Origin of the sequence: Methylocystis sp. ATCC 49242 (assembly GCF_000188155.2) — a bacterium.
Lineage (GTDB): Bacteria > Pseudomonadota > Alphaproteobacteria > Rhizobiales > Beijerinckiaceae > Methylocystis.
Genome location: NZ_KE124774.1, coordinates 1,468,364 through 1,522,132 on the forward strand (window position 1 = coordinate 1,468,364; position 53,769 = coordinate 1,522,132).

Consider the following 53,769-nt stretch of genomic DNA (forward strand, 5'->3'; position numbering starts at 1 on the left):
TCGTTGATCTGAAGAAAGAAAGGGTCGTCCGATCCCACCGGCTTGCCGGTGCGCGGATCGATGAGGCCCTTGGGCTGCGGGGCGACGAGCGCGCCGCCCTGATTGGTGATCAATCCCATTCCAGCGCTCCCTTGCGCCACTCGTAGACGAAGCCGACGGTCAGCACGCCGAGGAAAACCATCATCGACCAGAAGCCGAAGGCTCCAGCCTCCTTAAATGCGACGGCCCAGGGAAAGAGGAAGGCCACTTCCAGATCGAACACGATGAATAGCAGCGACACGAGATAGAATCGCACGTCGAATTTCATGCGCGAATCATTGAACGGATTGAAGCCGCACTCATAGGCCGAGAGCTTCTCGGGGTCCGGCGCCTTGAAGGCGAACAGGAAGGGCGCGACGAGCAGGGCGCCAGCGATGATCGCGGAGAGCGCGATGAAGATCACCAGCGGCAGATATTGTTCGAGCAGCATCGGCATGGGTCGTGTCCGGTCGATTGCAGCGGGGCGAAGGCCGCATTCGCGGGAGCCATTTCCTTGGAAAGGCTCCAAGCCGCGCGTTCCGTAACAAAGCCCCTTGTGCAAAGCAAGAGACAAGCGCGCGATGTCCCGCCTTATGAGCGAAATCGTCGCAGTGGCGCTTAACAGGGCGCCGCGCCGCCCTATTTGTTGACGGTTTCGGAAAGGAAGGCCGCCGCGCGCATCTCCACTAAGCGCGCCTCGCGCCGGGCGAGCGCCTCGGCGTCGGCGCCCCAGGCGCGCATCTGGAAGTCCTCGTCCACATGGGCTGCGGCCCAGGCGTCGTCTACTTTCAACTCGCCCAACGCCGTGGCGATTCCCACCATCAGCGAGCCGGTCAGCGTCGTCATGACATGCAGGGAGGACAGCCGGAACGGCGCCGAGGGCCCCTCGCCGACATATCCCCGCACCGCGGCGGCGATCGCGGCCAGCGCCGCCTCGCTCTGGGCCGCGAACATCACCCCTTCCGCCAGCGACAGCCTCGCCCCGAGCCTGTCGCGCGCGAAGGCGAGGAGCGGGTCCCAGGCCGCCGATTGCGCGGCGACAAGGCTCTCGGGCTCGCCTGCGCGGTAGCAGATCAGGTCGGAGCCTGCGTATTTGACGAGCTCCGACTCAACCTCGGCCATTTGCCGGGCGACGCCGTCGATTGTGGAATTAACGAGCTTCGTCAGAGGCATGGTGGCGGGGTTGATCGTCTCCCCCTGCTCCGCCCATTCGGCGGCCATGGCTTCGGCGAGCTCCCGCGGCGGGACGACGACGCGCCGCCTCGCCGGCGTGTTGACGGGGCGGCCGTCGAGAAGGACGCTGTAGCCGCCTTCGGCCTCCCCGACGGAGACCGTCTTGTAAAATCGCCTGGGGCCCGACGCGCCCGCCGAATCGCGTTGGGCGCTGACATAGGCGCGCTCGGCCGCCTCAACGAAGAACTGCGAAGCGAGGTCGCTCTCCTCGCGGGGCTTTTTTGGTTCGTCGCTCATTTTTCCGCTTCTCGTCGATAACGACGGGACCGTCAAGGAATCCGCCGTTGAAGCCAAAAAACTGATTTTCCTCTATCTGCGCTTGCGGCACGGTGTTGCCCCCATCTGCGGCGCTCCGGGCATGAAAGTTCAAAATATGGATGAGAATCAGAAGCCGAAGCAGACGGACGACGCGAGAAGCCCGGCATGGACGACAGCGCATCCGCTTGATTTTTACGTTACCGAACCCGAAAGATTTCGTGAGCTTTACCGCGGTCGCTTCGCCGATCTGTTCTTCGCCAATGAAGATCGCGTCGCTCACAAGTGGCTGCATTATTTCGCCATTTACGACCAGTTGCTGCAACCCTTCGTGGGAACGGCGGTGAGAATGCTGGAAATCGGCGTGAACAAGGGCGGTTCGCTTGCCCTGTGGCGACGCTTTTTCGGCGAAAAAGCCGTCATATTCGGCGTCGACGTCAATCCAGAATGCGCGGCGCTCGACAGCGCCGACGCCGCCGTGAGAATCGGCTCGCAGGACGACGCGACCTTTCTGGAGAAGGTCGTTGCGGAAATGGGCGGGATCGACGTCGTGCTCGACGACGGTTCGCATGTCGCGACCCATCAGCGCGCCAGCTACAACATATTGTTTCCATTGCTTAACGAGGGCGGGCTTTATCTTATCGAAGATATGTGCACGGCCTATTGGCCGCCATATCAGGGCGGGCTCGGAAGGCCCGGGACGGCCATCGAGTTCCTGAAGGAAAAAGTCGACGAGATGCACAGGCACTACCTGGCGCCCGGTCTTAATACGCCCGAACATATGACGGACATCGAAAGCGTGCAGTTCTTCGACTCGATCGCGGCTGTCCGCAAGCGCCGGCAGCTTCCCCGCCATCATCTTATGGTCCCGCCGGCGGCGAAACAGGGCGCGTGAGGCTTACGCGTCCGGCGCGTCCTCGATCGGGTCGTATTGCTTCACGTCGAAGCCGAACAGCTCCCAGCTCTTTTGCATGTGAGGCGGCAGCGGCGCGGTGACGTCCAGCGTCCCGCCCCTGGGATGCGGCAGAACGAGTCGCCGGGCGAGAAGGTGAAGCTTGCGCTCCAACCCGTCGGGCATGGCCCTTAGGGGGTCGCGGCGGCGCACGTCATCCTCGGGCCGGCGCCCATATTTCGGGTCGCCGAAGATCGGATGGCCGATCGCCTCGGCGTGGGCGCGCAGCTGGTGGGTGCGGCCGGTGAGCGGCTTCATCGACAGCCAGGCGCAGCGCGGCGCGACCTTGTCGACGATTGCGTAATAGGTCAGCGAATGCTGGGCGTCGGCTTCGCCATGCTTGGCGACCCGCATTTTTTCGAGGTCGCGGCCTCCGCCCCGGGCCTTCTCCATCCCGGCGCCCTTGGCGAGATAGAGCGACACCCTGCCCTGTGCGGGCTTGGGCACGCCTTCGACGAGCGCCCAATATATCTTTTTTGCCTGCCGGGAGCGGAAGATTTCGCCGAGGTCGGCCGCCATGCGCCGGGTCTTGGCGACCAGCAGCACGCCTGATGTGTCGCGGTCGAGGCGATGGACCAGCACGGGGCGCGAATCGCCCCTGGCGAGCGACTCCAGCATGCCGTCGACATGGCGCTTTTGGCCCGAGCCGCCCTGCGTCGCCAGCCCCCAGGGTTTGTTGAGGACCAGCACGTCCTTGTCCTCGAAGAGCGTCATGGCCTTGAGCGCCTGCGCGTCCTCGGGCGAGGCGCGTTTCACCGCCGGCGCCTCGGGCGCCTCTATCCTGAGCGGCGGCACGCGAACCTTCTGGCCTTCTTCGAGCCGCGTCGAGGTCTCCACGCGCTTGCCGTCGACGCGGACCTCGCCTTTCCGGCAAATCTTCGCGAGATGGGACAGCGCGAGAGTCGGATATCGCCGCTTGAACCAGCGGTCGACGCGCATCCCCGCCTCGTCCTCCGTGACGGTCGTAGTGGAGACGCCGCTTTTGGCCTCGGGCGCGCTCATCGGCCGCCTCGCGGTTGCGGAAAGGGGAGAAGAAACGGCATTTCGGCCTTATGAACCAAAGCCCGCCCCTTTGTCGATGGCCCCCGTTACGGCTTCGATTGCGAGCGCTGCGGCGGCGGGGCATGTTGAGGCGCGCGCCCCGAAGCGCCGCCCGATCAAGCGTTCGTCATCCGGAGTAAAGTGAGGCCCTGTGCGAAAAGTTTTCGCAGCCCTTGCGGCTCTCGTCGCCGGATATGCCTCCGGCGCCTTTGTCGGCGCTGTCCTGGTCGAAATCTTTTCCGGCAACCGGCATGACAAAAGCCTCGAGGCCGTCATGACCGCCGCTTTCGTGACCGGCCCCCTGGGCGCCTTCACAGGGCTGCTCGCCGCGATCTTCTGGCGCGGGTCGAATTCCTGAACAGGGAGTAAGCATGTCAAACTACTACGGCCCCGCCCATCGCGAGCTTCAGGACGCCTTCGACTCGCGCCGCCTCGCCGATCTCATGGAGGGCGGGGTGATGCACGCCGAATTCGCCCCCCACGAAGTCGAGTTCCTGCAGTCGCGGGACATGTTTTTCCTCGCCAGCGTCGATACGGCGGGCCGGCCCACCGTCTCATACAAGGGCGGCGCGCCGGGCTTCGTGCGGGTGACCGGGCCGAAGTCGCTCGTCTTTCCGTGGTTCGACGGCAACGGCATGTTCTACTCCGCCGGCAACATCGCGGAAAACGGGAAGGTCGGGCTGCTGTTCATCGACTTCGCGACGCCGAACCGCCTGCGCGTTCAGGGCGAGGCGAAAATCCTGCGGAGTCCGGACTCCGCATCGCAATATCCCGGCGCGCAGTTTCTGATCGAGGTGCAGGTCGAGTCGATCTGGGTCAATTGCCCGCGCTACATCCATCCGCATCGGAAACTTTCCGACTCCAAATACATCCCCGACGCGACCGGCGCTTCCCCGCTGCCCGGGTGGAAGCGGCTCGACATCGCGCAGGAGGCGCTCCGCCCGGAGGACCGGGCGCGGGTCGGAGAGGCTGGCGGGGTGGTCGACATGGACGCCTACGCCGGAATGGTGCAGCGAGGGGAAGGCTGAAACGCGCCTCCTTCAGCGGAGCCGCGCTCGGGGCCGAGTTCCAGACTGAGCCTGATCGGACACGGCTGACGCATAGCCTTTGCCGCCGCCGCTCCGGACTGAAATTCGATGCGTCCGAAGTCTAGTAGGGAGCGGTCGGCGTGCACTCAGGTGGTGCGCATCGTGGCTTGTAGGCATAGGGGATCATTGCGCCGACAAATAGCGCAACACCCAGAACAATGATTGCAATTTTATAGTTCATGGCGACGTCCTGTGCTTCGTTTATTCTCCGGCCGCCCGCTGCGCCATTGGTGCTGATGGAGACATGATTTCGGGGACCGTGGAGTTCTGGCCACATTTCAACCAAGGAAAGGACCTCGCGTCCGTGACAATGTCGCTCAACGAAATCCAAAATCGGACCAGCGCGGAACGATAACGTCGCGCGGACCGGCCATGCTTCCCGTTTCACCGTGAAGAAGCCGTCGGCGGTTCCTTGTCCGCCCGGCGACAGCCGCTTGGAAGGCGCCCCCGCCTCCGTTAAACTTCCCAATATCCATCCCGCGAGGCCAAAGATGAGCGACCGTCCCAGCGAAGCCGCCCTGTTCGACCGGGCCAATCTGGACGCGCGCATCACCTTCGTGTCCGCCAGCTTTCTCCTCGCCTATGGCTTTGCCGCGCTGCTCGACCGGGTCGGCGCGCCGGAGCGTTTCGTCGGGGCGGCACCGCCCTGGTTCACGATCGTCGCGCTGGCTGCGCTGGGCTTCCTGCTCCATTCCATGCGCGTCTCGGTCTATTACGCGGCGGGACGCGCGGTCCCGGCGGCCTATTCCGGCTTCGCCAATGCGGCGATCGTCATCGCCATGGTCACGCCCTTTGCGACGCGTCTTGCCGGCCGATCCTGGACGCTCGGCGTCGTGGGCGGCGTTTTTCTCGGCCTTGCGACGGCCGCCTTTTATCTCGGCCCGCTCCTGCGCAAGACCGGGGCCTTCTCCATCTCCGGCCTTCTCGCGGCGCGTTTTCCGAGCGCGGCGCCAAGGTTCGGAGTCATCGCCGCGGTGGCGCTTTCCTCCGGCCTGCTCGCCATCGCGGGCGGGCTGATCGCGGTAGACGCACTCGTGGACCTCACCGGCGCGGGCCGGACCTTCGCGGCCTTCGCCATCGCCGCGGCGACGCTCGTCATCGCGGGGCCCGGCGGCCTCGCCGGCGCCATATGGACCGCGGCCGCGGCGGGGGGCGTCGCGCTTTTCGGCCTCGGCTTGCCGCTCTTTGCGCTCGGCGTCCGGGGGGAACTCCCCGTGAACATTCTCGGCGGCGGGCCGGGCTGGCGGGAGGCGGCCGAGCTTCTTTCCGCCTGGCGGATCGTGCCCGCGCCGATGAATCTCCTCATTGAAATCGGCGCCACCATCGCCGTCGCGCTCGGCGTCGCGACGCTCGCCCCCACCCTCGCGCCCGCCGTCACGACGAACGACCTCGCCGCGGCCCGCCGCTCCGGGTTTGCGACGTTCGGCTGGAGCATTTTCTTCGCGCTGATGGTCGGGGGCGCCGTCGCCGCCTCGGCCATCGAATTCGCCGGCGCGACGGCCGGCCAGCCGCCCGAGCGATTGCCGCCGCCGGTTTACGCCGCCAGCAAGCGCGGCCTTGTCGAGATCTGCGGAGCCACTGTCCGCAATCCTTCCGAGGCGCAGCGCGCCTGTGTCGCGCAAGGCCTCGCGCCGGGCGCGCCGCTGAACGCCGCCGACGTCCGCCCGATGGAGGGCGTCTATTTGCTCGGCGCGCTGCCCGGCGCGTCCGGGCTGGGCGCGGCGGCCGCCGGCCTGCTCGCCTCGGGGCTGATCGCATTGGGACTGGCGCTCGCCGCCACGGGGCTCCAAACCTGCGCCACAGCGGTCGGGCATGACGCGCTCTATCGCCTGCGCGGAGAGATCGACCTCACGAGCCGGCGGCTCGCCATTACAAGGCTGGTTCTGATCGTCGTTTCGGCCTTGGGATATGTGGTCGGCGCGACGCATATCGTCTCGCCGAGCGTATTGGTTTCGCTCGCGCTGTCGATTTCGGCCGCATGTGTAGCTCCCGCCGTGGCCATGGCCTTCTGGCCCCGCGCCGGCGACCGCGAGGCGCTCGTGGCGCTGATCGGCGGCGTGATTGGCCTCGTTGCGGCGCTCGCGGCGGCCGCTGCGGCGCGGCGCGTGGAAATCTATGCGCTCGCGGCGCTCGCCGGCGCGACGCTGGGCCTCGCCATGGGCGTTGTTTCCGGCCTGTCCACCGAGCCCGAAAAGCCCGGAGCCCGGGAGTTCATCAGGCGCGTCCTGCGCGGCGACGGACAGGTCATGGCGCCGGACAAGGGCGCCTGACAGGCCTCAGCGATCTGTATTCACGAAACTTTCTCCCGGCGTAACCTTGCCGAAAACCAGAGGCTTGTCCCTGCCGCAGTCGAAGCTTCGCGCATGTTTGTCGGCGATCTCGCGCGCGAGTTCATTGGCGTCGGGGTTCGCGACCGCATCGACATAGCCGACATGGCACACCGGCCCCGGCAGCAGGCGGGTGACGACCAGGACTCTGCCGCTCACTTTCAGGCTTTCCCGATCAGGGATGGTCTTCACGTTCCAGCGCATGATCGCCGCGAAGGGCTTGCCGCCGCGCTTGTCCAGCCGCCATTCGATCGCGCCCTTGTAAAAGTCGTTGAAGGGCGCGAGCGTCTGCTCTGCGGCGGGCTCATCCTTCGCCTTTCGGCCAAAACTCACGAACATGCGCTGGTCCCCGGCGGCGAGCCATATGGGCGCGCCGGCATAGCCTTTGCAGCGCCACTCGCCATAATCCTCGACGACATTGCCGGGGGAGCGCCGACAGTCGCGGCGCACGTCGATCTTCGTGTAGGCGGAAGTCGCGCCCTGCGCCAGAGCCGCAAATGGCGCGAGAAACATAAAGCCGGTCATCAGCGAGCTGCTACTCAAAACTGTTCTCACGGATAGTCACCCTGTCTTGGCCGGACGCCCGATCAGGCGTCCGGCGACAACATTGGGGACGTCTTTCGTCGTGGTCTTTGCGATGGATCACATCGCGGGCGGCGTCAGCCTCGTTTTCTCGGCAGCAGGTGAATGACGCGAGCAAGACGCCGCTCGGTGAGGAAGGCGAGGCTGAACAACTGCAGAAGATTGTCCGCTTCGATCAGTTCGAGGCCGATGGACTTCGGGACGATCTCCTTCCGCGTGCCGAAGAGAATGTCCCATATAGCGAGGACGATGCCGTAATTGCTGTCATGCTCGCTACGCAGCGTCGAGTGATGGGCGCGGTGCAGGGACGGCGTAATGATGAAGTAGGACAGCCATTTTTCTCCGGGAATCGTAATGTTCGCGTGGTGGAACAGCACAAAGAACATGCGCGCTATTTCGCATACGACCACCACATGCGCCTCGACGCCGATGGCCACCGCACACACGCATTTCACGATCACTTCCAGCAGCTGGTCGAAAACGTGAAAACGCAGGCCCGTCGTGACGTGGAAGCTCTTGTCGCTGTGGTGAATCTTGTGGAACAGCCATAGCGACTCATATTTGTGGCCGAGCAGATGCCATACGTAGACGACGAAATCGAAAAGAACGAAGCTCAAGACCCATTTCAGCGGGCCATCCGACATGCCGCCCAGCAAACCGAAGTGCGAATATCTCCCGGCCACAAGCAGCAGGCTCGACACTGACAGGGCGTTCATGATGATATTGTTCACAATGAACGCCGACGCATTGGTCGAAAACGATGCCTTCAGCCCCGCCCCTGCGTGCTTGACGTAGGGACGCTTCTTTTCCAGCACGAGCAGCGACGCGAACAGACAAAACACAGCTAGCAGCAGGATGTTTTCGATCTGGGGCAAAGTGCTCATTGTCAACCTCGCCATTTCGTTTCCGGATCAGTGGACCCGACCCCGCCTTTAGAACCTGTAAGCAAGACTTGGCGAAAGCTGCTTTCCGATCAACCGGGCCAAGCGGTCATTTCTCGCCAATGTACGGACACTCCCGGACGAGCGGCGAATTGGTCCTTGCCGATGGGGGCATGACGCTTAACGTGAGAATTGTTCGATCAATTTTTGCGATAGAGGGACGTTGCATGCTGGGACTGTCCTTGAAGGTGGGAAAACCCGCGGCTGTGCGCGGAGCGGCCACCGCCGTCATCTCGCGTTCGATCGACTCGGCATATGGTTTCGTCGTGCGAGACTTCTTCCTCAATTACCAGCGCTGGTGTCCGCAGGTCATCGAACTGGATCCGAGCGGCAAGGCGCCGGTTTATCCGGGCGTGAAAGCCCGGCAAGTCACGCTCGAAAGGGGCATAAGGAGCGAATCCACGTTCGAAATCGTCGACGTTGAAGAGCCCCGCCGCCTGACCCTGGAAGGGCGGTCCGAGCCATTCCGCTCCTCCTATCAATTCGACGCGACGCCGACAGAGGACACCAGGGTGACGTTCGAGTTCGAGATGTGTGATCTCGAGCTTTCAATGAGGCCTTTCGCCAAACTCATCCGCGCTACGCTGCAGGATGGAGCCGAGCAGACAGTGGAAAACCTCAAGCGCATTCTTGAAGGCGAGTCGCAAGCTGCGGACGCAACATGACGATCCTTGCGAGGCGAAGATCGGAAAAGGCAACGGAGGAAACATGTTTGTCGTTCAAAAAGACAACGGGATCATCCCGGCGATCCTGACCCAGATTCTGGACTCCTGCGTCAACGGCGCCACGCTCGCGGATCCCGATATGGAGGATGCGCCCATCGTTTACGCCAACAAGGCTTTCGAGGACATGACCGGCTACTCGCAGGAGGAGATCATCGGCAGGAATTGCCGCTTTCTGCAAGGACAGGACAGCGATCAGGAGGGAATCGGGATCTTGCGCGAAGCGCTCTCGAAACACGAGAAGGTCGAAGTGACGCTCAGAAATTACAAGAAGAATGGGGAGTTGTTTTTCAATAAACTTAATATAACGCCACTACTCGATAACAAAGGAAATGTGATATATTATCTTGGCGTTCAGTATGACGTGACCGAGTTGGTCCGGGCGGAAGAAGAGATCAACCGGCTGGGTAGCCGCCTGAAGGTGCTGGAAGAGGCTTGAGCAGACCATCGCCTCTATCCTTCGCCGGTTTTTCTGCTATAAGGCCATCCGCACGCCCGGCTCAGCCGGGCGGCGCCGCTTTGAGGCGACCTCGCTGGACGACATCCCGGCCAAGGCCGCCCGCCGCGGGCAACTCCCGGACACAAGGAAAAGCCGGATGTCGATCACAGCCGAGCGCAAGCAGGCGCTCATCAAGGAATATTCCACCAAGGCCGACGACACGGGCTCGCCCGAGGTTCAGGTCGCGATCCTCACGGAGCGCATCGCCAACCTCACCGAGCACTTCAAGACGCATGTGAAGGACAACCACTCGCGTCGCGGCCTGCTGAAGCTGGTCTCCCAGCGCCGCCAGCTTCTCGACTACGTGAAGAAGCGGGACGAGGCGCGTTACAAGACCCTAATCGAGCGGCTCGGCATCCGTCGCTGACCGAAGCTTTCGAAAGCGGCGCCGCGAAATGCGCCGCTTTCGTCCTTATGGAGCGCCCTCATGCGGCGCTCGAGATCGAAAACCAGCGCTCAAGTCATGGCAGGATCGCCGGACGCTGCGTGGATGCTTAAAGAAATTTCCAGCAGCTTCTCGCCGTCTTGCTCATGACGAACCGTTGGCGTTCACCAGAGAAAGACAGCACATGTTCCAAGTTCACCGTGAAGAACTCGACTGGGCCGGGCGCAAGCTCGTCCTCGAGACCGGCAAGGTCGCGCGGCAGGCCGACGGCGCCGTGATGGCGAGCTGGGGCGAGACCACCGTCCTCGCCACCGTCGTCTCCGCCAAGGCCCCGAAGCCCGGTCAGGACTTCTTCCCGCTCACCGTCAATTATCAGGAAAAGGCCTTCGCCGCCGGCCGCATTCCGGGCGGCTATTTCAAGCGCGAGGGACGTCCCTCCGAGCGCGAGACGCTGGTCTCCCGCCTGATCGACCGCCCGATCCGCCCGCTCTTCCCGGACGGCTACCGTTGCGACACCCAAGTGATCGTCACCGTGCTGTCGCATGACCTCGAGAACGACCCGGACATTCTCGCCATGGTCGCGGCTTCCGCTGCGCTGACGCTCTCGGGCGTGCCCTTCATGGGGCCCGTCGGCGGCGCGCGCGTCGGCTATATCAATGGACAGCTCAAGCTCAATCCGACGATCGAGGAGATGAAGCTCTCCGACCTCGACCTCGTCGTCGCCGGCACCTCGGACGCGGTGCTTATGGTCGAATCGGAAGCCAAGGAGCTCTCCGAGGAGACGATGCTCGAGGCGGTCATGACCGGCCACCGCGGCTTCCAGCCGGTGATCGACGCGATCATCCGCCTCGCCGAGCGCGCCGCCAAGGACCCGCGCGACCTGATCGTTCCCGACCTCGCGCATGTCGCCGAGGCCGTGGCCCGCATCGCCGAAGCCGATCTGCGCGAGGCCTACAAGCATACGGTCAAGCAGGAGCGCTACGCCGCCGTCGACGCGGTGAAGGCCAAGGTGATGACCGAGCTCTTCCCCGAAGGCTCCGAGCCGGCCTTCACCAAGGAGCAGGTCGGCGAGGTCTTCAAGGAGCTGCAGGCCAAGGTCGTCCGCTGGAACATTCTCGACACGGGCATCCGCATCGACGGCCGCGACGTGAAGACCGTGCGCCCGATCGTCGCCGAAGTCGGCGTGTTGCCCCGCACCCATGGCTCGGCGCTTTTCACGCGCGGCGAGACGCAGGCGCTGGTCGTCGCGACGCTCGGCACGGGCGAGGACGAACAATTCGTCGATTCGCTCGAGGGCACCTACAAGGAGCGCTTCCTGCTCCATTACAACTTCCCGCCCTATTCCGTCGGCGAGACGGGCCGCATGGGTTCGCCCGGCCGCCGCGAGATCGGCCACGGCAAGCTCGCCTGGCGCGCAATCCGTCCGATGCTGCCGGCCGCCGCCGAATTCCCCTATACGCTGCGCGTCGTCTCCGAGATCACCGAGTCGAACGGCTCGTCCTCGATGGCCACCGTCTGCGGCACCTCGCTGGCGCTGATGGACGCTGGCGTGCCGTTGAAGGCGCCGACGGCGGGCATCGCGATGGGCCTGATCCTCGAAGGCGAGCGCTTCGCGGTGCTCTCCGACATTCTCGGCGACGAGGATCACCTCGGAGACATGGACTTCAAGGTGGCGGGCACGTCTAACGGCGTCACCTCGCTGCAGATGGACATCAAGATCGCCGGCATCACCGAGGAGATCATGAAGGTCGCGCTCGCCCAGGCGAAGGACGGCCGCCTGCACATTCTCGGCGAAATGGCAAAGGCGCTGACCACCTCCCGCGCGGAGCTCGGCGAATTCGCGCCGCGCATCGAGACGCTGAAGATCCCGACCGACAAGATCCGCGACGTGATCGGTTCGGGCGGCAAGGTCATCCGCGAGATCGTCGAGAAGACCGGCGCCAAGATCAACATCGAGGACGACGGCACCGTGAAGGTCGCGTCGTCGGACGGCAATTCGATCAAGGCGGCGATCAACTGGATCAAGTCCATCGCCTCCGATCCGGAAGTCGGCATGATCTACGAGGGCACGGTGGTCAAGACCGCCGACTTCGGCGCCTTCGTGAACTTCTTCGGCGCCAAGGACGGCCTCGTCCATATCTCGCAGCTCTCCAAGCAGCGCGTGGCGAAGACGACCGACGTCGTGAAGGAAGGCGATCGCGTGAAGGTGAAGCTGCTCGGCTTCGACGATCGCGGCAAGGTGCGCCTTTCCATGCGCGCCGTCGATCAGGAGACCGGCGAAGACCTGGAGGCCAAGGAAAAGGCCGAACGCGAGGCCGGAGCCGCGCTCAGCGAGTGATTGCGCTGGCGCACTGCTGATATATTCGAGCCGTCCGACATTGTCGGGCGGCTTTTTTTCAATCCGAGAGGGGCATTCGGCGATGCGAGGGATTGCAGTTCTTCTGGCGGCCACGAACATTGCGACGGCTGCATATGCGGAGGCGGACTACTCCCGGGTCATTTCCACCGTTACGCTGAGCTTCGAGAACGGAGACACGGATCGCGCCGCGCTCGTGGAGAACGGCGACGCCGGCGCCGACCTTTATATCTATCGCGGGCTGGAGCCTGCGCGCGATCTCGCGACGCCTGCAAAGCCCGCGCTGATCAAAAAGGACGCCGCATGGAGCGGAGCAATGTGGGGCGCGCGCCCGTCTCTCGAAACCAACGCGAAGGGGTCGCTGCTCATCAAGTCGGAGAACACCGGGATCGGCCGCGACAGATGGAGCCAGACGCTGACGGTCGTCTATCGCAACAAGGAATTCATCGTCGCCGGACTGACGCACGAGTCATACGACACGCTCGACCCGAGCAACACGCATTCCTGCGACCTGAATTTCCTCACAGGCAAAGGCAAGCGCGATGGAAAACCCGTCGACTTCAAACGTCCGGCGCCGAAACTTGCCGACTGGTCCGACGAGAAACTGCCGAAAGAGTGCGGGTTCTAGCCGTTCCTGTCAGGCCCGCCAGCCCTGATCTTCAAGAGGACAGACGCAAACACGACGGAGGGAAGAGATGACTGACGAGACGCCTCCCGGCGCGCCTGAGCCGACACGCGCGGCGGTGGACATCTTCGTTCTCGCGCGCCTCGGCCTCACGCTCGTCTTTGTCGCTGTCACGCTGCTGCTCGCGGCGCCGTTTCTCTCCAGTCTCACCTGGGCGCTCGTTCTCGCCGTCGTCTTTCTGCGTCCGCATCGCGCCATCGAAGCGGTCATGGGCCGCTCCTTCGGCGCCGCGCTTTCGGTGCTCATCGTCGCGCTGATCATTGTCGGGCCGCTGGCATTCGTGTCGGAACGGCTCATCAACGAAGCCGTCGAGGGCGCAGCTTACATCCAGCAGGAAGTGACTCAGGGCAAGTGGGTCGATTTCCTGAAGGCGCATCCCTGGCTGGAGACGGTCAATAACTGGATCGAGGGACAATTCGACCTGCAGGATGTTCTGAGCCGGGTCGGCGCCTTCCTGACCAACGCCGGCGCATTGTTCATCAGGCAATCGACGGGCCAGGCGTTGACGGTGCTGCTCTCCTTCTACATGCTTTTCTTCTTCCTGCGCGACCGCAAGGCTGGCGTCGAGGCGCTGCTGCGCCTTTCACCCTTTTCGGACATCGAGACCCGCAAGCTGATCGTGCGCATCCGCGACACGATCTACGCGATCATCTATGGCACGCTCGCCGTCGCCGCCTTGCAGGGCGCGCTCGGCGGCTTCATTTTCTGGTGGCTCAACTTCCCCTCCCCTGTGTTCTGGGCGCTGATCATGGGCCTCCTCGCCATCGTGCCGGTGCTCGGGACTTTCGTCGTCTGGGTGCCGGCGACGATCTTTCTGGCGATCGAGGGCCGATGGGCCGACGCATTGACGCTCGGTCTCTGGGGCGGCGTAGTGATCGCCAGCTCGGACAATCTGGTTCGTCCCCTGCTCATCAGCGACACGCTGCGCCTGCACACTGCGCCCGCCTTCATCGCCATGCTCGGCGGCATACAATTGTTCGGGCCTTCCGGTCTTGTGCTCGGTCCGATCGCAATGACGACGACGAGCCTGATGCTGGAGTTCTGGCGCCGCCGCGCGAACGCATAGACGGAAAACCGCACAAGCCTTTCCTGAGAAGCGCTCTATTCGAGATGTAGGCGGCGCCGCAGGCGCGCCGCCAGTTCCTCGGCGTTGTGGCTCTTTTCAAAGGCGGGGCTCTCGAATTCCTCGCCGCTCTCCAGCGCGAGCACAACGCGGTAGACGTCCGGCCCGTCATCGTCGGGAAAGAACCGCACTCGCATTTCACGTAAATTCTCGCGCCGGACCGCGGTAGTGCTGCGCCAGCCGACCCTTGTCCGCTCGATGTCGATCACGCCGTCTCGAACCCGCCAGCGCTGATCTTCGCCAAACCAGGCGGCGAGGATGAAGCCGCCGCCAACCGTCCAGGCGCCCAGAGTGAGGAAACCGAAGAACAGCGTCGAAAAATCGGGATGCAGAAAGACGTGACGAAACTCCCACGCCGGCGTCACGATGCAGAACAGGCCCGTCGCCGCGAGTCCTGCTCTCAGCCAGCCAGGTAAAGGGCGTTCGATAGAAAATTCGTCCGTGTCGATCATCTGGAGCGACACCATAGCGCGCTTCGATTATCGACAGGTTGCGGTGCCGACGCGTCTTTGCGCGCCCGTTATCAATGAAAATTAACGCTCCCGCGCCCGTTCGAACGCCGCATCGAGCGCCGCGTCCTGCGCCTCCATGGCCGTGGCCGTTTGAGTCCAGACGAGAAAGCAGCGCAAACGCTTGCCGGGATAAAGCGGCGCGATCGCCGCGCGATAGAGCGCCAGCTGGCGCAATTGATCGGGCTCGGGCGCCTCGCGCGCCCGACCGGTTTTGAAATCGGCGATGAGCACCTCGTTTTCCGTCTCCGCAAGCCGGTCAATTCGGCCGGAAACGAAAAGCCCGTTATCAAGCGCAGCGACAATGTCGACCTCCGCCGCCGATTGAGGGCCGAACAAATCCGCAAGGCCAGGATCTTCGATCACCGCAAGAGCCGCCTGCGCGATCGCATTGCGCCGCGCGTCGTCGAGTCCTTCGCCTCGCAAAGCGAGAAAGCGCTCCGCCGCCGCCCGCCGGCGCGGTTCGGCGCAGGTCGGCAGATGTTGCAGCAACGCATGCGTCAGTCGCCCCTCCAGCACCCGCTCGGCGTCACGCCGGTTCGGCGCGGCTGCGGCGCCCGACGCAAACGCGTCGGCGCCAGCGAGCGCGCTCGACGGCCGCAGCGGCGGCGCGGGATCGATTTCGCGCCGCGCCGCCGTGTGCGCGAAGGCGGGAATTTCGACCAGCGACTCGCGCGCGACCGTGCGCGCGAGGTCATGACGCGGCGGAACCTCGCCAAGCCTGAGGATTGCGCCCTCCGGCTCGAAGGGATCCGCGAACGCATTGCAGGCGGGCTCAAGCGCATCGCGAATGGCGTTGTACCAGCAGCCATCCGCCGGTCCGCGCGATCCGTGATAGCCGGCGATATAAAGCCGCTCCTCAGCGCGTGTCAGCGCGACATAGAGCAGGCGTTGATGCTCCGCGCGCTCGGCGTCGCGATGACGCGCGCGCGCCGCGCCGAGCGCCGCCGGATCGCTCGCCTTGTCGAGCGACCAGACGAGCGAAACGTCGTCGTCCTCTCCAAGCCTGAAAAGTTTCGGATCATGCTTGCCCGCCGGCGCGCCGCAGGTGTCGGGCAGGAAGACGATCTTGGCCTCCAACCCTTTCGCGGCGTGCGCCGTCATCACGCGCACCGCCGCGCCCGCCGCCTCCATGTCGCGCTTGATCGACAGGTCGAGCGTTTCGACCATCGCGAGAAAGCTCGTCAGCGACGGCGCCTGCTCACGTTCGAAAGTGAGCGCCAGACGCAGGAACTCGTCGATTGCGTCATTGGCCTCGGCGCCGAGACGCGCGACAAGTTTTGTCCGCCCGCCGCCCGGACCGAGAATCCGTCCGTAGAAATCGAAGGGCGCGAGCGTTGCCGCGTCCCGGCGCCATGCGTCGATCGTTTGCGCGGCGTGGCGATGACGCTCGTCGCCGGAATTTTTCAGCGCGCTGAAGAGAGATCCCGTCCGGCGCGGCGCCAAGGAGATGAGATCATCGTCGTCGAATCCGATGAGCGGCGATTTCAGCACCGTCGCCAGCGTGAGATCGTCCTCGACGAGAAGCGCCGCGCGGCCGAGCGCGACGAGATCATTCACCGCGATATGATCGGCAAGGTCGAGACGATCCGCGCCCGCGACCGGCACATGCTCCGCCTTCAGCGCGCGGATAAGCGCCTCGAAGAAAGGGCCCCGCTTGCGCACGAGGATGAGAATGTCGCCGGCTTCCACGGGACGCAGCCTGCCCTTGTCCTCGACGCATTCGCCGCTGTCCGGCGCCAGCAGCGTCTTTATCTTTCGCGCAACCCTGCCGGCGAGTCGTTCGGCGGGATCATTCTCCTCGACGTAATCCAGCGGCAACCGCCAATCCGCCGGCTCCTCGGCGTTCTGCGAGCCAATCGGCTCCCATATCTCCACGAGCGCCTGGACATCCGTTTTCCACGCCTCATGCTTCGGCATGCCCGCCAGCGGATCGGAGGCGAGTCCGGCGCCATTGCCGGCATGGCCGAACACCATGTCGACCGCCTCCAATATGCCCTTCGCGGAACGAAACGATTGCAGCAGGCGCACGTCGCGAAAGAGCCGCTCGACAGTCCTGAAGCGTCGCTCGAAATCGCGCCGCATGGCGTCGAATTTCTCCGGCGCCGCGCCCTGGAAGGAGAAGATCGACTGCTTCTCGTCGCCGACCGCGAAGAATGTGCGCGCCATATGACGTGCGCCGTCGCCGGCGCAAAACTCGTCCGCGATGGCGGTGAGAATATCCCACTGCGCCGCGCTCGTATCCTGCGCCTCGTCGAGGAGGATGTGATCGATCTGCGAGTCGAGCTTGTAGAGAACCCAGGAGGGGCTCGATCGCTGCAGCAGGCGCCGCGCGCCCTCGATGAGATCGTCGTAATCGAGCAGATTGCGGTAACGCTTGGCGCGCGAATATTCCGTCACGATTGCGTCGCCAAGCGTCATGAGCGCCATCGAACGCTCCGCAGTCGCCGCCGCCTTGCGTTTTTCGATCAGCGGCGCGAGACGATCGCGCTCTTCCTCCATGCGCTCCAGCAGGCCGGGTTCGCCTTTTACAAGGCCCGCGGTAATGATTTTCGTCTTGCCGGCGCCACGTGGTTCGCCCTTCTGCGTGTAGAAAGCCGAGAGATAGATGTCGATGCAATCGGGGTGCGGCGCGAGCGCGTAAGCGCGCTCGAGACTGTCGGCAAGCTTGCCGTCATTGCTCGAACCACCGCGCAGAGCCTTCGCCAGAGCCGGCCAATCAGGCCAGGGTTCGCCTCCTTCGACGATTTCCTTTTCAATGCGCGCGAGCGTCTCTTCCGCGCGCAGGCCGAGCCTGGCGCGCAATCGCAGCGCGTAGGTTTCACGGTCGGAAAATTGCGCCAGCGCGTCACGATTGCCGAGCAGTTCGTCACAAAGATTATCGAATCCGAAGCCCGACGTTTCGCGCGCGACATGCTCCAGCGCATGACGCAACGCGCCTGAGTCACGCATGGCGCAATCGAGCGCGCGCCGCTTCGATGCTTCGAGCAGCTCCGCGCGCTCCATGTCGTCGATCACGCGAAAGCCTGCCGGCGCGTTGGCCTCGAACGGAAAATGATGCAGCAGCTTCTCGCAGAACGCATGGATCGTCTGGATTTTCAGTCCGCCCGGCGTCTCCACCGCGCGCGCAAAGAGACAGCGCGCAACGTTCAGTTCCGCCCGCGACGGCCGGTCGGCGCCTGTCGCCTCTATCTCACGGATCAAGGATTCATCGTCGAGCAGCGCCCAGCGCGCCAGAACGTCGAAGATTCGCGCCGACATATTTGCGGCCGCGGCCTTGGTGTAAGTGAGGCAAAGAATCCGCGACGGCGGCACGCGCGCGAGCAAAAGCCGCACGACGCGCTGCGACAGCACATGCGTCTTGCCCGAGCCGGCGTTGGCGGAAACCCAGGCGGACGCCGCGGGGTCGGACGCATCGCGCTGCGCGTTTTTCGTGAGGCTGCCCACGGGCCGGATCGTCATGCGCCGTCCCCGCCGCCGCGCGACCATTCCTTCACGCGCGCAAGATGATCATAGTCCCCGACGCCCGACACGAAGGCGACGAAAGGTCGCGATGGATAAGGCGTCGCCGACGCACGATATTGCGACAGCATTTTTTCGACCTCGACGCGATGCGTCGCGACGACGTCGGCGAAGCCCCTGTCCTTCCAGTTGAGCCATTGCGTGTCGCCGCCGTCCTTCAGGCCGACATAGGCGGCGCCCCCGACGGGATGAACGCCGACATCCGCGAAGGCGCCGGCCTCGACCATCGCGGCCTCCAATGTGAGCTGCGGCGCCCATCCTGCGCCGACCTGTTTCACGCTGGGCGGCGCGCCGGTCTTGTAATCGAAGACATAGGCGCGCCCATGAGGATCGACCTCGATGCGGTCTGCGACGGCGGTGAGTGTGAAAGTCGATCCATCCTCGAGCGGCAGGCGCCATGCGCCCCGCGTCTCGATGAAGATTTCACAGCCCTCCGATCGCCGCTCCTGCTCGAAGTCGAGGGCGTGATCGAGTCCCTGCGCGATGCGCGGCCATGTGAAAGTCGCGAAGGCCGGATCCAGAAAGAAATCGCTCAGTTTCCTGCGCGCCATGTCATGAAGCTGCGCGCGCGCATCGGGCGGCAATGGCCCGCGCGGATGGCGCATGACGAATTCCGCGAGCGCTTCATGAAGCGCCGTGCCCCTTTCGCGCGCGCCGATCTCGGCGCCCAGGGGCGCGAGCGGGACGAGTTTCAGCACATATTCGGCGTAGATCGCGTAAGGATCGCGGCGCAGCCGCTCGACGCGCGTGACGCTCAGTTTCGTTGGCCGCAGATCGATCGGCGGGCGCGGCGCGGGACGCGCGATGGTCACATAATCTCGCGGATGATCGAGCGCGGCGGCGATGGCGAGCATCCGGTCGCCGCGCGCCTTGCAGCCTGCGAAGGCGTCTCCCGCGAGCGCTTCCAGCCGCGTCAGAAAACGCGAGGCGACCGTCGGCGAACCGCCGCGCTTGACCGCGCGACTCAGCACGACGCTCTGCGCGCCGAGCGCCATCACAAAATCATGCGCGCTCTGGCCGATGCGCCGCTCCGGCGGCGACAGATCGAGCTGGCGCCGCATCGAGCGATTGAGAAAGGCGCCCGTGTCCGTCTGCGGCGGCCAGACGCCTTCGTCGAGACCCCCGATCAGCACGAGATCGGCCTCGATCAGGCGCGCCTCGAGCGGCCCGAGAATTTTGAGGCGCGGATGCGCGCGGCGCGGACCGCGCAAGGTCGTTTCGAAGGAAATGCGGTCGAAGAGAGAAGCATAGCTCAGCGCGTCGAAGCCCGGAGGCGCCTCGGCGGCGATCAGCCTGTCGAAGAGACCGAACAGCGCCTGCGCGCCGTCGTCGGCTTCGGAGGCGCCTTGCGTCAACGCCTCGAAAGCGGCGCGATGCGCCTGCGCCCAGGTGGAGAGCGCATTTTCTCCCCGCAATGAAACATAGGTCGCAAACGCCGCCTCCAATTGGCGTAAAAGCGCTTCGATATCGCGCCATTCGTCATCGCTGATCCGATGCGCGGCGGGATGCGCATGGCGCGCCCCCGCGAATTCCCGCGCTTTGGCGACGCTGGCTGACAAGCCATGCTGGCCGGCGCCAAGCTCACGCAGCACGCCGATCTCGACCAGCGGCGCGAGCGCAGCGACCTTTTCGCGCGCGTGACCGAGAAGCGCGAGGGGATGCGCGAGGAGCGCCGCGACATTGACGGCGCTGAAACCTTCGGCGCCGATCTCTGCGACGAGCCGCGCAAGCACGCCCTCGGAAGTCGACGCCAGAGAGGCGCCGCCGGAATCGTCGATCTCGATGTCGAAGCGACGCAATTCGGCCGCGACGCGACGCGCGAGATTGCGGTCGGGGGTGACGAGCGCGGCCGTCCGTTGCGGCGTTTCCAGAGCCTCGCGCATGAAAAGCGCGAGCGCCAACGCCTCCATGCGCTCGTCCGGCGCTTCAATGGCGCTCACATCTTCGAGCGCGGAAACGAAGCTTGCGCCATGCGACGCGCGAAATAGGCGCCATGCGGAGGTCTCGATTGCGGGCAGCATCGCCTCGGCGACCAGAGCGCGACGCCCGGAAAGTTCCGGCGAAACCTTGCCGAGTTCGCACACGTCCTCCCGGTGGACGCCCATCACATTCAGCAGCCGTTTAAGCATCGTCTGAGGATGGCTGAACGCCGGCTCGTCGTCGCTCTCGCCGACGCGGGCCCATGCGTCCGGGCTCATCTCGCGATCGAGGCCGGGAAGGATGACGGCGCCATTTTCCAGCGCCGCGATGGCGGCAAGCAGGCGCGCGGTGGTGGGATGCGCGCCGGTCGAGCCGAGCGCGATCACTGGCCCGCCGTGTTTTTGTTGCGCAAGCGCCGCAACCTGCGCTTCCAGAAGAATCTTCTGACGCGATGCGGCGTCGATGCGTCCGCGCTCGCTCAGAATGTCCGGCCACTGGTGCAGCGCGATGCGCAGGAACTGCGTCGTGATCGACCAGTATTTGTCGAATGAATCGTCGACGATACGGTCGATCGCCTCGGGCGCGACGTCTTCGATGATGAATTCGTCGATCAGCGCGCCGAGATCGGCGGCGAGCGCATAGGCGCCGGATGGCGATGAAGCGACGAGCAACGGCTCCGTCTCGTCGAGCACCGGCGCGCCTGTCGGGTCGATCGAAAGGATGGCGCGACCGATCGCCTTCGACCATTGCATGACGAGTTGCGCCAGAAGCAGCCGGCGTTCCAGTTCCTCGATCGGCGCCGGCAATGCATCGTCGAAGTCCTCGGCGCCGCCGAACAACGCCGCGGTTTCGCTTTCCTCCAGTCCGCCAAGAGGGAGGATGCGAGGCAAAAGCGTCGCGCCCCGGTCATAGGCGCGCGCGAATTGCGCGGCGAGGGCGCGGCCGGCGCGTTGCGTCGGCACATAGATCGTCGCGCGCGCCATGGCGAGCGGCGGAGACGCGCGTGAGACGGACGCGACAATTTCGCCCGCGAGAAAGGCTTCGACGAAGGTCTCGAGAAAAGGCGCGCCGGGCGCGATGGTAAAGACGTTGCGGCGCATGACGCCGCTCACTTGCGTCGCGCCGCGATCGCCTTCTCCGCGTCAGCGATCGCTGCGACCGTGCCGACATGCAACCACAATCCGCTAGAGACGACGCCATAGAGGCGGCCGCTTTCCGCAGCCGAAAAGAGGAACGGCGCGAGCTTGAAGACGTCGCTTTTCTCCTTGGCGAAAAGCTGCGGCTTGATCAGGCCCACGCCGGAGTAGACGTAAGGCTTCGGTCCCTCCCGGCGAATGATCCGGCCGTCTTCGGCAAGATCGAAATCGCCCTCCCAGTCCACGCCGACGCTGCCCTGCGTCGGCGCGAGCAGCAGCGCGGCGTCCATCTTTTCCGGGTCCCACGCACGCGCGAGCGCGACGAGATTGGACTGCGGCGCGTCGATCCAGAAGGCGTCGGTGTTGCAGATGAAGAAAGGCGCGTCGCCGATGAGCGGCAGGACCTTCTTTATCCCGCCGCCCTGGTCGAGCAGCAGCGGGCGCTCGTCGGATATGACGATGCGGGGATCGGCGCGCGTGGAGATATGCGCCTCGATCTGGTCAGCGAGATGATGCACATTGACGATCGCCGTCTTGACGCCCGCTTGCGTGAAATCGTCGAGCGCGCGATCGATCAGCGTGCGCCCCGCGACGCTGACGAGCGGCTTGGGCGTGACGTCGGTGATCGGCCGCATGCGCGTTCCGAGCCCCGCTGCGAACACCATCGCGATCTCTGGAACGACAGTTGTCAGGGCGACCTCATGCGTCGCGAAACAGTCCGGGAAGATTGGCTTCATACCACGCCTTGATGTCGGCCAGCGCCGGATGCCTCAGGCTCTTTTTCAGATAGGATTCCACACGCGGCAGATGCCCGAGATATTGGGGCTTGCCGTCGCGTTGATCAAGCCGCGCAAAGATGCCGAGCACTTTCGTCGCGCGCTGCGCCGCAAGAATCGAGTAGGCTTTGGCGAAAGCGGCCATATCGAATGTCGAGTCAGCGTCGCGCCGCAGCTTGGCGTAATGCGCGAGCAACCGCAACTCCAGTTCGTCCGGCACAGTGACGCGCGCGTCCTGTCCGAGCGAGGCCATGTCATAGGCCGGATGCCCGAGCACGCAATCCTGAAAGTCGATAATGCCGACGCGCGCAATTCCCTCGCGACGGTCGAGCCATAGCAGGTTCGGCGAGTGATAGTCGCGCAGCGTCCATGTCGGCGGCGCTGCGGCGACATCGGCCAGCGCCTGACGCCAGAGATTGGTGAAGATCGCGCGCGCGCCCGAGGCGACTGTCGCCTTCAGATGGCCGACATACCATTCCAGCAGCAGATCCACCTCGACGAGCAGCGCGTCGAGATCGTAGGGCGGAATGTGGTAATTGCCATCGCCCGCGACGGGCAGCATGTCCGGCAGGCGGCGCGAATGGAGATGCGCGAGCGCCGCTGCGGCTTCGAGATAGCGCTCCGTGATCGGCCCGTTCGCGTCGACGACGCCCTCGCGGCCGAGGTCTTCCACGATGAGCAGCCCCGCGTCGAGATCCTGGCCGTAAATTTCCGGCGCGGAGAGTCCCTGCTCACGCAGACCGTTGGCGAGCGCGACGAAGGGCCGGACATTTTCCGCAAGACGCGCGATGGCGCTGTAGGATTTGCCGTAGCGGATCGGCGGACCGTCGGGACGGGGCGGCGAGATCATCAGGATCGCGCGCTGTCCATTGGGTTTTTCGAGCGTCTCATAGGCGCGGGTCGAGGCGTCGCCGAGCAGGAAGCTGCGCTTGGCGTCGCTCCACCCTTCCCTGCGCAGAAGCTCGCGCAACGCCTTGAAGGCGGTGAGGCGGGGAGCGTAGGCGCCATGTCCGGAGATGGTGGCCCGGCGCGCATCGCGATTGTCGGCGTCGGCGAAGCTCAGGCGGATGTCGAGCCGGTCCGGCGGCATAGCATCCAGCGCGCGCTCGGCCCATTCGACGAGCACGATCGAATCGTCCGTCGCCTCCTCCCAGCCGAGGCCGGCGAGTTCGGACGATGAAGAAATGCGGTAGAAATCGGCGTGCACGATGCGCACGTCGCCGCTCTCGTAAACCTGCATCAGCGTGAAGGTCGGGCTCGGGGCCTCGAGCGTCGGATCGCCAAGCAGCTTGCGCATCAGCGCCCGGGCGAAGGTCGTCTTGCCCGCGCCGAGATCGCCGGCGAGCGTCACCGTGTCGCCGACCTTTACAAGCGACGCGATATCCTGCGCTAACGCGATAGTTCCTGCTTCGTCGGCGATGTCGACGCGCCAGACTGATTTGCCCGCGGCTTCCTCGGTCATTCCGCACCTCCTCCGGCCGCCGCTGGCCTGTCCTGCTCATTCGCCGCCTGCGCCGGGAAGACGCAGGTGACCGTCGTTCCCTCGCCCGGCGCGGAGTCGATGAAGACCTTGCCGCCGTGCAGCTCCATGAAGGCGCGCACGATCGAGAGGCCGAGTCCGACGCCACGATGTCGCGAGCCTGCCGTATGCGACTCGAAGCGATCGAAAACGCGTTCGAGCACTTCCGGCGGAATGCCGCGGCCGCGATCGGTGACCTTGAACACCACCTCGTCGCCCCGTCGCATGGCTGCGAGCGTCACGGTCTGCCCCGGACGCGAGAAGCCGATGGCGTTGGAGAGAAGATTGAAGAGGATCTGCCGCACGCGCTTGGCGTCGCCCCGGAACGTGCCGACATCGTCCATCGCAACGATCTGCACGTCGATCGAATTTTCGGCGAGACGGTCCTGCACGCCCTCGATCGCCGCGCGCATCGTCGCCTCGGCGTCGACATCGGAAAATTCGAGCTCCAGCGCGTCCTGATCGATCGTCGCGAGATCCAGAATGTCGTCGATGATCGCGAGCAGCGCGGCCGAGGACTTGCTGACATAGCCCAGATATTCGAGCTGGCGCGGATTGAGCGGGCCGGTCGATTCCTCGCCGAGCAAGTGGACGAAACCGTTGATGTTGTTGAGCGGCGAACGCAGCTCGTAGCTGACGTGATGGATGAAGTCGTTGCGCAGTTTCTCGGCGGCGAGCAGCGCCTTGTTCCGGTCGGTGAGCGCGCGCTCGACATTAACGTCGGCCGTCACATCGACGAAAGTGAGCAGCGCGGCGCCGTCGAGTAGGGATTGCGCCGTGCAATCGAGCACGACGCCGTCACTGCGCTCGATGCGGCGCGTGAAGCCCTCACGCATTTCTGCGAGGCCCGTGACGAAACATTGCAGCTCCGCCCACGTCTCCGCATTGTCGTGCAGTTTCCTGCATTGCGCGACTATCGCGTCGAACCGCGGCTTCTTGTCGAGCTGTTCGACATCGAGCCGCCACAATTGCGCAAAGGCCGGATTGCAGAAATTCAGCCGTCCGTCGGCTCCGAAAACCGCGACGCCCTCGCGCAGCGTCTCGAGCGTCTCGCTCTGCGTGCGGTTGAGCGCATTGAACCGCGTCTCGAGATCGTAGGCCTTCGTCGTGTCGTCGTAGAGATAGGTGACGCCGCCCTGCGTATTGGGATGCGCAACGACGTCGATGATGCGCCCGTCCGGTAGATGCCAGGTATGGCGGATCGGCTCGGGCGAGCGATAGGCCTCGAAGAGCCGCTCCTTCCAGGCCTTGTAGTCGCTTTCGACAGGGACTCGCTGCTCGGCGCGCAGCCGGTCGAGGATTTCGCCGTCCGTCGGCTTTTGTTCGAGGAACGGCGCGTCGATCTGCCAGAGCTTGGCGTAGGCGTCGTTGTGATAGATGAGCCGGCGGCCGCGATCGAAGATGGCCACCGCCGTCGGCAACTGATCCAGCGTGCGCACATGCGACTGCATCTGCTGCTGCAGATCGGCGCGCACCGTCTCGACTTCGTGACGGTCGATGGCGATCGAGGCCGCCATTTCGGGCGTCGCGGTCTGCGTCACGTCGAGCAGATGGCGCTCGCCGGCGACGACGGCCGGAACCCGCGCACGCCAGACCGCGCCTTTTTCGAGCGATTGCGCCGCCGCGGCGCGCGCCGGCTGTTCGAGCAGTTCGAGCCCGCGCGCAACGGCGTCCCTGGGCTCCGCCGCCTCGACGGCCGCCGCATAAGCGCTGTTGACGAAGGAGAGCCGCCCCTCGGCGTCGCGTATCCAGACCGGCGCCGGCGTCGCCTCCAGCAACGTTCGGAGGCCCGCAAGTTCGTTCTGCGCCGCCGCATGGCGCTCCCGCAAGCCGATGAGCTCCAGTCGGTCGCCCGAGACTTCGCGTATGCGCAGGACGGCGCTTCCGCCGACGGCGCGGCCCTCGGCGTCGAAATGGCGCCCGGCGAGTCCGGCGAGCGGCATGCGGAACCCCTCGCCCTTTCGCCGCAGGCTCTCGACGGCGGCTTCGAGGTCCTGCGCGTCCTTGGGCGCAAGCCAGGCGCCGAAGCCGAGGATGCGGCGCGGCGAAACGGATTCCGCGAGAAGCATCGACGAGGCGTTGATGTCGGGCTCGCTGTCGGGCCCCGCCCAGGCGATGAGAATCTGCGCCTCGCTCGCGAGAAAGGTCTTGGCGCGATCGAGTCTTGCGCGGGTCTCCTCCAGCTCCTCGACGAGCGCGGCTTCGCGCCGCTGCCATCTCTTGCGTTCGCTGATATGGGTCAGCGCCACCACGGCGGAGAACAGCGCCAGTCCGCCGCTGAAGGCGAAGCTAACGACCTCCGAGTCGAAAGGCAGACCGCCGACGAGATTGATGGCTTGCGCCGAGGCCGCCGGGGCGAAGAGCGCGCCGGCGACGAGCGCGGAAACCCCGCCCGCGAGCCGCGCCCGCAAACGCGCGGCGGACCGGGAAGTCCTTTCACCGGAATGCGGTTCGTCACGTCGCGTCATCGCCGAGACGCCTCCGCTCGCGCACATTCCAGCCTGCATGTCATGATTACCGGTCTCCACGGTCGATTGCGGGTGCTCTTCACAACAACGCCGTAGGCGGACACCGCGACGAACGCGCAAACGCCGCCTGAAAAGACGCGGGCCGTGCGCGTGATCTCCGGGGAGGAGACAAGCGGCTCGCAACTGAAACTCTGCTGAAGCCGGTTCGGTGACGCGCCGTACGAATCACCCCAATCTAGAACGCAAGCGACCAAAACGGAATCGTGTTTCTCGATGTAATTTCGCAGTCGTGAAAAAAAGACGGCCCCGCTCCAGCGAAGGAGGGGGCCGCGAAGTCTGGTTTGGGAAAACGAAAGCCGGGGAGGCTCGTATCAGTAGCGGTAATGCTCGGGCTTGAACGGGCCGTTCTTCGGCAGGTTCAGATATTTGGCCTGCTCGTCCGTCATCTCCGTGAGCTTGACGCCGATCTTGTCGAGGTGGAGCGCCGCGACCTTTTCGTCGAGCTGCTTGGGCAGCGTGTAGACGCCGACAGGATACTGGCCCTGCTTGGTCCACAGCTCGATCTGCGCCAGCGTCTGGTTGGTGAAGGACGCCGACATCACGAAGGACGGATGGCCCGTCGCGCAGCCGAGGTTCACGAGACGGCCTTCAGCCAGCAGGATGATGCGCTTGCCGTCCTGGAACTCGATCTCGTCGACCTGCGGCTTCACATTGTGCCACTTGAGGTTGCGCAGGCCGGCGACCTGAATCTCCGAGTCGAAGTGGCCGATGTTGCAGACGATGGCGCGATCCTTCATGGCGCGCATGTGCTCGGTCGTAATGACGTCGACGTTGCCCGTCGCGGTGCAGAAGATGTCGGCGCGCGAGGCGGCGTCTTCCATCGTCGTCACTTCATAGCCTTCCATCGCCGCCTGCAAGGCGCAGATCGGGTCGATTTCGGTCACGAGCACGCGGCAGCCGGCGTTGCGCAGCGAGGCGGCCGAGCCCTTGCCCACGTCGCCATAACCGGCGATGCACGCGACCTTGCCGGCCATCATCACGTCGGTCGCGCGGCGGATGCCGTCGACGAGCGACTCGCGGCAGCCATAGAGATTGTCGAACTTCGACTTGGTGACCGAGTCGTTGACGTTGATCGCCGGCCAGAGGAGCTTGCCCTCCTTGTGCATCACATAGAGGCGATGCACGCCCGTGGTCGTCTCTTCGGTGACGCCCTTGATGGCGGTGGCGTTGCGGCCGTACCAGCCCGGATTGGCCTTCAGGCGCTTCTTGATCGCGGCGAAGAGGACTTCCTCTTCCTCATTGGTCGCCTTGTCGAGGAAAGCGGTGTCGCCCTGCTCGGCGCGCAGGCCGAGATGGATGAGGAGCGTGGCGTCGCCGCCGTCGTCCAGGATCATGTTCGGGCAGCCGCCGTCGCCCCACTCGAAGATCTTGTGGGTGTAGTCCCAATAATCTTCGAGGCTCTCGCCCTTGACGGCGAAGACCGGCGTGCCGGTGGCGGCGATGGCCGCGGCGGCGTGGTCCTGCGTCGAATAGATGTTGCAGGAGGCCCAGCGGACGTCGGCGCCCAGCGCCTTCAGCGTCTCGATGAGGACCGCCGTCTGAATGGTCATGTGCAGCGAGCCGGCGATGCGCGCGCCCTTGAGCGGCTGCGACGGGCCATATTCGGCGCGGGTCGCCATCAGGCCCGGCATTTCGGTCTCGGCGATGTTGAGTTCCTTGCGGCCCCAGTCGGCCAGCGAAATATCGGCGATGGCGTAATCGTTGAAGTGATGAGCGGTCATGAGAATCCTCTGCTCGGGAAGGCCGCCGGCGCCCCGGCGCTGAGGGGGCTATAGCAGGGGTGGAGACAGAAGGCAATAAACATATAAAGATTTGTTTATGTCAATTCCAGATCCTTTTACCCATACCGATCGTGGGGAGAAGGGGCCGGCAAACGCGTCAGGCTCCATGATTTCGCCTGAAGCCGTCCAGGGCCGCGTGAGCGGGCGCTGAATGGTCGTGTCGACAGGTCTTTCGCCCAAATTGTGATGCGGCGCCCTCACGCCACCCGCTTTCTCGGCGCCAGCGGATGCGCGGAGGTCGAGGCGTGGTTGTCCAGCCCGCCGACCTTGGCGCGGCCGCCGGCGCGCTCGTAGTCCTGACAATAATTGTGCAGGAACTCCATCACCGTATGATCCACCGTCGCCGCGTCGGACAGATCGAAGACCACGGTCTTGCCGGGAGGAATGAGCGCGAGGTCCTTCTTGAGCGCGATGACATTGGCGAAGAAGGCCGCGCCGACGAGCTTCACGCTATAGACGCCTTCTTCCGTCGCCGTGATGTCGAGCCGCAGCCGTAGAACCTCACTCCAGTTCACGCTGCGCCAGAAGTGCAGGACGAACTCCGCCACAACGCCGATCGCGACGCCGATGAGGAGATCCGTCGCGAGCACGCCGAGGATGGTGATGACAAAGACGCCGAGTTGGTCCCAGCCGATCGCCAGCGTCTTCCTGAACTCGCTTGGAGAGGCGAGCCGATAGCCCGTGAACACCAGCAGCGCGGCGAGCGAAGCCAGCGGGATCTCATGGATAAGCTTCGGGAAAAGGGCCACGAAGATCAGCATGAAGACGCCATGGAAGAAGTTCGACCAGCCCGTGCGCGCGCCATTGTTGCAGTTCGCGGAGCTGCGAACGATCTCCGCAATCATCGGCAGGCCGCCAATCATGCCGCAGATGACATTGCCGACGCCGACGGCGGCGAGGTCGCGGTTGAGGTCCGAGGTCCGCTTCCAGGGATCGAGCTTGTCCACCGCCGCCGCGCTGAGCAGGCTCTCGAGGCTGCCGACGAGACAGAGGGCGATCACCTGCTGCCAGAAACGGAGCGAGAAGATCAGCGAGAAATCCGGAAAGGCGAAACCGGCGAAGAAGTTCTCGGGGATCGCCACGAGGAATTTCGGGCCGATCGTGAATTCGTGATGCGGCAGGAAAGGCGTGTCGGGCAGGAAGAGGAAGATGTGCTCGTCCTCGAGATCGAAATATTGCCCGAGCGCCATGCCGACGATGACGACGACAAGCGGCGCCGGGATCATCTTCACGTAACGATTCTTGACGAGCGACCAGGCGAACAGAATGGCGAGGCCAACGCCGCCGATCGTCGCAACCTCGGGGTTCATGTCCCGCAAGGTCGAGGGAATGGCGCCGATGGTCTGGAACAGCGTTTCCGCTTCCGGCTTCACGCCCATCATCACATGGAACTGCTTCGCCATGATAATGATGCCGATGGCGGCGAGCATGCCGTGGACGGCGGATGAAGGGAAAAAGGCGCTGAGCTTGCCGGCCTTGAAATAGCCGAGCAGCGTCTGAGCGACGCTGGCGCAGACGATGGCCGCGAGCGTGTAGCGATAGCCCGCCATGGCGTCGCCCTGCCCCAGCTCCTGCACTGAGGCCAGCACGACCACGATGAGGCCCGCCGCCGGGCCGTTGATCGTGACGAAGGACCCGTTGATGCGGGAAACGAGGAGACCGCCGACGATGGCGGTGATGATGCCTGCTTGCGGCGGAAACCCTGAGGCCATCGCGATGCCCAGACAGAGCGGCAGGGCGATGAGAAAAACGAGAAAGCCCGCGGCCGCGTCCGCTCGCCAGTTCTGCCTGAGCCCGGCAAGGCCCATGCGAGGCGGCTCGGCGTCGCGAATATTGCTGTTCATTGTCGTTGCAAACTCCGTCCGGGAAGGATGAGCGCCCGTCACAAATTCAACCGGCGGACCACCCCGCAGCTTTGCTTTCAGGTGGTCGCGCTGATCCGCTCTTATATTCATCCGCTGGTCCCATAGGGAGAGCAGGCGCCCAAATTTTGTCCTTCCGGAAAATCCCTGCGCCCGGCCGGGAGGCGACGACGCCGGAAAAATCGGCGACGCCATTTCCGAGGCGCATGTTTCCGTGGCTACCCATTCGCCCTCGGCTCCTCTATAGCAAGGCCGACGCCACCTTCCGCCTCCGAGCCGAGAAGCCATGCTGACCGCCCTGAAAAATTTCATCAACGAACTCACCGGCGAGGCCGAGCGGCCCAAGCCCTTGGAGGCCGCCGATTATCAACTGGCCGCCGCCGCCCTGCTGGTCCACATCGCCTCGATCGACGGCGAGTTCGACGACAGTGAGCGCGCCCGCATCCAGCAGCTCGTGGAGGCGCGCTTCGGGCAGTCGCCGGAGGAAGCGCGCGAACTGATCGACGCCGCGCGCGAAAGCGAGGCCGACGCCGTCGACCTCTATCGCTTCACCAGCGTGCTGAAACGACGTCTCGACGAAGACGGCCGCCGTCAGGTCATCGGCATGTTGTGGGACATGGCCCACGCCGACGGCGCGGTGCATGAATTCGAAGAGAATGTCGTGTGGCGCGTCGCCGAGCTTCTCGGCGTCTCGACGCGCGACCGCGTCGAGCTGCGGCGCGAGGTCCGCGACAGTCTTGCCGCGCCTCCCGCGGAAGGCCCCTGGTCGCGGCCAAAGGAGTGAGGCCGATGAGCGACTGTTCAACGATCCGCCCCGCCGCGATCGTCACCGGCGCGTCGGAGGGCATTGGAGCCGAGCTTGCCCGTGTTTTCGCCGCAAAGGGCCATGAGGTCGCGCTCGTCGCCCGTCGTCGCGACCGGCTGGAGACGCTCGCCGATGAAATCGAGGGCGGGGGCGCGAAGCGGCCGACCGTCATCGATCTCGATCTTCTGGCGGAGGGCGCCGTCGAGGCGCTGGCCGCGCAACTCGCCGAATCCGGCCTTGCGCCCCAGTATCTCGTCAACAACGCCGGGTTCGGGCTGATCGGCCGCGCGGCTGAGCTCGATCAGTCGGAACAGCTGGCCATGATCGACCTCAATATTCGCGCGCTAACCGCGCTGACGCTTCGATTCTTGCCCGACCTCGCGGCGACGAGGGGCGGCGTTCTCAACGTCGCCTCGGTCGCATCCTTCATGCCGGGGCCCGGTTTCGCGGTCTATTACGCGACCAAGGCCTTCGTGCGCTCCTTCAGCGAGGCCATCGCGCAGGAGTTGAAGCCGCAGGGCGTGAAGGTTTCCTGCCTGTGCCCCGGACCCGTGCAGACGGGATTCCAGGCGCGCGCCGGCTTCGATTTCAGCGGCGCGATGGGGGCGATGAAGCCCGCCATGCTCCCGGCGGAAGAAGTCGCCCGGCAGGGCTATGACGGGCTGATGGCCGGCAAACGCGTCGTCGTGCCGGGGACGATCAACAAGCTGCTCGTCTGGAGCGCAGGGGTAACGCCGCGCGCGATCCTGCTGCCGATTCTGGCGACGGCGCAGCAACGCCGCTGAGTCGCTCGCCGAAATCGGGAGGACGCGCCGCGCGCCCCTCCGCTGAAAAAAATGCGGCTGCAGGCGGGTGAAACGCGCAAACAAAAAAGCGAGCCGACCCGGCCCGCTTTTCATAATCCTGTTCCTGAAGTCAGTCTTACTCTTCCGCAGACTTGACCTTGAGCACCTGACGGCCGCGATACATGCCGGTCTTCAGGTCGACATGGTGCGGACGGCGCAGCTCGCCCGAGTCCTTGTCCTCGACATAGGTCGGCGCCTTGAGCGCGTCGGCGGAACGGCGGAAGCCCCGCTTCATGGGCGAGGTTTTTCTCTTCGGAACGGCCATTTTCTATTTCTCCAAACCGCGAAGGCCGCGAGCGAAGCGCGCGCGGCGGAAACAGGTGGGGTGCGGATACACGAAAAAACCCGCGCTGGCTAGTCTTCTGCAAGCGCGTCGGCGTTCACGACGGCGTCGCGCCACAAGCTGGACATCGCAGTTGCGAGCCGGGTGGAGGCGGCTTCATAGGCCGTCGCGGGGTTGAGGGCAAATTCCGCTTCGGCGTAACGGCGCTGATTGACGAGAAGCGCGATCTTGCCCGCCTCGAGGTGAAAAATCGCATGGGCGCCGGCGCATTCCCGATAGGCGGAGAGATGACCGTATTTTTCCCTGGCCGGGCCATGAAGCCATTGACCCAGGGGGCAGCGGTCGTGCTTTCCGATGGTCGCCGCGTCGAGTTCTTCCTGGGCGACGATCGCCCTGCGCAGCGTGCGCTTCCAGGCGCCATGCGCCGCGATCGCCTGATTGAGATCAAAATCCATGACGCGTCTACCCTGGCTTTGATCGACGCGAGACGCGCCTTTCGAAGCGAAGCGTAGAAGCGGAGGCTTTTGCGCGCCTTGCGCGCTGACGCCGGCTATCCCTTGTCTGGCGGATTATCGACGGCGGCCGGCGGCGTCGGAGCCGCCGAGGCGCCGGCGCCCTTGTCGGCCGCGGGCAGCATGGCGGGATCTTCCTCGATCAGCTGCTTGGCGCCGCGATCGTCGACCGGCTTCGCAACCGCGGCCATTGGCGCGGCCTTCAGCCCCGTCTGCGAGGCGAGCCAGCTGCGCCACTGGTCGTAGCTGCCGTTGAAGGTGTTCTGGTCCACCGCGCCGGGGATGCCGGGCACTCGGCCATCCGAACGATACTGCCAGAACGTCCACTTCCGGTCGCCGTAACGGACCTTCGGGTGATATTTCGTCGAGCGCACCCAGATCGGATATTCGGACAACGCGTCCGAGTGCAGGATCGCCTGATAGAAGTCGACCGAGGAATAGATGATCGGCCGCTTGCCGTAATGGCGCTCCATCTGCTCCAGCATGGCGCGCATGTCGCGCAGCGCTTCCTCGCGATAGAGCGTGCGCTTGCAGCTCTTCGATTCGGGGGTCGCCTCGACGTCGAGCACCGGCGGGAGCGCGTCCGGGTCGTTCGGAACGACGGAAGCGAAATTGCCGATCTCCTCATGCGGCGGGCGACACCAGTAGACGAAGTGATAGGCGCCGCGCGGAACGCCGGCGGCCTTGGCGGCGGCCCAGTTGTATTGAAACTTGGAGTCGGTGCGGTCGCCGCCCTCGGTCGCCTTGATGAAGGCGAAGGCGACGCCGGAATCCTTCACCGCCTGCCAGTCGATGTCGCCCTGATATTTGGAGACGTCGATCCCGTGAACGGCGAACTCGGCGCTGCGGGTGGCCGGGAAATTATGCAGCTCCGACTCGGGCACCGCATAAGCGAGGAAGCTCGGGTCCCGCTTGGCGTTCATCAGGGGGGCGCTGGTGGCGAAGCGGGGACGACGGGCGTAGCCGGGATCGACGGCGCTGCCGCAAGCGACGAGAGACGCGCCGCTCGCCGCAACGCAGGCGAGCGCAAAAAGGCGCGAAAGAGAACATTTCAACGAGCGCATTCCGTCAAATTATCCCCTCAGCCGGTAACGAAGCGTTAATGCGCCGCCGCGACTCAGTTCAGATGGAACCACAAACTGGCAATTGTGAGGAAGGCGCCGTAGCCGACGACGTCGGTGATTGTCGTCACGAAGGGGCCCGACGAAACCGCCGGATCGAATTTCAGCCGGTCGAACGCCAGCGGCACGATGATGCCCCCCAGCGCCCCGGCGACGAGATTCGTGAACATCGCCAAGGCCATGACAGGCCCGAGCCCGACATTCTGGAACCAGTTGGCGGCGACGAGGCCGGTGACGAGTCCGAACGCCGCGCCATTGACGGCGCCGATCGCAAGCTCACGAAAAATAATGCGCCAAGCATTGGCGGGGGTGAGCTCCCGGGTCGCGAGCGCGCGCACGGCGACGGTCATGGTCTGCGTCGCCGAACTTCCGCCCTGCCCTGCGACAATCGGCCCCAGCACGGCGAGCGCCACCATCTGCTCGAGTTGCGACTGGAAGCTCTTGAGCACGCTCGAGGTGATGAAGGCGGTGAGCATGTTGACGAACAGCCAGGTGAAGCGGCTGCGCGCGATCCACCAGAAATCGTCGGTCAGCTCCTCCTCCGGATTCACGCCGCCGAGCGCCTTGATTTCTTCCGACGCCTGTTCCTGGATGACGTCGACGATGTCGTCGATGGTCAGCACGCCGACGAGCCGCTCGGATTCGTCGACGACGGGAACCGAAACCAGATTGTAGCGCTCGAACAGCCGCGCCGCCTCGGCGCCGTCCTCGGTCGCCTTCACCCGCCGCCGGTCGGCCTGCATGATCTCGTCGAGCCGCGCCGACGGTTTCGCGCGCACCAGCGCGTCGAGGAACACCGTGCCGAGCAGATGGTAGCCGGGATCGACGACGAAGACCTCGAAGAAGCTGTCGGGCAGGATCTCGGCGTCGGTCTCGCGGAAGAAATCGAGCACGCGGCCCGCCGTCCAGAAGGGCGGAACGGCGATGAGCGTCGTCTGCATGAGACGGCCGGCCGAATCCTCCGGATAATCCAGCGAACGGCGCAGAACGATGCGCTCATGCGCCGGCAGCGCCTCCAGAACCTCGGCCTGCTCTTCCGGCTCGAGCGTCTCCAGAATGGCGACGGCGTCGTCGCTTTCGAGGTCGCGCACGCCTTCGACGAGCGTTTCGACGGGCAGTTCCTCGAGAATGTCCTCGCGGGTCGCCTCGCCGACCTCCATCAGCGCGGTGAAGTCGAAGTCGCTGCCCATCAGCTCGACAAGGCGCGGGCGAGCCTCGTGACTGAGCAGTTCGAGCAGCGCGCCGAGATCGGCCTCGTGCATGTCGCCGATAAGCTCGTGCACACGCTCGGAATTGCCGAGCGCAACCGCCGCCTCGACCTCGAAAACGAATTCGGAACCGAATCCGCCGCCCTGACGGAAACCTTCGGCGGCCGTCGCCGTTTCTTCCTGGTCGAATGGCATGACCGAATCCCGCTATAAGGCTGAAGGCTCTTAACCCGCGCAGGCGCGTAAGCAAACCGGCAAAACCCACATGACAAGATTTTCGCTTGCTCTCCTCTTCGCTCTCGCGACGCTCATGCCGGCCGGAAGCTTCGCCTTGGCCCGCGAGGGCTGCGGGCCGGAGTCGCTGGGCGTCTCCCGCACGATCACGATAAACCGCGGCAAGGGAAGCGCCGTCGGCCTGCAAAGCTACCCCCGCACGCTCGATTTGCAGGACCATGAGGTCGTGCTCACCTTCGACGACGGTCCGGCCCCGACCACGGCCCGCGTGCTGGACGCGCTCGCGAAGGAATGCGCCAAGGCGACCTTTTTCGTCATCGGCCACAGCGCCGAAGAGTCGCCCGCGCTGGTGAAACGCGCCGCCGCCGAGGGGCACAGCATCGGCCATCATTCATTCAGTCATCCCGGCAAGACCCTACGGCTGATGACCGACGCCGCCGCAAAGGCCGACATCAACAAGGGGATCGCGGCGGTCGAGAAAGCCGCGGGCGGGAAGACGGCGCCCTTCTTCCGTTTTCCTGGCTTCGCTGACACGCCTGAGCTCGTCGCGGACCTCAATGGTCGCGGCTACACGGTTTTCGGCTCCGACGTCTGGGCCTCGGACTGGAAGGAGATGACGCCAAAGGCCCAGCTCGACCTCGTGCTGTCGCGGCTGGAGAAGGCCGGGAAGGGAATCGTGCTTTTCCACGATTCGAAGGCGACCACCGCGCAGATGCTGCCGGACTTCCTGCGCGAACTGAAATCGCGGGGGTACCGACTCGTCCATATGGTTCCCGGGGACGGCGAGACGCCCATCGTCGCGGCGGGCGCGGGCTGGACCTCGACGACGGAGCCGATCATCGAGAAGGTGCTGGGAACAAAGGCGAAGTCGGCGCCGCACGCGCATGATCACGACGCCGAGGGCGGGCACACGCATGGGCTGGACGACACGCCGGATGGGGGGAAGTGAAGGCGCGTCTGGAGCCTTACGCTACGACGTGAATTGGACGATCCCATCTCGGAGACGGACCCGCCGTTCGCGTGCTCAGCACGTTGGTGGGGCGGATGCTTCCCGCCCGTCCGCGACCAGACCTCTCCCCCCATGCCGCGCGCCCTATATGTTTCGGGAGCGCCAATCCGCGCTCGACGAGAAGGAGCGAATCCATGGAAGGGCCCGAGCTTTACGATTACGCCCGTCAATTACTTGCGGCGCGGGGGGACAAGGCCGTTGCAGAGGCGGCCCAGAAAGCCCGCGCTCTGGAGGAAGAGGGCAAGACCGACGAGGCCAAGACCTGGCGCAGTGTCGAAGCGGCGTTGAAGGAGATGCTCGGGCCGCACCAGAGCTGAGCGAGCCTGTGCGTTGATATGAAGCTGACGCCGTCAATCGCACACAAAGATTTCACGTGAGAAATCTTGCGTGAAATGGTGCGGTCGAGAGGACTCGAACCTCCACTGGTTGCCCAACTAGCACCTCAAGCTAGCGCGTCTACCAATTCCGCCACGACCGCACGGGGCTGCTTCGCTAGCTGCGAAGCGCCGGCGCGCAGCCTCTAACAAATTGACTGGACGATGACAAGAGCGCCGCGAACATGTGCGGCCCCGCAAGCCCGCAGGCGCGAAAAATGCTGTAGAAAACCGTCATTGCCAGAAATAGGAGGCTGCATTGCCGATTTTCAAGCTACCGCTGTCCGGGGACGTCACGCAGACCATCAATCCCTGGACGGCTTTTTTCAGCCCTTTCGGCAATCAATACGGGCTCATAAATATCAGTCTCGGGCGCTCGAGCGCCCCGGAGGTCGAGGAAGAAGTGCTCGAAAACGTCGGCAGCTATGGCAAGCAGCTCGGCCGCATGGGCGACGCCCTCGGCGTGCTGCTCGATCATTTCCGGCCCGAGCGACCGCTGACCCGCGCCGAGAAGAAGGCGATTCGGGCGCTGCGGGACATGCTGGAGGAGATCGACGACATCAAGCGCGCCCGCGGCCGGTCGCCTGCGCCGGATAATTCGACGGAATGACCGCGCCCTGCCCCCTGCCCCGCGGCTCGCTCGCCGCCGCCATGCGCCTCGATACCGGCGCGGAGCCGGTCGAATGGCGGACGCGGGAGGGGCTTGTCGATTATCCACAGGTTGTCGCGGAGATGGAGGCGCGCGTGGAGCGAATCGCCTCCGGGAACGCGCGCGAATGCGTCTGGCTTCTCGAACATCCGCCGATCTATACGGCGGGCTCCTCGGCCAGGGACGTCGATCTGCTGGAGGCGAGATTCCCCGTGCATCGCACCGGGCGCGGCGGGCAATTCACCTATCACGGCCCTGGCCAGCGCGTGGCCTATGTCATGCTGGACCTTACGCGCCGCCAGCGCGACGTGCGCGCCTATGTCTGCGCCCTTGAGTCCTGGCTCATAGGGACGCTGGCGGATTTCGGCGTCGCGGGCGAGCGGCGCGAGGCGCGCGTCGGCGTCTGGGTCCAGCGCCCTGACAAGCCGCGCGGGCTCGCCGGCGAAACCGCCGAAGACAAGATCGCCGCCATCGGCGTCCGCCTGCGCCAATGGGTGAGCTTTCACGGAATCGCGCTCAATGTCGCGCCGGATTTGACCCATTTTTCCGGAATTGCGCCCTGCGGAGTGCGCGAATCGCATCTCGGCGTCACCAGCCTCGCCGATTTGGACGCAGGCGCGGACATGGCCGCTGTCGACGCCGCGCTGCGGCGGAATTTCGAAGCGGTGTTCGGTCCGACGATCGACGGTTAAAGCGTCGGCGCGACGACGAAGCCTTCAGCCTCGAAAATCTCCGCCTCCTCCGCCGCCTCCTCGCGAAGCGCGACGACGTGCGCAGAACGAGGCCCGCGCCTTGCTGCGTCGATCAGCGCCGCGATGGCGACGGCGGGGCCAGCCGCGACCGCCTCCACCGACCCGTCGGACCGGTTGCGCGCCCAGCCCGCGAGGCCGAGCCCATTCGCCTCGCGGACCAGAAAGGCGCGATAACCCACGCCCTGCACACGTCCCTCGACGTATATGCGGACGAGCCTGCGCTCGCTCATGACGCGGGAACGGCTACATTGTCGATGAGCCGCGTCGCGCCGAGCCGCGCGGCCGCCAGAATGCGAATCGGTCCCTCGTGGCGACGGGCGATGCGGGCCAGCGTATCGGCGTGGCGCGCCTCGACGTAGTCGATGTCGAAACCGGCGCCGACGATCGCCTCGCGCGCCTCGGCCATCACGTGGCCGATCGCCTCGCCCGCCGCGATCCGCGCCGCAGCGTCGGACAGGGCGCGATACAGCGCGGGCGCGCGGGCGCGATCTTCCGCCGAGAGGTAGACATTGCGCGAGGACATGGCGAGGCCGTCCGGATCGCGCAGCGTCGGCCCGGCGAGAATGCGCGTCGCCATATCGAGATCTCGCGCCATGTGATGGATCACCAGCAACTGCTGATAGTCCTTCTCGCCGAAAACCGCGATGTCCGCCTGCGCCTGGTTGAGGAGCTTCGCCACCACCGTCGCAACGCCGGCGAAATGGGCGGGACGGAAACGGTCCTCCAGGTCGGCCTTCGCCGGTCCTTCGAGGGTCACCGTGGTCGCGAAGCCCTTCGGATACATCACTTCAACGGTCGGCGCGAAGACGAGATCCGCCGCGACGGTCCCGAGCTTCTCGCAATCGGTCGCCAGCGTGCGCGGGTAGCGCAGGAAATCCTCATTGGGGCCGAACTGCGTGGGATTGACGAAAATTGTAACGATCACCCGCTCCGCATGGCGGCGCGCCTCCTCGACGAGCGAGAGATGCCCGGCATGCAGCGCGCCCATGGTCGGCACGAGGCCGATCCGCTCGCCGTCCGCCCGTCGCGCGCGCACGAAGCTGCGCAAATCCTCGATAGTGGCGACGACGGGAACCTCAAAGCTCATTCGCGCAAGCCTTTCCGTTGAGCCGCCGACAGGCTCGATAGATATTCGACATATTTGGGCGGCAGACCGAGCGCATGCGCCGCCGCGACGATGTCGGCCATATATCCCGGCCAGGCGGAGCCCTGTTCCGGTTCGGCCCCGACGTATACCAGAGCCGGAGCCGCGCCAAAGGGCTCCCGCAAAACGTGCATAATTTTTTTGATGTAGAGTCCCTGACCGATCTGCTCATAGCGATCGAGCGCCGCGACGTCGGCGACGGCGACATCCCAGAGCGCGCCATGGACATTGGCGCGCGGGTCGGGCGCGATGCTGACGAATCCGGATGACATGACGACGAGGCGCCATCGGGCGAGCCGCGCGCGTCCGAGCAGACGCGAATGCGGGCATCGTCGCGCCATGGCGGCGCCGTCCATATTGGAGCCATAAGCAAAATGCAGGGGCACGCGTGTGTCTCTCGCTGGTTTATGCGCGAGCTATATCACGCCTTCGCGAACGGCATGGCCGGAGCCGATCGCCACCGGCGGGATTTCAGGCCCGGCGGCGCCGACGCGACTTGCGCGCGGATTACGCGTCACGCCACGCAGCGCCCCGGCCTAAGGCCGATAGAAATCCTGTCGCCAGTTGGGCGACGCTCCTGTCCGCACCGCGATCGCCGGCAGCGCGTCTTCCGCCGCCTGCTGGATCGCGGCCGCGATTTCGGGATGATTTCGATATGTGTCCTCGCGAATGGCGATCACGGCGGGCGAAGTGATGGTCTTGAGCGCGCTGAACCAGCGTTTTTCGATCGTCGCGACGCCATAAAGACCGAGGCGCCGCAGATCGACCAGCATTTTATCGTCCGGCCGGAAATCGATGAATTTGTAGACGCGCTGCTTTGTTTTCGGGTCGGTGGTTTCCCGCACCTGGTTGAGAAGCGGGGATTGCGGCCCGTCCATCACGAAAAAAGCGTCGATCCCGCGGTTGCGCAATCTTTCCAGCGCCGTCGACGGACCATCCGGCTCAATGTCGACAAGCGGTTTCCACTTTGGCGCGGCGGCGAGAATGTTACGGAGCGTCAGCTCGCCGCCCGAGTTCGGTCCGCCCGCGGCGATGCGCAGGATGTTGCCGTCCTTCAAATTCTTGACCATATCGGCGAAGCTGGCGCCGCGCGTGTCGGCGCGCACGACCAAAAAACCTTCGTACGGATACAGCGGCGCGCCGATCATCCGTATCTGTCCGGCGCAGTCCGCCTTGCCCATGCGCGCGACCAGCGCGTCCTCCTGCACAACCGCCATTGTCACGACGCCTGCGCAGAGGCCATTCAGAGATTCGGCGCTTCCCCCCGATTCCAGGGGTTTCAGTTGAACGCCGCGCAGCGCGGTCCTCGAACCCAGCTCAGGAACGACGATCTCGCAGTTTTCCTTGTCCCGCGCCCCGCAGGCCACCTCGATGGTTTCGACCTTCCCCCGAGACGGGAGGCGCTCGGACAACGACTGCGCAAAAGCCCCCGGCGTCGCCAGAAAAGCGACGATCAGGATGACGGCGGCGGGCAATTGGAAGGTCACGATGAATTTTCCTTACTGTTTGCCCGGCCAAGATGAGGTCGCCCGAACCAGCCTGTCCAGATGTATTTTTTGCGTCGGCCCGACCCGTGCGCCTCCTCCGCCCCTTCAACGCCGCGCCACACGCCCGTCCGCGCCCCGGGCGCCTTGGCAGGTCTCGCTACCTTCGATGCAAGACGCCGTCTCCTACGACCTGAAAGCTACACAGGAACTGGAGCGCCGCGGGTTGACGCCGCCATCCGAACGGCCTTAGACAAAAAGTCGTAATCGAAGCGCCGCAAGGTCTCACTGCGCAGTTCGCCGGGCAGATGTTTCGCCGGATCGTACGACACAATTTTTCAATAAGATGGAAGGGTGGCCGAGTGGTTTAAGGCAGCGGTCTTGAAAACCGCCGTGGGGGCAACTCCACCGTGGGTTCGAATCCCACCTCTTCCGCCAGCTAAGCACTCGCCTCCGTTCGCCACCGTTCGTTTTTCCCTGTTTTTCCTGTGTTTTCTTTCCCTGCTCGTCCTTGCGTGTTCATTTTTGTTCGTTACAATCCGCCGCCAACTGGCGGATCAACTGGCGGATCGGACTTTGTTCGGCGGAAGACTCAATGCGCGCAAGGTCTCGACGGCCGCCCCCGGCGAATATGCCGATGGTGGCGGTTTGTATTTGCGTGTCGCCGAATCGGGATCGCGCACATGGGTTTATCGCTTCTCGTGGCAAGGCCGGCGTCCAGAAATGGGCCTCGGCGCCGTCGCCGATGGCGTCGGGCTCGCCGATGCACGCGCGGCGCGAGACGAAGCCCGCAAGCTCGTCAGGGCCGGCATTAATCCGATCGAGGCGCGTCGCGATGCGAAGCGCGCCGGTGAGAAAAATAAGACGTTCGGCGCCGTCGCAGATGATTTTGTGGCCGCCAAGTCGCCCCAGTGGCGCAATGAGAAGCACCTGGCGCAATGGGCGATGACGCTGGAAAAATACGCTGCGCCCATTCGCCACAAGCCCGTGGACGAAATCACAACGGAAGACGTTTTGACCGTCCTCCAGCCCCTATGGGCGACGCGACCGGAAACCGCCTCGCGCCTACGGGGGCGGATCGAATCAGTTCTAGACGCCGCAAAGGCGCTCGGGTTGCGCGAGGGCGAAAATCCCGCCCGCTGGCGCGGCCATCTTTCTCACCTCCTGCCAAAGCGGCAAAAATTGGCGAGAGGCCATCACGCCGCGATGCCCTATGCGGAGGTTCCGGCCTTCGTCCGTCGATTGCGTGAGCATCGTTCCGCATCGGCGCTGGCGCTTGAATTTTGCATTTTGACGGCGGCTCGAACGGGAGAAGTTATCGGCGCCCAATGGGGCGAAATCGACATGGCGGGCAAGGTTTGGACGGTCCCGGCGGCGCGCATGAAGGCCGCACGCCCCCACCGCATACCGCTTTCCGGCCGGGCGACGGCAATCCTCGAAAAGCTCCACGTGATCCGGTTTTCTGAATATGTCTTTCCGGGCCAGCGGCGCGGCAAACCTCTGTCCAATATGGCGATGGAAATGGTTTTGCGCCGCATGTGTGTCGAGGACGCGACCGTTCACGGTTTCCGTAGCGCCTTTCGTGACTGGGCCGGGAACGAAACACATTTCCCCCGCGAGATCGTCGAGGCGGCGCTGGCGCATGTCGTAGGCGACAAGGCCGAGCAAGCCTACCGGCGCGGCGACGCGCTGGAGAAGCGGCGGGCGCTCATGGACGCATGGTCCGCGTTCTGCGAGGCGAAGGAAGCGGGCGGCGCGGAAGTGATTGCTTTCAAGAGATCTGGCGAATGAGCGATACCGATCACGAATACGCCGCGACATTCGAGGCGCAAGGGCGGTGCGCCGAAGAAGCTACCGGGCTCCCATTGGTCGCGTGCACGCATTATGCGTTCGGCGAGCACTGCGGCCATCTCGTTGCCGAGGCGCAACGGATAAAATTTCGAGTGCAACAGGGGGCGCAATCGGAGCGACGGGACGCTGCACGGCGCATCGAAAAACAGGCGGCGGCGCTGGCGAAGGATTTGAGAGTATTCGTCGATACTTACGGCTACGCGCCGTCTCTTGGCGACTATTCGGCATTGCGCGCGGGCGAAATGCTCGCCGCGCTCGCAAAAGTCGAAAACCAATTTCGCCAAGAGGCGGAGAGCGCTGCGATTGCAATGTTATCCGATCGGGGATTTGCGCATTTCGCGCGCCAGATATTGGCGAGCGTTTTTCACACCCGCTTCGGGCAATGCGCGGTTGTTAATTACAATCCATCGACCGAAGTTTATTCGAGTCCATTTCTCAATTTTTGTCGCCACATTTTCGAGGCGGCAGGCGTCGAAATTTCCGACGCCGCAATTGCTAAGGCATTGCAAAGAAAGAACTAAGACAAAACGCCAATTTTCATGGGGCTGTGTCCCTTAGACGCGACACGAAAAGCGCGCCAGTTTTTGCTCACGTTCGGAATTGTCCGGACGAAAGGAGCAAGAGAAATGGAAAGCGGCGCTTTCACGGTTACCGAATTTTGCGCTTGGGCAAAGATCGGCAAAACCCTCACTTACGAACTGATCAATTCCGGCGATCTTCCCGTCGTGAAGATCGCGTCGAAAACTCTTATCCGTCGCCAGGACGCCGAGGCTCTACTCGAGAAGTATTTGAAGAAGGCCGGCGACGCCGATAAGACGGCGAAGGTCGCTTGAGAATGGCGCCTCCGAATGCGGAGACGCCCGCAACCCGGCGGAATGCGGGAAGCGGGCGTCGAAACGAGCTGCTTGGCGGCGGGCTCACGGCATCAAATAGCACTGCGACGCGGAGCCTGCAATCTGTCGCCGATCGCCGGCTCTACAGGCTCCGCCCCGTCTCGCGCGACCCGGCCGACGGTGAGCTGGTGGACCCCCGATACCCCGCGTGGTGGGCGACGATTGTGCGGCTTACGGACGGTCAGCGTCGCGTCATCTTCAGGTATGGCCGCTGGTCTGCCGGGCCGCCCCGCGACCGGGACAGCGTGCTTCACGCCATTTGGCTGGAAGGCGACCGCGCGGCGGCGCGAGCGCCTGACGGTCCAGGATGGCTCTTGGACTTTTTGCGCGGCGTCGTCTTGCCGGCGAGGCCGCGCCGATGACGCTTGCGCCCTCGCCCCCCTGGCGTCGCCAGCCGTCGCCGCCTCCCGCCCCCACTGGCGACGCCCCGTCGCCGCTCGCTGTCGCGCTCGACTACATCGAGCGGGGCTGGTCGCCGATCCCGATTGGTTTCCGATCGAAAGCGCCATCACTCCCCGGCTGGACGGACCTCCGGATCAGCGCCGACGAGGCGTCACGCTATTTTAACGGCGCGCCGGCCAACATCGGAGTTGTATTAGGCCAAAACTCATCGGGCCTGAGCGACGTTGACCTTGACTGTCCCGAGGCCATCGCGGCCGCGCCGTATTTCCTTCCAAAAACCGCAGCGATCTTCGGCCGCGAGACGGCGCGCGCGTCGCATTGGCTCTATTACACTAACTCAGCTAGTGTAAATCTTTCCGCCAACGTCTACTTTGACGATCCGATCGCCAAGGAGCGTGGCGCGAAAGCCCGCATTGTCGATTTGCGTCTTGGTCCGAAAGTCCAGACAGTCTTTCCGGGCTCAGCACACGAAGACACAAGCGAGCCGATCGCTTGGGAGCCCGGCTGTGACGGCGAGCCGGCGCGCGTCGAATGCGACGACCTTTTTCGTCGCGTCGAGCGCCTCGCCGCATGCAGCTTGTTGGCGCGGCATTGGCCCGCGCATGGCGCGCGCCATGATGCGCGCCTCGCCGTCGCTGGCGTCCTAGTCCGCGCCGGATTTTCGGAGAGCGAGAGCAAACTTTTTGCCGAGGCGCTCGCCCGCGCTGTCGGCGACGAAGATGCGAGAGACTTCGCGGCGGCGATCCGAAGCACGTATGCGCGGGCGAGCTCGGGCGAAAAATTCTCGGGTTTGCCGAGGGCGTGTGACGTCTTCGGCGATGCGATCGGGCGCGCCGTGGCGGATTGGCTTCGCCTTGACGAGAGCGGCGCCGATTTTGGGCAATCTCTTCTCGGGCCGAAACCGCGCGCGACGATCGTCGAGAACGGCGTGGTGGCCGACGCCGAGACGGGCGAAATTCTGCGGCAACCGGCGGGAGAGAGTGGACGCATCGGCCGCCTCGGCATTCTCACAAGCGCGCAATTCGTGGCCGGCTTCACGCCGCCAGACTACTTCCTCGACGGCGTTTGCCAACGCGGCTTCCTCTATTCACTCACAGCCGCCACGGGCGCCGGAAAGACCGCCGTCGCGCTCACCATTGCGGCGACGGCCGGGGGCGGCGGGGGAACGCTCGGCGGCCGTGAGGTGATGGGCGGAAAAGTCCTATTCCTTGCCGGAGAAAACCCGGACGATGCGCGAATGCGCTGGATCGCGATGGCGCATCATTTCGACTTCGATATCGCCACGATTGGCGTCCGCTTCCGCCCGACCGCTTTCGATATCTCGAAATCGCTTCCAGACCTTCGGGCCGAGGCAGAGGCCGCCGGCGAGTTTTCGCTGATTATCTGCGACACGTCGGCGGCGTTCTTTCAGGGCGACGACGAAAATTCAAACACACAGCTTGGCGCCTATGCGCGCACACAGTTGAGAAAGCTGACCGAACTTCCCGGCCGGCCGTGCGTCATCGTTCTTTGTCATCCGACCAAAAACGCATCGGCTGACAACCTCCTGCCGCGGGGAGGCGGCGCGTTTCTCGCCGAAGTGGACGGCAACCTCACGGCGGCAAACGCGGGCGGCGTCGTGACGTTGCACTGGCAAGGCAAGTTCCGTGGCCCCGACTTCGAGCCGCTCCGCTTCGCGCTCGAAAAGGTCTCGACACCGAGCCTTGTGGATTCGCGCGGCCGGGAAATTCCATCGGTCATCGCCCGGCCGCTCGACATGCGCGAGGCAGGCGCCCTGGCCGCTGACGAGCGGCGTGAAGAGGACATTCTCCTTGAGCTAATGCTTGACCACGAGGCCGCGTCGATTGCCGAGCTGGCGAGGTTGGCCGGATGGGCTACCGGCGACGGCGACACGCCTCACAAGTCAAAGGTCGCGCGTATCCTTCAATCTTTCGCGGCGGAACGACCGCCCCTCGCAAAGAAAATTCGCGCGCATTGGACACTGACCGGTAACGGCCAAGAAGAAGCCGCGCGCGTCCGCGATGAGCGAAGGAAGGCCGAGCAAAACGCCGCCCGATTTTCTCGATTGGGAGAGCCCGAATGACCCATTTCGAGCCCCAAAAAGCTGGAACGACGGCTGGAACGGCAAGAGCGAAAAACACCCCCTATCGTTCCAGAAATCGTTCCGGGAACGAAAAGCTGGAACGATTGCCCCTCAAAACAGCCTTTATGCCAATAAAATCAAGCCGTTCCATTGGAACGATCTGGATAGGCAAAACAGTAGGGAAGGGGGGGTGTTTACACCCCCTCCCCTGTTCGGAACGTTCCACACCCTTCCTAGGAAGGGAACGCTGGAACGATGGAACGATTTTCACGGCATGACCTTAACAATAAAACAAGGAGCCGCCGATGAGCTGCAAAGCTGAAGTTACAGCCTTCGTCCACTCCCCCGCACGCATCGAGTCCCGTTTCGACGGACGCCCATTCGCCAAACTCGCAGCGCGTGAGAAGCACGGGCGCGCCTGGAACGTGGTCGCGGTCGAAGACGCGGTGCGCGCCGCCGCCATGGCCCTGCGCCCCGGCCAGCGCATTCGCGTCGTCGGCGTCCCGAGCTTCCGTATCGACGACAGCTCTCATAGTCCGCGAATGAGGCTCGACCTTCGCGCCGACAAGATTGAGGTGCTCGGATGACCCGCCGGCCGCCGCTCACGCGCGACCTCTTGTCGAGCCTCGGCTTCCGCCTCCGCGTTATCGAGACGATCGGCTCGCGCCTCCCGCCGGACGCCCCGCCCGAAGCTGTCGCCGCCGCCGCCCGATCGCTCGCGCGCGAGCTGCTCGCCGACTTCGACCGGCCGGACGGCGACACCCTTCGCGAACTTCAACAGGCGGTCATGACCGTCGTCGAGGAGGAACTGAAATGATCCTTCACGAACTCGCCCGGCGCGTGGAGCGCCTCTCCCCGTCTCGCCGCGATCCGCATTCCTTTTTCGAGGAGCGCGCCGAGATCGCTCACGCCCTGCGCCAGCTCGCCAGAAACGACCCGCCCATGCGCGAAACGCGAGCGCCAGCTACCACGCTAGCGCACACATCGAAAAGCGCGCCAGCGGGCTTCTGTGGCCCGCAGAGAGGAAAGGCACGATGACCGCCGATGAACTTCGAGAGCTGGCCCGCCTCGCCGCGCAGCTCGCCGACGAACTCGAAGCGAGGGAAAAGTCTACCGCGAAGCCGGATCGCACGCTCTCAACTAACGAGGCCTCGAGGATCGCTAAACGATCGTTCTCATCACTCTACCGCGACGCACGTCAGCACGGTTTCGGATGGAAACTACCGACCGGTAGTTGGCAGTTTTCGGAACGAGGCTTGCGTGCGTTTCTTAGAAAAAATCCGGCGTTGGCGAATTTGGCGAATTTGGCGAGCGCGACGGGGTTTTCTTGGCGATGGAGTCGGCGCAAGTTGATGTGAACTAACGAGGCCCACATGAACTTTCTCAACCCCTTCCGCACCGAGTCCGCCGAAGTCCGCGAGCCCGGCAAGGGCTCCAATCCGACATTCGTCGCCGATCCGATCGACCGCCTTCCTCCTCCCGCCGCAGACAAGCTCCGATCAATCCGGCGTGAGGCGTCCGACGCGCACGCGGTGTTGCGACCTTTGCAAGACGAGCTGACCGAATTGCGCGAAAAGCGCCAGCGCTCTGAAGTGTGGATCGGCTCTTACATTAACGGGCGCCATGATGGTCGCGCACATCGCGAAGACGACCCCGCGATCGTCCGCGAACGCGAAAAAATCGCGAAACTGACAGCGGAAATCGATCGCTTGCAGGCCGCGTATGACGAGCGCGCGGCGAAATGGCGTCACCTCGCCGCCGTGCGCGAGACCCTCGAAAGTTATATCAAGCGCCTGAGCGACCCGGTCGAGGCAGCTCCGCCTGTTGCCGCGACGCTCGGCAAGGGCGAGACTCATCAGCAGGCGGTCGCGCGCGTGCGCAAGCAATTGGAAAAATTGCGCGAGGACGCCCAGGCGATCGAAGACGCGCCGTATCACTCCAGCCACGCAAAAAAGCTCGCGCGCGAAAAAATCGAAGCGCTCGCCGAGCGGGGCCGGCCGAATGTTTTGGTCTCAATTGAGGCCGGGCGCGATTTCGAGTTTGCATCCAAAATCGAAGGCGGCGGGGCCGTCGCGATCGCGGGTGAGATGCACGCGCTCCCGTTCAACCGAGCCGTTGACATCGAGGCGACTTTCGCTTGGCTCCATCGTGACGCGCTCATCGCCGCGATTGAACGCGAGATTGACGAAAATTCGGACGACGCGAGTGCGCTTTCCGACGAAACCCGTCAGAAGAAAAGCCTGCAAATCCGCGCGCAAATTCTCGAAACCGAGAGGCAGGAAGAAGCGATTGTCTGCATGGCCGCCGAGTCCGGCCTCGTCATCGCCCGCCGCGCCGACGCCGATCCTCGCGCGGTTCTTGGATTGAGCGACGCCGCCCCGGCGCCGCGAAACTAAGGGCGAGGCGATGAGCGCGAAGGAAAGCCAAAACGTATCGTTCTATGCTGGCGACCGCGTCACCCTTCGCTTTCCCCTTGCCGACGCCACAGCGCTCGCCCCTGCGGCTCTCACAAGCCCGGTCGGGCATTTCAGGATGGCGGGGACGCTTGCGGGCGTTCCTGTCCTGTCGAAATCGTCTCCAGCTTCCGGCGCGTCCGTCCTGCAAGAGAACATCGGCGACGTGTCGTGGTGGGTGCTTTATGTCTATTTTGAAGAAGAAGACACGAAGACGATCCCCGGCCGATATTTCTATCAGATCAGGGTTGTTCCGACTGAAGGACCGTCCGTGGTCGCCGCTGGAATGATCAACATCAAGCAACTGATCAAGACACACTAGGAGATACCTAATGAACCTAAATCCCGAAGCGTTTGCCAAAGAGCCGCCGGATTATGACCCGGCAATCTCGCCCATGTCGAAGCGGGGCGAATACGAAGCGGCGCTCGCCGCTGGGCGCGAGCCCGTCGTTCCGTCCGGTGACTTCTGGCACTGGTTAGGAGAGACATATCCGGCGCCGAAGCAAGCCGCCGTCAAAGCTCCCGATGCGTCGGCGCGCGCGTTATGGGCGAAGGCCGTCGCCGCGCAGAACGCCATGACGGCGCAGACGCAGGGCGAGACGTCAAAGCCCGCCGCGGCTAACAACCACGGGTGGGACGAGGTCGTCGCCAAGATCAACGCGGAAGCGCGAGGAAGGCGCTAATCGAGATTCGCCGCGCGAGTTCTTTTCCCTACTCGCGTGGCGAAGGCGGCGACCGGGCGCGCTCATCCGGTCGCCGCTCCATAGAGAAATCCTATAGACGCCGCACAAGCATTGCCTTTGCCATTGCAAGCCTATGCTGAGCCATTCCGCAACGCAGCATCGGCTAAGTAATTGAAAAAATTGACTAAGGTTCCTTTTGCAGTGCAGCGAGGCGGACGCGGGCGGCGACCCCGACCTTTGATTATATTAGATTTTTCGATTTTTCCGGTTCCGTTCCGGTCTAGTCTATCGAAAAGCCCTATAAATCAAGGAAAAATGACCCATGACGACACGAAAAAGAGGGGCGACGGGACCGGCGGAACGGGCCGTTTCGACGATCGACGACCGCACGCTCGTGAGCGTCCAGAGCGCCGCCGATTTGCTTGGCGTGACCCCCCGCTGGGTGCGCCAGCTCTGCGCAGATGGCCGCGTTGCGAAGGCGGCTCCCGGCGTCGTCCCTCTCGCCGAAGTTATCCGCGCCTATATCGCGTCTCTCAAAGACGAGTCGAAGAAGACGACGAAATCGGAAGCGGCCGCCGAAGTTCAACGAGCCCGCGCCGAAGAAATCCGCCTCCGCGTCGCCATCAAACAAGGCGAGCTCATCCCTATGACGGAAATCGAGCCTGTCTTTTCCGACATCCTTGGAGAGTTGCGGTCGCGCCTTGCCGGCGTGCCGGCGGCGTGCACACGCGACCTGGCCTTGCGCGAGACGATCGAGGCGCGGCTTGAAGAGGCTCTCGACGAGGCACGCGGCGATTTTGACAGGCGCGCCGAAGAGCTGGCCAGCCCCGGAGGGAGCAAGAAATGAACAGTCAGGTTCCCCCCGGCATGACGACCAAAGCCGACGTGCGCGCGCGGCTAGATGCGTATCTTGAAGACGTGTCGGCCTCGATCCTGGCGTCGCTTGACGTGACGGAGATGACCGAGGGCGAGCGGGCTGAGGCTGAGGCGGGCGTCGGGCGCGCGATCGCGGCCGCGCGCCTGAACTTCAACCGCAAGATCGCGAACGGGTGACGGGCCTGCTACGCGACCTCTTCGAGGCGCTCGGCGATGAACTGGTTTATGCTCTCGCCGGCCTTTGCCGCCAGCTCCGCAACCCGCTTGTGAAGCTCGGGGGTGATGCGAATGGAAAGCGTGCCGGAATAAGGCCTTTCGGGTTCAACGCCGCGCTCTTTGCACCAATCGCGGTAATCTTCGATCGTGTCTGCGAATGCCTGGCGCAGTTCGGCAAGCGTCTCGCCCTCGAATGTGAGCATTGCACGGGCGTTGATGACGCGGCCGTGCATTATGCCGGCGTCTTCGTCGATTTCGACTGTCGCCAGATATCCGTCATGCGTCATCGTCGTCATGGCCATACACCCGCCATCTTCAGAAACTCTCGGACTGAAGCGACGGCGCCCTTATTGGTTTCCGGCTTCGGGTGCGGGCGATGAAAAACCGCCTCAACGCCGTTTAGCAGGAACCGAACGCGGGAGCCGCGTCCTTCCGAACGCTCTGCGCCGAGCGCGACCAAGAGGCTTTCGATTTCCGTCCATCGAATGTCCGACGGGACGGGGCGGGCGAATATCGCCTCAATGGTGCGCCGGTGCTTGGCGTTCATATGGGTCTGCTACCACGAAATGGTAGCATACGGAAGTGAACGGAAGTGAACGTGAGCGGAAAAAGCCACCCTCGGCCTGATTGCGTCCCATGTCGGAGCGGTTCTCCGCTGCGGCGACTTGGCTATTCGCGAGACGGGTGGCATCCCTGTCGTCAACTCCCGCGACGTGGCGGAGAAGTTCGGGAAGCGGCATAGCGACGTTTTGCGCGATGTTGATACGATTTTAACGAACGCAGATTTGCGTTCGTCGAATTGGTTCCGAGAGACAGATTATCTCGACGTCAAGGGCGAAAGTCGCCGTTCATTCGACCTGACACGCCAGGGGGTCACCTTGCTCGTCATGGGCAGGACTGGCAAAGAGCGCGAGAACTGCGCTGATTTTTGCTTTAGGGATTCCGGCGGATGAGAGTTGCGCAACCAAAGCCTCGCGCTGCTCTTTTTCGAATTGAATTTTATACTCTGGATCAACGGCGGCGACAGCGCGCTTTGCATCATTGATGCACGCCTGACGACGCGCAGGGACAGATTTACCTTTCGAGTTCAGTTGCATCGCGCGCGATGGGTTAATCCGTTCTGGCTTTTCGTCCAGACGTAATCTCTTCAGCGCGGAACTAACCGGGCAGGAAGCATCGTAGAGGTGCAGGGGCGTTCGCCCCTTTCCGCCGGCGAGCGCGTATTGATTTGATTTGCGGCATATCGCGTGCATCGCCCGCAAGACGGAGTTTGTTTCCGCCCGTGTCGGAGGACGCTCGAATAGCTGAAATCCGTAGCATTCCGCTGCTAGTTGAGCCGCGGGAAAAAAGACGCAGCCATGCGTTTTCTGCGCGATCTCGATTTGCCCTAGAATACAATTCATTACGCGCCCGTGACCCTTGCTCATAGCGATAACCCGCCCGTAAGTGTTGCCTCAAACGCTATATTTAGGGCGCTTGTCGCAACATTTAAGCCTTCTTCAGCCGCACGCCCGGCCCGCCGCCATTTTCGGCAATGAACTCGACCCCCGCCGCCTCGAGGGCGGCGCGGATGGCGGCGACAGTGCGGGGCTTCAGGTCTTCCCCGGCTTCGAGGCGGGAGATCGTGTCTGTGGAAACGCCGGAAATCTTTGCCAAGTCTCGCACGCCGATCCCGAGGGCGACCCTGGCCATCTTGCATTGAACCGCGAGCATTTCTAGACACCGTTCCGATTTTTCTTGACTACGTTCCGATTCATTGCTTATCGTATCCGCGTTCTGATTTCTGAACAAGGTAAAGCAACGCGGAAACCACCATTTCCGCGAACGCCGGAGGCTTGCCCAATGGACCCCGCTTTCTTCTTCGCCCTCGCCCCCTTCGCCGCCTTGTGGCTGGCCTTTGTCGCCCATGAGGCGAGCAAGGCCGTTTCCGCGATCCGGGGAGGCCGCCGCCATGGCTGACCCGATCTTTGCGGCCATCGCCGAGTGGGAGCGCCTCGAAGCGCTTCACATTGAAGCAATCAATGCGGCGGACGCAATCGACGACGAAGACAGCGCCGAATTTGCCGCGGCGGACCATGCGCAAGACGTGGCCTGTTCGGCCGTCGCCGATCACGAGCGGAGGATTCTCGACATGCGCCCGCAGACGGTCGCGGGGGCGCTGGCGCTCCTGCGCTTCATTGCGACGATCGAGCAGGACTACCTCGGCAATGAGTGGAAGAAGGGCGACGCCATTCGCGCCTGCGCCGATCTGATCGAGGCGGCGCCATGAGCCAGCGCCTATTTGTCGAACTGGACGGCAACCTCCGCCACCGCCTCGAAGCCGTGGTCGATATGCTGATTGACCTTCTCGACCAGTTGGACGGCGACCCAGACCTGGAAGACGACGACGCGGAGGAAGTCGCTTGACCGTTGACCCCGCAATTCTCGCGGCCGCCGCCGCCGAATATCACGAGCAACGCGGCGACCGGTCGCGCATCGTCGTCGGGCTTCCGGCCGCGCCACAAGTCGAACTGGTCCGCGCCGACGCAATCGAGCCAGAGCCCATTCGTTGGCTCTGGCTCGGCTGGATGGCGAAGGGCAAGCTGCACATCATCGGCGGCTCGCCCGGCGCCGGAAAGACGACCATCTGCCTGCGGATGGGGGCGACTGTTTCGAAGGGCGGCGCATGGCCCGACGGCTCACACGCGCCCATTGGCAACGTCGTCATCTGGTCCGGCGAGGATGACCCCGCCGACACTCTTGTTCCCCGCCTGATCGCCTCGGGCGCGGATATGCGGCGCATCTTCTTCGTCGGCGGCGTCTACAGCGGCGATATCGCCCGCGCCTTCGACCCTTCCCGCGACATTGGCCCCTTGCAGGCGGCGATCGAACGGGCGGGAGGCGCGGCGTTGATAATCGTGGACCCTATCGTGAACGCCGTGACCGGCGACAGCCACAAGAATACGGAAACCCGGCGCGGCCTTCAGCCTCTCGTGGACCTCGCGGCGGCGACGGACGCGGCCCTGATCGGGGTGACGCATGTCGCGAAAGGCTCGGCGGGACGGGAGCCCCTGGAGCGCCTCTCCGGCTCGCTGGCCTTCGGCGCCGTGGCGCGAATTGTCCTGATGGCGGCGAAGAAGGCAGAGGACGACGGGCCAGCGCCGCGCATCGTCTGTCGCGTGAAATCGAACATCGGTCCCGACGGCAATGGCTTCACCTATGAAATATGCCAGACGGGCATTGTCGGGCATCCGGGCGTCGAAACGTCCTATGTCGAATGGGGCGAGGCGGTGAAGGGAAGCCCGCGCGAGCTGCTTGGCGAGCCCGACGGCGACAAGGGGCGCGCCGAAAGCGACGCCGAGACGTTCCTGAAGGCGTTGCTTGCCGACGGGCCGATGGCGGCGAAGGACGTGAAGGAAGCCGCCGAGGCGAATGGGCTGGCGTGGCGGACAGTGAGGCGGGCGCAGAAGGCGCTTGGCGTGAAGGTGGCCCGCTCTGGATTCGGACCGGAAGGGCAATGGACGTGGAGCCTTCAACCATAGGTGGCCAAAGATGGCCACGCGAAAAACCTGGCCACCTATGGCCACCTATGAGCGAGACCACCAAAGATGGCCATAGGTGGCCAAAAAAAGAGATAGACGGCTTTGGCCACCTATGGGCCGGAGGCTCAACCAGAGGACAATAGACGATGACCATTCACGATAAGACCGTGCTCGAGCTGGCCGCGTTATTGTGGCGAATCCGGCTCGCCGGATGGGCACTTAAAGTCGGGACGCGCACCATATCCGCAGGCCGGGCGCTCGTGGCGCTCGGGGAGCGGCTCACCCCGAGGACGTGAGACATGGCGACGCCCGCTGGCGGATATGACCGGGCCGCGATCCTCCGCGACGCTCACAAGCGCTACAGGGACGGCAAGCGCCTCGGGCTCGGGTGGAGCTGGTCGCAATGCCTCTCGACAGCATGGGCGGCGGCAAAGCAACGGCGGGCCCTCGCCGAAGACGCGAAGAAAAGGCAGGGACAGCGGAATGACCTGAAGCCGCATAACATTCGGGCAGATCTGCCCAGAAGTTCAGAGGCGGACCGTCCACGCGAACAGGCTGCGAAGGTCGTCGCCACCTGAGCGCCGGCCAGCTTGCCCTCATCGCCCTCGATC

61 protein-coding genes and 2 tRNA genes (1 of these 63 running past the window's edge) are annotated in these 53,769 nt (G+C 64.2%); 36 read left to right on the top strand and 27 right to left on the bottom strand.

Annotated elements, in window-relative coordinates; genetic code table 11:
* From MET49242_RS09205 to MET49242_RS09215, 3 genes are all read right to left on the bottom strand, one after another.
* On the bottom strand, window positions 1-119 hold the 5' end (the start) of the coding sequence (locus MET49242_RS09205; protein ID WP_036282496.1) for an NADH-quinone oxidoreductase subunit B family protein. It extends 466 nt beyond the left edge of the window; only the first 119 of its 585 coding nucleotides appear in the window; its start codon is at window positions 117-119; its stop codon lies off the left edge, out of view.
* On the bottom strand, window positions 110-475 hold the full coding sequence (locus MET49242_RS09210) for an NADH-quinone oxidoreductase subunit A (RefSeq protein WP_036282498.1): 366 nt from the start codon (window positions 473-475) through the stop codon (window positions 110-112). The genes MET49242_RS09205 and MET49242_RS09210 overlap by 10 nt, the downstream gene beginning before the upstream one ends.
* A 182-nt stretch (window positions 476-657) precedes the next feature.
* Window positions 658-1,488: an ATP12 family chaperone protein gene (locus MET49242_RS09215; RefSeq protein WP_036282500.1), complete on the bottom strand. Its 831-nt coding sequence runs from the start codon at window positions 1,486-1,488 to the stop codon at window positions 658-660.
* A 121-nt stretch (window positions 1,489-1,609) separates the two neighbouring features.
* On the opposite strand from MET49242_RS09215, the gene MET49242_RS23300 reads away from it, so the two are divergent.
* On the top strand, window positions 1,610-2,401 hold the full coding sequence (locus MET49242_RS23300) for a class I SAM-dependent methyltransferase (protein WP_051134096.1): 792 nt from the start codon (window positions 1,610-1,612) through the stop codon (window positions 2,399-2,401).
* A gap of 3 nt (window positions 2,402-2,404) precedes the next feature.
* On the opposite strand, the gene MET49242_RS09225 is transcribed toward MET49242_RS23300, so the two are convergent.
* On the bottom strand, window positions 2,405-3,460 hold the full coding sequence (locus MET49242_RS09225) for an RluA family pseudouridine synthase (protein WP_036282502.1): 1,056 nt from the start codon (window positions 3,458-3,460) through the stop codon (window positions 2,405-2,407).
* 190 nt (window positions 3,461-3,650) lie between these two features.
* Here MET49242_RS09225 and MET49242_RS09230 point away from each other — a divergent pair, with 190 nt between their 5' ends.
* The 3 genes from MET49242_RS09230 (at window position 3,651) to MET49242_RS09240 (ending at window position 6,857) form a co-directional block, all read left to right on the top strand.
* Window positions 3,651-3,857 (top strand): hypothetical protein, encoded by a 207-nt coding sequence (locus MET49242_RS09230; RefSeq protein ID WP_036282504.1) that lies wholly within the window; start codon window positions 3,651-3,653, stop codon window positions 3,855-3,857.
* 13 nt (window positions 3,858-3,870) lie between these two features.
* A complete protein-coding gene (locus MET49242_RS09235) occupies window positions 3,871-4,527 on the top strand; it encodes a pyridoxamine 5'-phosphate oxidase family protein (protein WP_036282506.1) in 657 nt (218 codons plus the stop codon).
* 551 nt (window positions 4,528-5,078) lie between these two features.
* Window positions 5,079-6,857 (top strand): sodium:solute symporter, encoded by a 1,779-nt coding sequence (locus MET49242_RS09240; RefSeq protein ID WP_036282508.1) that lies wholly within the window; start codon window positions 5,079-5,081, stop codon window positions 6,855-6,857.
* Between the two features lie 6 nt (window positions 6,858-6,863).
* Here the strand turns inward: MET49242_RS09240 and MET49242_RS09245 are convergent, their stop codons facing one another.
* Window positions 6,864-7,439: a hypothetical protein gene (locus MET49242_RS09245; protein WP_036282510.1), complete on the bottom strand. Its 576-nt coding sequence runs from the start codon at window positions 7,437-7,439 to the stop codon at window positions 6,864-6,866.
* Window positions 7,440-7,573: 134 nt separating this feature from the next.
* Complete coding sequence (locus MET49242_RS09250) at window positions 7,574-8,380, bottom strand: sterol desaturase family protein (RefSeq protein WP_036282512.1); 807 nt, start codon at window positions 8,378-8,380, stop codon at window positions 7,574-7,576.
* A gap of 224 nt (window positions 8,381-8,604) precedes the next feature.
* Here MET49242_RS09250 and MET49242_RS09255 point away from each other — a divergent pair, with 224 nt between their 5' ends.
* From MET49242_RS09255 to MET49242_RS09280, 6 genes are all read left to right on the top strand, one after another.
* Complete coding sequence (locus tag MET49242_RS09255; RefSeq protein ID WP_036282514.1) at window positions 8,605-9,102, top strand: SRPBCC family protein; 498 nt, start codon at window positions 8,605-8,607, stop codon at window positions 9,100-9,102.
* The gene (locus MET49242_RS09260) at window positions 9,068-9,598 is read left to right on the top strand and encodes a PAS domain-containing protein (protein WP_244430771.1); all 531 of its coding nucleotides are present in this window, start codon (window positions 9,068-9,070) and stop codon (window positions 9,596-9,598) included. Before MET49242_RS09255 ends, MET49242_RS09260 begins: the two co-directional genes overlap by 35 nt.
* A 157-nt stretch (window positions 9,599-9,755) precedes the next feature.
* Window positions 9,756-10,025: a 30S ribosomal protein S15 gene (gene rpsO / locus MET49242_RS09265; RefSeq protein ID WP_036282518.1), complete on the top strand. Its 270-nt coding sequence runs from the start codon at window positions 9,756-9,758 to the stop codon at window positions 10,023-10,025.
* Window positions 10,026-10,227: 202 nt separating this feature from the next.
* On the top strand, window positions 10,228-12,381 hold the full coding sequence (pnp, locus tag MET49242_RS09270; protein ID WP_036282520.1) for a polyribonucleotide nucleotidyltransferase: 2,154 nt from the start codon (window positions 10,228-10,230) through the stop codon (window positions 12,379-12,381).
* An 82-nt stretch (window positions 12,382-12,463) separates the two neighbouring features.
* On the top strand, window positions 12,464-13,027 hold the full coding sequence (locus MET49242_RS09275) for a hypothetical protein (RefSeq protein WP_036282522.1): 564 nt from the start codon (window positions 12,464-12,466) through the stop codon (window positions 13,025-13,027).
* 67 nt (window positions 13,028-13,094) lie between these two features.
* Window positions 13,095-14,150, top strand: coding sequence for an AI-2E family transporter (locus MET49242_RS09280; protein WP_051134097.1), 1,056 nt, complete (start codon window positions 13,095-13,097; stop codon window positions 14,148-14,150).
* Window positions 14,151-14,185: 35 nt separating this feature from the next.
* On the opposite strand, the gene MET49242_RS09285 is transcribed toward MET49242_RS09280, so the two are convergent.
* The 8 genes from MET49242_RS09285 to MET49242_RS09320 all read right to left on the bottom strand — a co-directional run bounded on the left by MET49242_RS09285 (window position 14,186) and on the right by MET49242_RS09320 (window position 29,742).
* Window positions 14,186-14,674, bottom strand: a complete 489-nt coding sequence (locus tag MET49242_RS09285; protein WP_036282524.1) for a hypothetical protein — start codon at window positions 14,672-14,674, stop codon at window positions 14,186-14,188.
* Window positions 14,675-14,740: 66 nt separating this feature from the next.
* Window positions 14,741-18,178 (bottom strand): double-strand break repair helicase AddA, encoded by a 3,438-nt coding sequence (gene addA / locus MET49242_RS09290; RefSeq protein WP_036287514.1) that lies wholly within the window; start codon window positions 18,176-18,178, stop codon window positions 14,741-14,743.
* Window positions 18,175-21,270 (bottom strand): double-strand break repair protein AddB, encoded by a 3,096-nt coding sequence (addB, locus tag MET49242_RS09295; protein ID WP_244430772.1) that lies wholly within the window; start codon window positions 21,268-21,270, stop codon window positions 18,175-18,177. The genes addA and addB overlap by 4 nt, the downstream gene beginning before the upstream one ends.
* Window positions 21,267-21,959, bottom strand: coding sequence for a nucleotidyltransferase family protein (locus MET49242_RS09300; RefSeq protein WP_036282526.1), 693 nt, complete (start codon window positions 21,957-21,959; stop codon window positions 21,267-21,269). Before MET49242_RS09300 ends, addB begins: the two co-directional genes overlap by 4 nt.
* A gap of 34 nt (window positions 21,960-21,993) precedes the next feature.
* Window positions 21,994-23,532, bottom strand: coding sequence for a tRNA (adenosine(37)-N6)-threonylcarbamoyltransferase complex ATPase subunit type 1 TsaE (tsaE, locus tag MET49242_RS09305; protein WP_036282528.1), 1,539 nt, complete (start codon window positions 23,530-23,532; stop codon window positions 21,994-21,996).
* The gene (locus MET49242_RS09310; RefSeq protein WP_036287520.1) at window positions 23,529-26,057 is read right to left on the bottom strand and encodes a PAS domain-containing sensor histidine kinase; all 2,529 of its coding nucleotides are present in this window, start codon (window positions 26,055-26,057) and stop codon (window positions 23,529-23,531) included. Before MET49242_RS09310 ends, tsaE begins: the two co-directional genes overlap by 4 nt.
* Before the next feature lie 371 nt (window positions 26,058-26,428).
* Window positions 26,429-27,838 carry an adenosylhomocysteinase gene (gene ahcY / locus MET49242_RS09315; RefSeq protein ID WP_036282530.1) on the bottom strand — a complete coding sequence of 470 codons (1,410 nt, stop codon included), beginning with the start codon at window positions 27,836-27,838 and terminating at the stop codon, window positions 26,429-26,431.
* 257 nt (window positions 27,839-28,095) lie between these two features.
* Window positions 28,096-29,742, bottom strand: coding sequence for a SulP family inorganic anion transporter (locus MET49242_RS09320; protein WP_036282532.1), 1,647 nt, complete (start codon window positions 29,740-29,742; stop codon window positions 28,096-28,098).
* A 304-nt stretch (window positions 29,743-30,046) separates the two neighbouring features.
* On the opposite strand from MET49242_RS09320, the gene MET49242_RS09325 reads away from it, so the two are divergent.
* Together MET49242_RS09325 and MET49242_RS09330 are read left to right on the top strand one after the other, a co-directional pair.
* The gene (locus MET49242_RS09325) at window positions 30,047-30,544 is read left to right on the top strand and encodes a TerB family tellurite resistance protein (RefSeq protein ID WP_036282534.1); all 498 of its coding nucleotides are present in this window, start codon (window positions 30,047-30,049) and stop codon (window positions 30,542-30,544) included.
* Between the two features lie 5 nt (window positions 30,545-30,549).
* Window positions 30,550-31,350 carry an SDR family oxidoreductase gene (locus tag MET49242_RS09330; protein ID WP_036282536.1) on the top strand — a complete coding sequence of 267 codons (801 nt, stop codon included), beginning with the start codon at window positions 30,550-30,552 and terminating at the stop codon, window positions 31,348-31,350.
* 136 nt (window positions 31,351-31,486) lie between these two features.
* On the opposite strand, the gene rpmF is transcribed toward MET49242_RS09330, so the two are convergent.
* The 4 genes from rpmF to mgtE all read right to left on the bottom strand — a co-directional run bounded on the left by rpmF (window position 31,487) and on the right by mgtE (window position 34,729).
* A complete protein-coding gene (gene rpmF, locus MET49242_RS09335) occupies window positions 31,487-31,675 on the bottom strand; it encodes a 50S ribosomal protein L32 (protein ID WP_036282538.1) in 189 nt (62 codons plus the stop codon).
* An 89-nt stretch (window positions 31,676-31,764) separates the two neighbouring features.
* Window positions 31,765-32,148, bottom strand: coding sequence for a CZB domain-containing protein (locus tag MET49242_RS09340; protein ID WP_036282539.1), 384 nt, complete (start codon window positions 32,146-32,148; stop codon window positions 31,765-31,767).
* Window positions 32,149-32,243: 95 nt separating this feature from the next.
* The gene (locus MET49242_RS09345) at window positions 32,244-33,269 is read right to left on the bottom strand and encodes a glycoside hydrolase family 25 protein (protein ID WP_036282541.1); all 1,026 of its coding nucleotides are present in this window, start codon (window positions 33,267-33,269) and stop codon (window positions 32,244-32,246) included.
* Window positions 33,270-33,322: 53 nt separating this feature from the next.
* Window positions 33,323-34,729 carry a magnesium transporter gene (gene mgtE, locus MET49242_RS09350; RefSeq protein WP_036282543.1) on the bottom strand — a complete coding sequence of 469 codons (1,407 nt, stop codon included), beginning with the start codon at window positions 34,727-34,729 and terminating at the stop codon, window positions 33,323-33,325.
* A 70-nt stretch (window positions 34,730-34,799) separates the two neighbouring features.
* Here mgtE and MET49242_RS09355 point away from each other — a divergent pair, with 70 nt between their 5' ends.
* Together MET49242_RS09355 and MET49242_RS09360 are read left to right on the top strand one after the other, a co-directional pair.
* Window positions 34,800-35,717, top strand: a complete 918-nt coding sequence (locus MET49242_RS09355; RefSeq protein WP_051134098.1) for a polysaccharide deacetylase family protein — start codon at window positions 34,800-34,802, stop codon at window positions 35,715-35,717.
* A 194-nt stretch (window positions 35,718-35,911) separates the two neighbouring features.
* Window positions 35,912-36,094: a hypothetical protein gene (locus MET49242_RS09360; protein ID WP_036282545.1), complete on the top strand. Its 183-nt coding sequence runs from the start codon at window positions 35,912-35,914 to the stop codon at window positions 36,092-36,094.
* Between the two features lie 76 nt (window positions 36,095-36,170).
* Here MET49242_RS09360 and MET49242_RS09365 read toward each other — a convergent pair.
* Window positions 36,171-36,255: transfer RNA gene (locus tag MET49242_RS09365), tRNA-Leu, on the bottom strand.
* Between the two features lie 155 nt (window positions 36,256-36,410).
* On the opposite strand from MET49242_RS09365, the gene MET49242_RS09370 reads away from it, so the two are divergent.
* Both MET49242_RS09370 and lipB read left to right on the top strand, forming a co-directional pair.
* Entirely contained in the window at window positions 36,411-36,761 is a 351-nt protein-coding gene (locus tag MET49242_RS09370; protein ID WP_036282547.1) for a hypothetical protein, read from the top strand.
* A complete protein-coding gene (gene lipB / locus MET49242_RS09375) occupies window positions 36,758-37,492 on the top strand; it encodes a lipoyl(octanoyl) transferase LipB (protein WP_192815588.1) in 735 nt (244 codons plus the stop codon). The genes MET49242_RS09370 and lipB overlap by 4 nt, the downstream gene beginning before the upstream one ends.
* Here lipB and MET49242_RS09380 read toward each other — a convergent pair.
* From MET49242_RS09380 to MET49242_RS09395, 4 genes are all read right to left on the bottom strand, one after another.
* Window positions 37,489-37,782: an acylphosphatase gene (locus tag MET49242_RS09380; RefSeq protein WP_036282549.1), complete on the bottom strand. Its 294-nt coding sequence runs from the start codon at window positions 37,780-37,782 to the stop codon at window positions 37,489-37,491. The genes lipB and MET49242_RS09380 overlap by 4 nt on opposite strands.
* A complete protein-coding gene (gene panC, locus MET49242_RS09385) occupies window positions 37,779-38,639 on the bottom strand; it encodes a pantoate--beta-alanine ligase (RefSeq protein WP_036282551.1) in 861 nt (286 codons plus the stop codon). Before panC ends, MET49242_RS09380 begins: the two co-directional genes overlap by 4 nt.
* Entirely contained in the window at window positions 38,636-39,082 is a 447-nt protein-coding gene (locus MET49242_RS09390) for a gamma-glutamylcyclotransferase family protein (protein WP_036282553.1), read from the bottom strand. The genes panC and MET49242_RS09390 overlap by 4 nt, the downstream gene beginning before the upstream one ends.
* Window positions 39,083-39,232: 150 nt before the next feature.
* Window positions 39,233-40,183 (bottom strand): TAXI family TRAP transporter solute-binding subunit, encoded by a 951-nt coding sequence (locus MET49242_RS09395; RefSeq protein ID WP_036282555.1) that lies wholly within the window; start codon window positions 40,181-40,183, stop codon window positions 39,233-39,235.
* 345 nt (window positions 40,184-40,528) lie between these two features.
* On the opposite strand from MET49242_RS09395, the gene MET49242_RS09400 reads away from it, so the two are divergent.
* The 14 genes from MET49242_RS09400 (at window position 40,529) to MET49242_RS09460 (ending at window position 49,598) form a co-directional block, all read left to right on the top strand.
* A tRNA-Ser gene (locus tag MET49242_RS09400) sits at window positions 40,529-40,618 on the top strand.
* Window positions 40,574-41,971, top strand: a complete 1,398-nt coding sequence (locus MET49242_RS09405; RefSeq protein WP_244430893.1) for a site-specific integrase — start codon at window positions 40,574-40,576, stop codon at window positions 41,969-41,971. Before MET49242_RS09400 ends, MET49242_RS09405 begins: the two co-directional genes overlap by 45 nt.
* Window positions 41,968-42,552, top strand: coding sequence for a hypothetical protein (locus tag MET49242_RS09410; protein ID WP_036282557.1), 585 nt, complete (start codon window positions 41,968-41,970; stop codon window positions 42,550-42,552). The genes MET49242_RS09405 and MET49242_RS09410 overlap by 4 nt, the downstream gene beginning before the upstream one ends.
* 105 nt (window positions 42,553-42,657) lie before the next feature.
* Window positions 42,658-42,864: a helix-turn-helix domain-containing protein gene (locus MET49242_RS09415; protein WP_036282559.1), complete on the top strand. Its 207-nt coding sequence runs from the start codon at window positions 42,658-42,660 to the stop codon at window positions 42,862-42,864.
* Window positions 42,865-43,231: 367 nt separating this feature from the next.
* The gene (locus MET49242_RS09425) at window positions 43,232-45,409 is read left to right on the top strand and encodes an AAA family ATPase (protein ID WP_084678983.1); all 2,178 of its coding nucleotides are present in this window, start codon (window positions 43,232-43,234) and stop codon (window positions 45,407-45,409) included.
* A complete protein-coding gene (locus MET49242_RS24865) occupies window positions 45,348-45,731 on the top strand; it encodes a hypothetical protein (protein WP_144259541.1) in 384 nt (127 codons plus the stop codon). Before MET49242_RS09425 ends, MET49242_RS24865 begins: the two co-directional genes overlap by 62 nt.
* Window positions 45,715-45,996 (top strand): hypothetical protein, encoded by a 282-nt coding sequence (locus MET49242_RS09430; protein WP_036282565.1) that lies wholly within the window; start codon window positions 45,715-45,717, stop codon window positions 45,994-45,996. The genes MET49242_RS24865 and MET49242_RS09430 overlap by 17 nt, the downstream gene beginning before the upstream one ends.
* Complete coding sequence (locus MET49242_RS09435; RefSeq protein ID WP_036282568.1) at window positions 45,993-46,226, top strand: hypothetical protein; 234 nt, start codon at window positions 45,993-45,995, stop codon at window positions 46,224-46,226. Before MET49242_RS09430 ends, MET49242_RS09435 begins: the two co-directional genes overlap by 4 nt.
* A 217-nt stretch (window positions 46,227-46,443) precedes the next feature.
* On the top strand, window positions 46,444-46,767 hold the full coding sequence (locus MET49242_RS24870; protein ID WP_144259542.1) for a hypothetical protein: 324 nt from the start codon (window positions 46,444-46,446) through the stop codon (window positions 46,765-46,767).
* A 15-nt stretch (window positions 46,768-46,782) separates the two neighbouring features.
* The gene (locus tag MET49242_RS09440; RefSeq protein ID WP_036282570.1) at window positions 46,783-47,805 is read left to right on the top strand and encodes a hypothetical protein; all 1,023 of its coding nucleotides are present in this window, start codon (window positions 46,783-46,785) and stop codon (window positions 47,803-47,805) included.
* Between the two features lie 10 nt (window positions 47,806-47,815).
* Window positions 47,816-48,184 carry a hypothetical protein gene (locus tag MET49242_RS09445; RefSeq protein ID WP_036282572.1) on the top strand — a complete coding sequence of 123 codons (369 nt, stop codon included), beginning with the start codon at window positions 47,816-47,818 and terminating at the stop codon, window positions 48,182-48,184.
* A 10-nt stretch (window positions 48,185-48,194) separates the two neighbouring features.
* The gene (locus MET49242_RS09450) at window positions 48,195-48,545 is read left to right on the top strand and encodes a hypothetical protein (RefSeq protein WP_036282575.1); all 351 of its coding nucleotides are present in this window, start codon (window positions 48,195-48,197) and stop codon (window positions 48,543-48,545) included.
* A gap of 322 nt (window positions 48,546-48,867) precedes the next feature.
* Entirely contained in the window at window positions 48,868-49,392 is a 525-nt protein-coding gene (locus MET49242_RS09455; protein ID WP_051134100.1) for a hypothetical protein, read from the top strand.
* Window positions 49,389-49,598 (top strand): hypothetical protein, encoded by a 210-nt coding sequence (locus MET49242_RS09460; protein ID WP_144259543.1) that lies wholly within the window; start codon window positions 49,389-49,391, stop codon window positions 49,596-49,598. Before MET49242_RS09455 ends, MET49242_RS09460 begins: the two co-directional genes overlap by 4 nt.
* An 8-nt stretch (window positions 49,599-49,606) precedes the next feature.
* On the opposite strand, the gene MET49242_RS09465 is transcribed toward MET49242_RS09460, so the two are convergent.
* Both MET49242_RS09465 and MET49242_RS09470 read right to left on the bottom strand, forming a co-directional pair.
* Window positions 49,607-49,933, bottom strand: coding sequence for a type II toxin-antitoxin system HicB family antitoxin (locus tag MET49242_RS09465; RefSeq protein ID WP_051134494.1), 327 nt, complete (start codon window positions 49,931-49,933; stop codon window positions 49,607-49,609).
* A complete protein-coding gene (locus MET49242_RS09470; RefSeq protein ID WP_036282579.1) occupies window positions 49,930-50,184 on the bottom strand; it encodes a type II toxin-antitoxin system HicA family toxin in 255 nt (84 codons plus the stop codon). Before MET49242_RS09470 ends, MET49242_RS09465 begins: the two co-directional genes overlap by 4 nt.
* A 166-nt stretch (window positions 50,185-50,350) precedes the next feature.
* On the opposite strand from MET49242_RS09470, the gene MET49242_RS26600 reads away from it, so the two are divergent.
* On the top strand, window positions 50,351-50,590 hold the full coding sequence (locus MET49242_RS26600) for a Rha family transcriptional regulator (RefSeq protein ID WP_371212546.1): 240 nt from the start codon (window positions 50,351-50,353) through the stop codon (window positions 50,588-50,590).
* Here the strand turns inward: MET49242_RS26600 and MET49242_RS25750 are convergent.
* Entirely contained in the window at window positions 50,486-51,040 is a 555-nt protein-coding gene (locus MET49242_RS25750; protein WP_144259544.1) for a hypothetical protein, read from the bottom strand. The two genes, MET49242_RS26600 and MET49242_RS25750, sit on opposite strands and share 105 nt — an antisense overlap.
* Window positions 51,041-51,125: 85 nt before the next feature.
* Entirely contained in the window at window positions 51,126-51,350 is a 225-nt protein-coding gene (locus MET49242_RS09485; RefSeq protein WP_202804160.1) for a helix-turn-helix transcriptional regulator, read from the bottom strand.
* A gap of 238 nt (window positions 51,351-51,588) precedes the next feature.
* On the opposite strand from MET49242_RS09485, the gene MET49242_RS09490 reads away from it, so the two are divergent.
* The 5 genes from MET49242_RS09490 (at window position 51,589) to MET49242_RS24880 (ending at window position 53,736) form a co-directional block, all read left to right on the top strand.
* On the top strand, window positions 51,589-51,906 hold the full coding sequence (locus MET49242_RS09490; protein ID WP_036282584.1) for a hypothetical protein: 318 nt from the start codon (window positions 51,589-51,591) through the stop codon (window positions 51,904-51,906).
* Window positions 51,903-52,043, top strand: a complete 141-nt coding sequence (locus tag MET49242_RS25755) for a hypothetical protein (RefSeq protein WP_192815587.1) — start codon at window positions 51,903-51,905, stop codon at window positions 52,041-52,043. The genes MET49242_RS09490 and MET49242_RS25755 overlap by 4 nt, the downstream gene beginning before the upstream one ends.
* Window positions 52,040-53,158: an AAA family ATPase gene (locus MET49242_RS09495; protein ID WP_084678986.1), complete on the top strand. Its 1,119-nt coding sequence runs from the start codon at window positions 52,040-52,042 to the stop codon at window positions 53,156-53,158. The genes MET49242_RS25755 and MET49242_RS09495 overlap by 4 nt, the downstream gene beginning before the upstream one ends.
* Window positions 53,159-53,304: 146 nt before the next feature.
* A complete protein-coding gene (locus MET49242_RS25515) occupies window positions 53,305-53,454 on the top strand; it encodes a hypothetical protein (protein WP_158497251.1) in 150 nt (49 codons plus the stop codon).
* Window positions 53,455-53,457: 3 nt separating this feature from the next.
* On the top strand, window positions 53,458-53,736 hold the full coding sequence (locus MET49242_RS24880; RefSeq protein WP_144259545.1) for a hypothetical protein: 279 nt from the start codon (window positions 53,458-53,460) through the stop codon (window positions 53,734-53,736).
* Window positions 53,737-53,769 lie beyond the last annotated feature (33 nt).

Excerpts from the sequence above, each read along its gene's own strand:
- MET49242_RS09210 (WP_036282498.1), bottom strand. The coding sequence starts at position 475 with ATGCCGATGCTGCTCGAACAATATCTGCCGCTGGTGATCTTCATCGCG.
- MET49242_RS09215 (WP_036282500.1), bottom strand. The coding sequence starts at position 1,488 with ATGAGCGACGAACCAAAAAAGCCCCGCGAGGAGAGCGACCTCGCTTCG.
- MET49242_RS23300 (WP_051134096.1), top strand. The coding sequence starts at position 1,610 with ATGAAAGTTCAAAATATGGATGAGAATCAGAAGCCGAAGCAGACGGAC.
- MET49242_RS09225 (WP_036282502.1), bottom strand. The coding sequence starts at position 3,460 with ATGAGCGCGCCCGAGGCCAAAAGCGGCGTCTCCACTACGACCGTCACG.
- MET49242_RS09235 (WP_036282506.1), top strand. The coding sequence starts at position 3,871 with ATGTCAAACTACTACGGCCCCGCCCATCGCGAGCTTCAGGACGCCTTC.
- MET49242_RS09240 (WP_036282508.1), top strand. The coding sequence starts at position 5,079 with ATGAGCGACCGTCCCAGCGAAGCCGCCCTGTTCGACCGGGCCAATCTG.
- MET49242_RS09245 (WP_036282510.1), bottom strand. The coding sequence starts at position 7,439 with ATGACCGGCTTTATGTTTCTCGCGCCATTTGCGGCTCTGGCGCAGGGC.
- MET49242_RS09250 (WP_036282512.1), bottom strand. The coding sequence starts at position 8,380 with ATGAGCACTTTGCCCCAGATCGAAAACATCCTGCTGCTAGCTGTGTTT.
- MET49242_RS09255 (WP_036282514.1), top strand. The coding sequence starts at position 8,605 with ATGCTGGGACTGTCCTTGAAGGTGGGAAAACCCGCGGCTGTGCGCGGA.
- rpsO (WP_036282518.1), top strand. The coding sequence starts at position 9,756 with ATGTCGATCACAGCCGAGCGCAAGCAGGCGCTCATCAAGGAATATTCC.
- pnp (WP_036282520.1), top strand. The coding sequence starts at position 10,228 with ATGTTCCAAGTTCACCGTGAAGAACTCGACTGGGCCGGGCGCAAGCTC.
- MET49242_RS09275 (WP_036282522.1), top strand. The coding sequence starts at position 12,464 with ATGCGAGGGATTGCAGTTCTTCTGGCGGCCACGAACATTGCGACGGCT.
- MET49242_RS09280 (WP_051134097.1), top strand. The coding sequence starts at position 13,095 with ATGACTGACGAGACGCCTCCCGGCGCGCCTGAGCCGACACGCGCGGCG.
- MET49242_RS09285 (WP_036282524.1), bottom strand. The coding sequence starts at position 14,674 with ATGGTGTCGCTCCAGATGATCGACACGGACGAATTTTCTATCGAACGC.
- addA (WP_036287514.1), bottom strand. The coding sequence starts at position 18,178 with ATGACGATCCGGCCCGTGGGCAGCCTCACGAAAAACGCGCAGCGCGAT.
- MET49242_RS09300 (WP_036282526.1), bottom strand. The coding sequence starts at position 21,959 with ATGGTGTTCGCAGCGGGGCTCGGAACGCGCATGCGGCCGATCACCGAC.
- tsaE (WP_036282528.1), bottom strand. The coding sequence starts at position 23,532 with ATGACCGAGGAAGCCGCGGGCAAATCAGTCTGGCGCGTCGACATCGCC.
- MET49242_RS09310 (WP_036287520.1), bottom strand. The coding sequence starts at position 26,057 with ATGACGCGACGTGACGAACCGCATTCCGGTGAAAGGACTTCCCGGTCC.
- ahcY (WP_036282530.1), bottom strand. The coding sequence starts at position 27,838 with ATGACCGCTCATCACTTCAACGATTACGCCATCGCCGATATTTCGCTG.
- MET49242_RS09320 (WP_036282532.1), bottom strand. The coding sequence starts at position 29,742 with ATGAACAGCAATATTCGCGACGCCGAGCCGCCTCGCATGGGCCTTGCC.
- MET49242_RS09325 (WP_036282534.1), top strand. The coding sequence starts at position 30,047 with ATGCTGACCGCCCTGAAAAATTTCATCAACGAACTCACCGGCGAGGCC.
- MET49242_RS09330 (WP_036282536.1), top strand. The coding sequence starts at position 30,550 with ATGAGCGACTGTTCAACGATCCGCCCCGCCGCGATCGTCACCGGCGCG.
- rpmF (WP_036282538.1), bottom strand. The coding sequence starts at position 31,675 with ATGGCCGTTCCGAAGAGAAAAACCTCGCCCATGAAGCGGGGCTTCCGC.
- MET49242_RS09340 (WP_036282539.1), bottom strand. The coding sequence starts at position 32,148 with ATGGATTTTGATCTCAATCAGGCGATCGCGGCGCATGGCGCCTGGAAG.
- MET49242_RS09345 (WP_036282541.1), bottom strand. The coding sequence starts at position 33,269 with ATGCGCTCGTTGAAATGTTCTCTTTCGCGCCTTTTTGCGCTCGCCTGC.
- mgtE (WP_036282543.1), bottom strand. The coding sequence starts at position 34,729 with ATGCCATTCGACCAGGAAGAAACGGCGACGGCCGCCGAAGGTTTCCGT.
- MET49242_RS09355 (WP_051134098.1), top strand. The coding sequence starts at position 34,800 with ATGACAAGATTTTCGCTTGCTCTCCTCTTCGCTCTCGCGACGCTCATG.
- MET49242_RS09360 (WP_036282545.1), top strand. The coding sequence starts at position 35,912 with ATGGAAGGGCCCGAGCTTTACGATTACGCCCGTCAATTACTTGCGGCG.
- lipB (WP_192815588.1), top strand. The coding sequence starts at position 36,758 with ATGACCGCGCCCTGCCCCCTGCCCCGCGGCTCGCTCGCCGCCGCCATG.
- MET49242_RS09380 (WP_036282549.1), bottom strand. The coding sequence starts at position 37,782 with ATGAGCGAGCGCAGGCTCGTCCGCATATACGTCGAGGGACGTGTGCAG.
- panC (WP_036282551.1), bottom strand. The coding sequence starts at position 38,639 with ATGAGCTTTGAGGTTCCCGTCGTCGCCACTATCGAGGATTTGCGCAGC.
- MET49242_RS09410 (WP_036282557.1), top strand. The coding sequence starts at position 41,968 with ATGAGCGATACCGATCACGAATACGCCGCGACATTCGAGGCGCAAGGG.
- MET49242_RS09415 (WP_036282559.1), top strand. The coding sequence starts at position 42,658 with ATGGAAAGCGGCGCTTTCACGGTTACCGAATTTTGCGCTTGGGCAAAG.
- MET49242_RS09425 (WP_084678983.1), top strand. The coding sequence starts at position 43,232 with ATGGCTCTTGGACTTTTTGCGCGGCGTCGTCTTGCCGGCGAGGCCGCG.
- MET49242_RS24865 (WP_144259541.1), top strand. The coding sequence starts at position 45,348 with ATGAGCGAAGGAAGGCCGAGCAAAACGCCGCCCGATTTTCTCGATTGG.
- MET49242_RS09430 (WP_036282565.1), top strand. The coding sequence starts at position 45,715 with ATGAGCTGCAAAGCTGAAGTTACAGCCTTCGTCCACTCCCCCGCACGC.
- MET49242_RS09435 (WP_036282568.1), top strand. The coding sequence starts at position 45,993 with ATGACCCGCCGGCCGCCGCTCACGCGCGACCTCTTGTCGAGCCTCGGC.
- MET49242_RS24870 (WP_144259542.1), top strand. The coding sequence starts at position 46,444 with ATGACCGCCGATGAACTTCGAGAGCTGGCCCGCCTCGCCGCGCAGCTC.
- MET49242_RS09440 (WP_036282570.1), top strand. The coding sequence starts at position 46,783 with ATGAACTTTCTCAACCCCTTCCGCACCGAGTCCGCCGAAGTCCGCGAG.
- MET49242_RS09445 (WP_036282572.1), top strand. The coding sequence starts at position 47,816 with ATGAGCGCGAAGGAAAGCCAAAACGTATCGTTCTATGCTGGCGACCGC.
- MET49242_RS09450 (WP_036282575.1), top strand. The coding sequence starts at position 48,195 with ATGAACCTAAATCCCGAAGCGTTTGCCAAAGAGCCGCCGGATTATGAC.
- MET49242_RS09455 (WP_051134100.1), top strand. The coding sequence starts at position 48,868 with ATGACGACACGAAAAAGAGGGGCGACGGGACCGGCGGAACGGGCCGTT.
- MET49242_RS09460 (WP_144259543.1), top strand. The coding sequence starts at position 49,389 with ATGAACAGTCAGGTTCCCCCCGGCATGACGACCAAAGCCGACGTGCGC.
- MET49242_RS09465 (WP_051134494.1), bottom strand. The coding sequence starts at position 49,933 with ATGACGACGATGACGCATGACGGATATCTGGCGACAGTCGAAATCGAC.
- MET49242_RS09470 (WP_036282579.1), bottom strand. The coding sequence starts at position 50,184 with ATGAACGCCAAGCACCGGCGCACCATTGAGGCGATATTCGCCCGCCCC.
- MET49242_RS25750 (WP_144259544.1), bottom strand. The coding sequence starts at position 51,040 with ATGAATTGTATTCTAGGGCAAATCGAGATCGCGCAGAAAACGCATGGC.
- MET49242_RS09485 (WP_202804160.1), bottom strand. The coding sequence starts at position 51,350 with ATGCTCGCGGTTCAATGCAAGATGGCCAGGGTCGCCCTCGGGATCGGC.
- MET49242_RS09490 (WP_036282584.1), top strand. The coding sequence starts at position 51,589 with ATGGCTGACCCGATCTTTGCGGCCATCGCCGAGTGGGAGCGCCTCGAA.
- MET49242_RS25755 (WP_192815587.1), top strand. The coding sequence starts at position 51,903 with ATGAGCCAGCGCCTATTTGTCGAACTGGACGGCAACCTCCGCCACCGC.
- MET49242_RS25515 (WP_158497251.1), top strand. The coding sequence starts at position 53,305 with ATGACCATTCACGATAAGACCGTGCTCGAGCTGGCCGCGTTATTGTGG.
- MET49242_RS24880 (WP_144259545.1), top strand. The coding sequence starts at position 53,458 with ATGGCGACGCCCGCTGGCGGATATGACCGGGCCGCGATCCTCCGCGAC.